We start from the raw sequence: 57,076 nt of genomic DNA, 5'->3' as shown, positions 1-57,076 counted from the left end.
GTAAAAGTTGCGACTGGAAAATGTAGATAATGTGCTACTGGATTATTGGATAGGGGTTAATTTTGCCAAGGAAAATAAGTGGAGGGAAAAATTAATCAACGGAAGATTCGTATATAAAATATTATTTTGATATAAATAAAAATCATTAAAATAATTATGTAAAAGACGGTTTCGTACAATATCGAAACCGTCTTTTGTATTCATTAGTGCTGATTCTGCTTGCGAGCTTGCTCTGGTGTATCAAGCCCAGTAGCACCCGGATATTGTAGTGATTGATCACGGTCAGATTCAACGCGGCGTGATTCTCTTAGTTTTCGTTCTTGACGATCTTTACCCATAATGAATAGCACCTCCTTATTAAAAGTGTTGCTGTTATATGAAAAAACTATGCGCGAAGAAAGAGGATTAACTTTCATAAAAAGTTCCCATAATGGAAAACATAGGAGGTGAAATGATGGAAGGGAGTACTTTTTATTTTGTAGCTTGGATAGGGTGGATTGTCGTAACTTTTTTTATGAAAAAGGATTCTATCCGGTGGAAGATAAGCGCTTGTATATTGATTTTTATTATTTGCTCTCCGTTACATGTAACGGTTGCTTCATTCACGGTATCAGTAAATGCACTTTTACTTTCTGTTGTTGCTTTTATAGGAATCGCACTATATTCTATTTGGAAAAAATTATACAGCTTACTCTCGGCACTTATTATTGCAATGTTATATACAAGTTTTCATTTGTTAGAAGTATATGATCCAATTTGGATTGTGGTGGACAGGTTGTTTTTGTTAAGTAGTGCTCTTGTGTATGCATCGGTGTTATTACATGAGGATCGCATATTACGATTATGTTCTCTTTATATAGGAATGTTACAGGGAGAGTTGTTTGTGACACTTATTTTTCGGAAGCTACATTTTCCTTACGATTACGGTAGTTTATCTTTTTTTGATATCGTCGCCGTTTCTACATTGTTCATGGCAATTTTGTTTTGGATTGCAAAAGCATCAATATACATGGAACAGTTCAAGAGGAAAACACGTAAAAGAAAGGCGAGGGTAATACATGACTGAATATACACCGGCCATTTTATGCGGCGTAATAGCGGGGACAGTAACGAGAGTGCTAATGCTCCGGACAGATACGCGGCAATATCCAACGAGGCTCCACGGGAAAATTATTCACATTGCGATGGGATTAATTGCAGCGGCTTTAGGAGCGATTGCGATTCCGTCTATTTTGAAAAAAGATTTTTCTGCCATTACGTTTCTTACGTTAGCAGCAACACAGTTTCGTGATGTGCGAAATATGGAAAGAAATACACTTCAACAATTAGATGGATATGAGCTCGTACCGCGTGGAAATACATACATTGAAGGAATTGCATTAGTTTTTGAAAGTCGTAACTATTTGTCGATGTTAACGTCGTTTGCAACGACGTTTGCGTATATAGGGTTCCGTTCATGGATTGCTGGAGTAATTATGGCTATAATCTCATTTTTTATCGCGAAAAAATTAATGTCTGGTAAGAGGTTACATGATCTTGTTGATATTGAGCATGTTCCACTTCGTTTTGAGGGAGCGGGGCTGTACATTGATAATATTTATATTATGAATATTGGATTGCCAGCAAGACAAGAGGAAATTATGAAATATGGGATGGGCTTTATTTTAAGGCCGAAATCAATTGATGCGATGGTGACAATCTCAAACTTAGGACAAAGGCAAGCTATTTTACATGATGTGTCTGTTGCTTTAGGGATTTATAGAGATTCTGGTACGCCGGCGCTTGTACCGTTAGCAAAGCGTGATTTAGAAGATGGTAGGGTTGGGATTTTTGTCTTGCCACAAGATCAAGATGCAGAGAAAGCGATAGGTGTCATAGGGAATGTGCCGACGTTAGAAAGTGCTGTTCATATGTCATCGGAAGCCCCGAAAGGAAGGGGAGATAAGAGATGATGTTAGAAAGTGTCATTCTTGCAGTTATTACAACGACCCCGGAGAAATTTGCTGGGGGTGCCCCTTTGTTTACTTGTGAATCGACAGAGGAATTAGAATTTGTTGCAAATAATTTAGAGGCAATTTTAGATGGTATTGCGCATCGCTTACAAGAGAATGTATATATTATTGTGAAACATTAGCAACGTGTGTTATAATGTGAGGTGTTTTGATACGTTGAGAAATATTCTGGAATGCAAATCCCTTCTTGCACAAAGAAGGGTTTTTTACATAATAAACAGATGTAAGTTGAAAGGATGAAAGTATATGCCGAAACCAGTAATAGCAATAGTAGGCCGCCCGAACGTAGGGAAATCTACTATTTTCAATAGAATTGTTGGAGAGAGAGTTTCAATCGTAGAAGATATTCCAGGTGTAACGCGCGATCGTATTTATAGCGCTGGAGATTGGTTAAATCATGAATTTAACATTATTGATACAGGTGGAATTGATATTGGAGACGAGCCATTTTTGACACAAATTCGTCAACAAGCTGAAGTAGCGATTGATGAAGCAGATGTTATCATTTTTATGACAAATGGTCGTGACGGTGTAACAGCAGCGGATGAAGAAGTTGCAAAAATTTTATATCGTTCAAATAAACCAGTTGTACTTGCAGTAAATAAAGTAGACAATCCAGAGATGCGCAGTGACATTTATGACTTCTATGCATTAGGATTTGGCGAGCCATTCCCAATTTCAGGTACACACGGATTAGGATTAGGTGATTTATTAGACGAAGCTGCACAGCATTTTCCAAAGATTGAAGAAGACGGATATGATGAAGATACAATTCGTTTCTCTTTAATTGGACGTCCAAATGTAGGGAAATCATCACTTGTAAATGCTCTTCTTGGGCAAGAGCGTGTAATTGTTAGTAATGTAGCAGGAACAACTCGTGATGCTGTCGATACACCATATAGCAAAGACGGAAAAGATTATGTAATTATCGATACAGCTGGTATGCGTAAAAAAGGGAAAGTGTATGAAAGTACAGAAAAGTATAGTGTACTTCGTGCACTAAGAGCTATTGAACGTTCTGACGTTGTTTTAGTCGTTTTAGACGGTGAAGAAGGAATTATTGAACAAGATAAAAAAATCGCTGGATATGCTCATGATTCAGGGCGAGCTGTTGTTATCGTTGTAAACAAATGGGACGCAGTGAAAAAAGATGAGAAAACAATGAAAGCATTTGAAGAAAATATCCGTGCTCACTTCCAATTTTTAGAGTATGCACCGATTGTGTTCTTATCTGCGAAAACGAGAAAACGTACACAAACGTTAATACCGGTTATCGATGAAGTAAATGAAAGCCATAGTATCCGTATTCAAACGAATGTATTAAATGATGTAATTATGGATGCGGTAGCGATGAATCCAACGCCAACGCATAACGGTAGCCGCCTGAAGATTTTCTATGCAACACAAGTTGCAGTAAAACCACCAACATTTGTTGTGTTTGTAAACGATCCAGAATTATTGCACTTCTCATATGAGCGCTTCTTAAAGAATCGTTTACGTGAATCATTTGGCTTTGTAGGGACGCCGATTCACATTATCGCTAGAGCAAGAGACTAATGGAGAGGATGTGATTTTATGACAAAAATCACAGTAGTTGGAGCAGGTAGCTGGGGAACAGCGTTAGCGATGGTATTAGCTGACAATGGACATGATGTACGTATTTGGGGAAATCGTTCTGAACTTATGGATGAGATTAATACAAAACATGAGAATAGTCGATACCTTCCAGGAATTACATTGCCAAGCACAATCGTAGCCTACTCTTCTTTAGAAGAAGCATTAGTAGATGTAAATGTAGTACTTCTTGTAGTACCAACGAAAGCGTATAGAGAAGTATTGCAAGATATGAAGAAATATATAGCGGGTCCAACTACTTGGATTCATGCAAGTAAAGGAATTGAACCTGGTACGTCAAAACGTATTTCGGAAGTGATTGAGGAAGAAATTCCAGAGAGCTTGATTAAAGATGTTGTTGTACTGTCTGGACCGAGTCATGCTGAAGAAGTTGGTTTACGTCAAGCGACAACTGTTACGTCTGCAGCGAAGCGTATGGAAGCGGCTGAGGACGTACAAGACTTGTTTATGAATAGCTACTTCCGTGTATACACAAATCCAGATATCGTTGGGGTTGAGCTTGGCGGTGCGTTAAAAAATATTATCGCATTAGCTGCTGGAATAACTGATGGACTTGGATTAGGTGATAATGCGAAAGCGGCATTAATGACACGTGGTTTAACGGAGATTGCTCGTTTAGGAAGAAAAATGGGCGGAAATCCGTTAACGTTTGCTGGTTTAACTGGTATGGGAGACTTAATTGTAACTTGTACAAGTGTTCATAGCCGCAATTGGCGCGCTGGAAATATGCTTGGAAAAGGACACTCTTTAGAAGAAGTGTTAGAAAGTATGGGTATGGTTGTAGAAGGTGTAAGAACAACGAAAGCTGCTCATGAATTAGCAGAGAAAATGGAAGTTGAAATGCCGATTACAGCTGCTTTATATGACGTACTGTTCAATGGGAATAACGTAAAAGATGCGGTAGGCTCATTAATGGGACGTGTTCGAAAACATGAAGTGGAAGCTATACCTGACTTGCTTTAAAGAAAAGCGACAGAAGTACATTTGTACTTCTGTCGCTTTTTATTTTTTTGGGTCTTTTCACCATTTTTTTATTTTTTGCATAGGATGAAGAGTAACTTGAGGAGAGGGTGAAAAGAATGGATAATAACATTTTTAATAACATTGAAAAAGAAGCGAAAGTGAATAAAGAAGATATTTTTAAATTAGCATCATCTGTACAAAATGCGAATTTACGTGATGAAACTGTACTTCGTCAATTGATTCATCAAGTGGCTCTTATGGCAGGACGTGAAGTGCCGAAAGAACAAGAGGATCAAATTGTAAAAGCGATTATTAACAATAATATGCCAGCAGATTTTGGCTCGTTAAGCAAAATGTTTAAAAAATAAAATATGAGAAACAAAGAGTTTGTAGATTGCATATGATAGCCATGAAAGTATGGGAATAGAGCTGTTTTGGGCATATTTGGTCAACCGAAGCGAGGGATACACTCGCTTCGGTTTTTATTTTTATATACATTAATGGAAAATGTGGAAATCCTGTTGATTAAAGTTACATATTCGCAAATTCGTAGTAAAATGTTCTTTTTTATTTGTTTAAAGATTTTAATTTGTTAAAATAGTATAAAAATAGATTAATAAAAAGGGGTGTGTATATGTCGGAAGGGCTTATAAAAATGTGGTTTGCTTTAGGTGCAATTGGATTTATGTTTTTTGCAGTAAGTTTTATTTTACTAAGCAGATATAAAATAAAGAATAAATTTTTGAAAGGGATTACAGCATTAGTAGCCTACACCCTTATGATTGTGTCAGGAATTGTTATTTTTCTTGTTGTATTTAGTGGACCTGTACAGCAGTAAAGGGAATGGACTCGAAAATGTAACATACGGAGCAAGTTATATTAGTATGAAAAAGGTGATTGCTAGTGAAAAAAGTACATATTATTTTAATATTTTGTTGTATGAGCTTTTTAACAGGATGTCTGTACCCGAAAGAAAATATGAAGCAAAATGCGGTTCCTTATGAAGATCAGCTGCAGGTTGTTCAAAAAGCTGTTGTGACATTTAAGGAGCAAAATGATGGGATATTGCCAATTAAGACGCGGGATATGAGTACACCTATTTATCAAAAGTATCCAATTGATTTTCAAAAGATTGCTCCGCGTTACATACAAGAAGCGCCAGGGAATGCGTATGAAAGTGGAGGGGTATATCAATACGTATTAATAGACGTTGAAACAAACCCGACAGTAAAGTTAATTGATGTTAGGATGGCTGAACAAATTCAGGAATTATCATTAAAGCTTAGGATGTATCGGGATGAACATCAATATCCGCCTTTTAAAAAGGTAATTTCAGATGGTGTGTATGAATTAGATTTCAAAAAACTAGGATATAAAGAGGTACCACAAGTGACAAGTCCGTATTCTGGTAAAGGACTTCCTTTTGTAATCAATGAAAAGGGAGAAATTTATGTTGATTATAGAATCGACTTATATGAAGCGTTGAAAAAAAATGAAGGGCAATTTAAGGAGGGGGAAGATATTCGGAATATACTTTCGAAAGACTCTCCATTTGTACCTGCGTATTCTTTACCGTATACGGTAAAGAATGGAGAACCAATTTTTTTAAAATCATAAGTCATGAACCTTTCTTTTAGTGAATAAGTTCTAGAAGAAAGGTTTTTTATGTTACACAACTTACGATGCAAACAAAAGATATTTTTTAATAGTCATATGAAATTGGACAAAATTATATGATATATTGTCCGAACTTCTAGAATACCATTATATTATATCAGATATTATAGGCAACGTTAGAGAAGGTATTAGTTGACTATAAATGTGGAATTATTCCCAAAAATATTGAGGGAGGGAATCACTTGGAAAAGGTAGATATTTTTAAAGATATTGCGGAACGCACAGGCGGTGATATTTATTTTGGAGTTGTAGGAGCTGTTCGAACAGGGAAATCAACATTCATTAAAAAATTTATGGAACTTGTAGTTATTCCTAATATTGAGAATGAGTCTGACCGTCAAAGGGCGCAGGATGAACTGCCTCAAAGTGCTGCTGGTCGTACAATCATGACGACGGAACCGAAGTTTGTTCCAAACCAAGCGGTTTCTATCGAAGTAGATGAAGGCCTTGAAGTGAATATTCGATTGGTAGATTGCGTCGGATATACGGTTCCAGGAGCAAAAGGTTATGAAGATGAGAATGGCCCGCGCATGATTAATACTCCTTGGTATGAAGAGCCTATTCCATTCCATGAAGCTGCAGAAATCGGAACACGTAAAGTAATTCAAGAACATTCAACAATTGGTGTTGTCATTACAACAGATGGAACGATTGGTGAAATTCCAAGAAGAGATTATATAGAGGCAGAAGAACGCGTAGTAAATGAGTTAAAAGAAGTCGGAAAACCTTTCATTATGATCATCAACACTGTACAGCCGTATCATCCAGATACAGAGCAATTGCGCCAAAGTTTATCTGAAGAATATGATATCCCAGTCATTGCGATGAGTGTAGAAAGTTTAAGGGAAACAGATGTGTACAATGTGCTGCGAGAGGCGTTATTTGAGTTCCCGGTTTTAGAAGTGAATGTTAACCTTCCGAGCTGGGTAATGGTGTTAAATGAAGGGCATTGGTTACGCCGAAGTTATCAAGAAGCTGTTCAAGAGACTGTGAAGGATATAAAACGTCTTCGTGATGTGGACCGCGTCGTTTGGCAGTTTAGTCAGTATGAATTTATTGATCGAGCGAGCCTAGCTGGCATTGACATGGGGCAAGGCGTAGCAGAGATTGATTTATATGCACCAGATGAATTGTACGATCAGATTTTAAAAGAAGTAGTAGGAGTAGAAATTCGAGGGAAAGATCATTTATTGAAGCTTATGCTCGATTTATCTCATGCGAAAATAGAATATGATCAAGTGGCGGATGCCCTACGTATGGTAAAGCAAACAGGATATGGTGTAGCGGCGCCTGCGTTAGCTGACATGAGCTTAGATGAGCCAGAAATTATTCGTCACGGTTCAAGGTTTGGTGTGAAATTAAAAGCTGTAGCTCCATCTATTCATATGATTAAAGTAGATGTGGAGTCAACGTTTGAGCCAATCATTGGTACTGAAAAGCAAAGTGAAGAACTAGTTCGTTATTTAATGCAAGATTTTGAAGATGACCCATTATCAATTTGGAATTCTGATATATTCGGACGTTCGCTTAGCTCTATTGTGCGAGAAGGCATTCAAGCGAAACTATCTTTAATGCCAGAAAATGCGAGATATAAATTAAAAGAAACACTAGAAAGAATTATTAATGAAGGATCTGGCGGATTAATTGCGATTATATTATAAGAAAAAAATCCCTCTCATCGTAGAGGGATTTTTTTGATTTTTGCTTATGAAATAGAAAAATAAACAGTCATTATCTAATATATTGTTGTAAATTGTCAAGTTTCATCAGATTTTCACATTTTAAGAGTAACAATTTCCTTAAAAATATTGAATTATAAAGGAGAATCGTATAATATAGGCGTTGATAATGATTTATCTACATCTTTGTAGTATAGAATTTGCAAAAATTGCCTACAAATGAAAGTAAGACTCATTTTATGATCATTATACAGTCTTATCTTTGGGAGGAGGTGAATGGCATGAACAAGACAGATTTAATCAATGCTGTTGCAGAAGCAAGTTCCCTTTCTAAAAAGGACGCAACAAAAGCAGTAGACGCTGTTTTTGATTCTATCTTAGAAGCTTTAAAACAAGGTGATAAAGTACAACTGATCGGATTCGGTAACTTCGAAGTTCGTGAGCGTGCGGCTCGTAAAGGTCGTAACCCACAAACAGGTGAGGAGATTGAAATCGCTGCAAGTAAAGTACCTGCATTCAAACCTGGTAAAGCGTTAAAAGATGCGGTTAAATAATCCTTACATATTAACAGGGAAGAAGAGTTTCCTTTTGGGGAACTCTTCTTTTTGCTTTTAAAAACATAAATATGCTAGAATGTGTTCGTATCACTTTTAGGTTTTCGGGAGGGCTAGCGGATGGCAAAAGTTAATTTAGAACAAATTGAACATGCAGTACGCCTTATTTTAGAGGCAATCGGAGATGACCCAAATCGTGAGGGAGTACTTGATACACCAAAGCGTGTTGCAAAAATGTACGCAGAAGTGTTCTCGGGTATGCATGAAGATCCGAAAGAACATTTGCATAAAGTGTTCGGAGAAGATCACGAGGAGCTTGTACTAGTAAAAGATATACCGTTTTATTCGATGTGTGAGCATCATTTAGTTCCATTCTATGGAGTTGCTCACGTTGCATATATTCCGCAAGGCGGAAAAGTGACAGGGTTAAGTAAATTAGCTCGTACTGTAGATACAATTGCACGTCGTCCACAACTGCAAGAACGTATTACATCAACAGTAGCGAACTCTATTATGGAAGTACTAGAGCCGCATGGTGTAATGGTAGTAGTAGAAGCAGAACATATGTGTATGACGATGCGCGGTGTGAAAAAGCCAGGTGCGAAAACAGTAACAACAGCAGTGCGTGGTGTGCTAGAAAATGATGCTGCAGCACGTAGTGAAATTTTATCTTTTATTAAAACGAAGTAAAGAAAAGTGGGAAACTGCTTTTCTTTTTTTTTTATGTAAATAAATGATATAGTTTTAGCAAGGCAGAGTGAGAATAGAAAGACTACTAAAAAGAATGGAAGATGTTATTTAGTTCGATGGAAGTTTGGAAAGAGTAGCCAAGTTTTGGTTATAGAAAATAGTATGTATGTGTTATAATAAGTTTTATGAATTAGAAAACAAGGGTGATTTTTGTGTGTGACATCTACGGAGGGTATGCGGGTATAAGAGAGAAATTGATGGAGAAATTACGCCATCCTTATTTTATAAACTATATTGAAGAACCATTTATTGATGAAGAAAAAATAGCATTGTTATATGGTGCTTTAAAAGGTGCAAATTTACATATAGAACAAATTGAGCATTATGTAGTAACGATTATGCTTGTGCAAATTGCACTTGATACACATGAAAGAGTATCAAATAAAGCAGGGGCAGAAGCAAATGAATCGCATAAACGTCGCCAGTTAACAGTACTTGCAGGCGATTACTATAGCGGGTTATATTATTACTTATTGTCTATGAATCGTGATATTGTTTTAATTCGTGCGCTTGCTGAAGGAATTAAAGAAATTAATGAACACAAAATAATGTTATATCAAAAAGCGCATAAAACGATGGATGACATAATGGAAAGTGTAGTAACGATTGAGTCTGCACTCTTGCAAAAAACATGTGATCATTTTCATTTATCGCATTGGAAGCCATTTATAACGTATGTATTAGGGGAAAATCGTCTCCAAAAAGAATGTGAACTGTATGCTAATAAACAACATTCACCTGTTTTTCAAGCAGTTCAATCGATTTTGAGGGATAAAGCGGATGCAGAACCAGTTATTAATGGATGGATGATGGAATTGAGAAAGAAAGAAAATCAATTTTTAGAAAACCACACAGACATAAGCGACATAAACTCTGTGTTAAGAGATAAATCGAAGACATAAGCAATTTTACATTGGAAGAAGGTACGAGCATGCAACAATCAAAAGAAGAAAGAGTACATGATGTATTTGAGAAAATCTCTGATAAATACGATGTGATGAATTCTGTAATTAGTTTTCAAAGACATAAAGCGTGGCGTAAAGAGACGATGCGCATTATGGATGTAAAACCAGGTAACAAGGCTCTTGATGTATGCTGCGGGACAGCGGACTGGACAATTGCGCTAGCTGGAGCGGTAGGTGAACAGGGCAAGGTTGTTGGTTTAGACTTCAGTGAAAATATGTTATCTGTCGGTAAGCAAAAGGTAGAGGCGTTACAATTAAAACAAGTAGAACTTCTACACGGGAATGCAATGGAACTTCCATTTGAAGATAACACATTTGATTATGTAACGATTGGATTTGGTTTACGTAACGTACCGGATTATCTGCACGTATTAAAAGAAATGACGCGCGTAGTAAAACCAGGTGGAAAAGTAATTTGTTTAGAAACATCTCAACCAACAATGATTGGTTTTCGACAAGGGTATATTTTATACTTTAAATATATCATGCCGTTATTTGGAAAGTTATTTGCGAAAAGTTATAAAGAATATTCATGGCTGCAAGAATCTGCTAGTACATTCCCAGGTATGAAAGAATTGGCTAATATGTTTGAAAAAGCTGGACTTGAACGTATACAAGTGAAGCCGTTTACTTTTGGGGTAGCAGCGATGCATTTAGGTATGAAACCAGAATCAAAATAGAAAAAAGAAGTTTTAGGTTAAGGTGAACAATATGAAGTTACAACTTATGTACTCTTTTTTACGATCGGATATTAATGTGATAGAAAAAGAATTAAAAAAGACAGTTGCTTCTGAACAACCATTGGTAGAAGAGGCGGCATTACAACTTATTGAAGCAGGTGGGAAGCGAATTCGTCCTGTATTTGTGTTGCTTGCGGGGAAATTTGGAGATTATAAGTTAGATGCAATTAAGCATGTAGCTGTTGCGTTAGAACTTATTCATATGGCTTCTCTTGTTCACGATGATGTTATTGATGCTGCTTTTTTACGACGTGGTAGTGCGACTGTGAATGCGAAATGGGGGGACCGTATTGCGATGTATACAGGGGACTATCTATTCGCGAAGTCTCTTGAATGTATAACGAATATCGAAATTCCAGAGGCGCATCAGGCGCTATCGCATACCATTTTAGAAGTCTGTAAAGGTGAAATTGAACAAATTAAAGATAAATACAATTATGACCAAAATTTACGAACATATTTAAGAAGAATAAAGCGAAAAACAGCATTATTAATTGCTGCAAGTTGCCAACTAGGGGCGATTGCTGCTGGGGCTAATCGTGATACGGTGAATCGACTATTTTGGTATGGCTATTTCGTAGGGATGTCGTATCAAATTATTGATGATATTTTAGATTTTGTTTCAACGGAAGAGAAACTTGGAAAACCTGCTGGCGGAGATTTACTACAAGGGAATATTACGCTTCCTGCCTTATACGCTATGGAAGATCCAGTGCTTCGTAAGAAAATCACATCTGTACACGAAAATACAACAGCGGATGAAATGAAAGAAATTATTGAGGCTGTGAAAAATAGTGCAGCTATTGATAAGGCATTTGCGTTTAGTGAACGTTATTTACATAAAGCATTAGAAATCATAAAACCACTCCCACGTGGACAAGCAAAGTATGCATTACAAAATGTAGCAAAGTATATTGGGAAACGAAAATTTTAGTGTTTTTTCTAAAAAATAAAATAATCTCTCTATTTCAAAACTATTGCACAATTGTGATAAGGGTGTTAATATGTGTGTGGGGATATACAATTACATACATAATTCAGAAGTGGAGAGATTTTTTATGGAAAAAACATTTCTAATGGTAAAACCAGACGGTGTACAACGTGCATTCATTGGGGAAATCGTAGCTCGTTTTGAGAAAAAGGGCTTTCAATTAGTTGGTGCAAAATTAATGCAAGTCACTCCGGAAATTGCTGGACAACACTATGCTGAGCACACAGAGAAACCTTTCTTTGGTGAATTAGTAGACTTTATTACATCTGGCCCTGTATTTGCAATGGTATGGCAAGGTGAAGGTGTAGTAGATACAGCTCGTAACATGATGGGTAAAACAAGACCACATGAAGCAGCTCCTGGAACAATTCGTGGAGATTTCGGTGTAACTGTTGCGAAAAACATTATCCATGGTTCTGATTCGTTAGAAAGTGCAGAGCGCGAGATTGCTATTTTCTTTAAGGAAGAAGAATTAGTTGACTACTCAAAATTAATGAATGAATGGATTTACTAATTATTTTGAAATAATTTGTAAACGCTTTAATAACTGTGATAATAGTAGAAAGTGCAAGGAGAATAGGGGTATTCTTCTTGCACTTTTTTTATTGCAATTAGTTACGAAGTTAGAGCTGTTATGATATATTGATATGTAAAGTAAAAGGCCTATCGGAGAATAAGCGAATGGCTGATGTATTATTTAATTTCTTTTATACTTTTAGAGTAATGAAAGATAATATCATTGCTTAATATAGCGGGATAAATACATATAAGAAAAGAGGAATAACGTATGCGATATATTACAGCGGGTGAATCTCATGGTCCACAACTTACAACGATTATAGAAGGTGTTCCGGCAGGACTGCCTTTAGTAGCGGATGATATAAATGAAGAGTTAGCTAGAAGGCAAAAGGGGTATGGGCGTGGTAGGCGCATGCAAATTGAAACAGATCAAGTGCAAATTGCAAGTGGTGTTAGACATGGAGAGACATTAGGTTCTCCAATTGCACTTGTTGTTGAAAATCGTGATTTTGCACATTGGACAAAAATTATGGGCGCAGAGCCTTTGACGGAACAAGAAGAAAAAGAAATGAAAAGGAAAGTAACAAAACCAAGACCTGGACATGCTGATTTAAATGGTGCGATTAAATATGGACATAGAGATATGAGAAATGTACTGGAACGTTCTTCAGCACGCGAAACGACAGTACGTGTTGCTGCTGGTGCGGTCGCTAAAAAAGTGTTAGCAGAACTTGGTATTACAGTGGCGGGCCATGTAATTGAAATTGGCGGTGTTGAGGCTAAGGAAATTACGTATCGTTCAATTGAAGAATTAAAAAGTATTACAGAAGCATCACCTGTACGTTGCTTAGATGAAGAAGCTGGTAGCCAAATGATGAAAGCAATTGATGATGCGAAAGCAAATGGTGATTCAATCGGTGGAATCGTTGAAGTGATTGTGGAAGGAATGCCAATTGGGGTCGGTAGCTTTGTGCATTATGATCGAAAACTGGATGCAAAATTAGCATCCGCAATTATGAGCATTAATGCCTTTAAAGGTGTCGAGATTGGAATTGGTTTTGAAGCAGCACATAGACCGGGAAGTGAAGTTCATGATGAAATTCTGTGGAATGAGGAGCATGGATATACACGAAGAACAAATAATGCAGGTGGATTAGAAGGCGGTATGACGACTGGCATGCCAATTGTTGTGCGCGGTGTGATGAAACCGATACCTACACTATATAAACCTCTTCAAAGTGTAGATATTGATACGAAAGAGCCTTTTACAGCGAGCATTGAACGTTCAGATAGTTGTGCAGTGCCAGCAGCTAGTGTCGTTGCAGAAGCGGTTGTGGCTTGGGAATTAGCGACAGCTTTAATAGAACAATTCGGATTAGATCGTATGGACCTTATTCGTGAAAATATTGAGAAACATAATGAATATGCGAGGGGATTTTAATGGGAAACATACATATTCAAACAAAATCAAAAGAATATGATGTACATGTAGGAAAAGAATCGTTGTCACATTTGACAACAATCGTTCAAAACATGCGGCCATTTGTATCAAACATCATGATCATTTCAGATGAGGCTGTTGCATCTTTACATTTACAGACAGTTGTAGATGCATTGCAAATAGAGCAAAAAGTATTTTCATTCGTTGTACCGAGTGGCGAAAAAGAGAAGTCTTTTGAAAATTTCTATGCGGCTCATACGTCAGCTCTTGAAAATAAATTAGATAGAAATTCTTTAATTATTGCACTTGGAGGCGGGATGATTGGGGATTTAGCTGGTTTTGTTGCTGCGTCGTTTATGCGTGGAATTCGCTTTGTTCAAGTTCCGACGACTTTATTAGCTCATGATAGCGCAGTAGGCGGGAAAGTAGCGATCAATCATCCGTTAGGTAAAAATATGATAGGTGCATTCCATCAACCAGAAGCAGTTGTATATCATACGCCATTTTTACAGTCTCTTCCTGAAAAAGAGTGGCGTTCAGGTTATGCAGAAGTGATAAAACATGCTCTTATTGGTGATGTAGAGCTGTATCATTGGTTAAAAGAAGAAGTGCAAACATTAACGGATCTTCGTGATGAGAAGTTAATTCATATATTAACGAAGGCGATTCCTGTAAAGGCAAATATTGTATCGCAAGATGAAACAGAAAAAGGTGTACGTGCCCATTTGAACTTTGGACATACGTTAGGCCATGCTCTTGAAAAAGAACTAGGGTATGGAAATATTACTCACGGTGACGGAGTAGCGGTTGGAATGTTATTTGCTATATTCTTAAGTGAGCAAGTGTACAAGGTTGATCTTTCTTATGAAGAGATGAAGCAGTGGTTCTTAAAGTACGGCTATCCAAAAATGCCAAGTGATTTGAATGTAGTGCGTCTCGTTCAATTGATGAAACAAGATAAGAAAGCGAATGCTGGGACAATTCATATGGTGCTAATGCAGGAATATGGGGTAGTGAATGTCGTATCTATTCCAGATGAGACTGTTCATATTGCGTTAGAGGCATTTCAAAAGGATATGGTTTAAGAAGTGCGAAGTGCTTGTTTAGCGGTATTCTCGTAATAGTGACGGTTATGATAACCGATTACCGTATTGTAATCGAGTTGAATAAAATGACTGGGGGAAGAAAAATGAGAGTGAAAGAGCAATTGTTAACTTTGAGAGCATATGTACCTGGGAAAAATATTGAAGAAGTAAAAAGGGAATATGGATTATCAAAAATTGTGAAATTAGCATCGAACGAAAATCCATTCGGTTGCTCTACCCGTGTAACAGAAGCATTAACTTCTTTAGCGAGTCAATACGCTCTTTATCCAGATGGATATGCCTTTGAACTTCGGACAAAAGTAGCAAAACATTTAGGGGTTAAAGCGGAACAACTGTTATTTGGTAGTGGATTAGATGAAGTCATTCAAATGATTAGTCGTGCATTACTACATGAAGGAACAAATGTTGTAATGGCGAATCCAACGTTTTCTCAATACCATCACCATGCTGTTATTGAAGGAGCAGAAGTTCGTGAAGTACCACTTAAAGATGGCATTCACGATTTAGATGCGATGTTACAGCAAGTGGATGACAAAACGAAGATTGTATGGATTTGTAACCCGAATAATCCGACAGGTACATATGTAGAGAAACAAAGATTACTTTCATTTTTAGAATCAGTTCCTAAGTCAGCGCTCGTTATTATGGACGAAGCATATTATGAATATGCGGGGACAGAAGACTATCCGCAAACATTACCACTTCTTGAAAAGTATGAAAATCTTATGGTTTTACGCACGTTTTCAAAAGCATATGGTTTGGCTGCTTTCCGAATCGGATATGCGGTTGGTAATGCGAAGTTAATCGGTCAGCTAGAAGTAGCAAGGTTACCATTCAATACATCGACTGTAGCCCAATCTGTAGCACTTGCTGCATTAGAAGATCAAGCATTTTTACAAGAATGTGTGAAAAAGAATGAAGAAGGGTTACATCAATATTACGCATTTTGTAAGGAATATAACGTATTCTATTATCCGTCTCAAACAAATTTCATTTTCTTAAAACTGGGCATTACTGGTAATGAGGCTTTCGAACGATTAATGAAGAAAGGATATATTGTTCGTTCTGGTGCTGCATTTGGTATACATGATGGTATTCGTATTACTGTTGGTTTGAAAGAAGAAAATGATGAAATTATAGAATTATTGAAAGAGCTTGTAAAAGAGCAAGTAAAGAAAGAAGAAACATATTCTTAAGAGTGTGTGAAGGCTCCTATTATAGGAGTCTTTTTTATGTAAATAAAGATTGGTGAAGAAGGCATGTAAAGCTCAATCCGTGCGGGTCAATAATTAATAAGGGAAGTTATTTGCACGGTAATGAAAGAAAACGGTACAATAGAAAGTAGTAATGCGGTATCGGTGTCATATTCGAATCGTTATCAGTGAAAGTACAAGAAGAATTATGCTCATTCAAAAGGTTGCGTTCTTACATCTAGTTGCTTATGATAAAGTGAAACTTTAATCAGTGGGGGGATGTTTATCCCCACTGATTATTAGCCCGCACCAATCGGGATTTAACGGGCAGCTCGCCCCCCTCAAACTTCTTTGTCTTCGCTGAATTTTGAGGTGGGGGTCTTACTGCCCGTAAATAGCGGGGGAAATGAACAGAAAAGAATATTTTTTAGAATTAAAGGAGACGTTTATGCAAAAGTTTGAACAGGCTGTTTCATATATTGAAAATGGTGAAGCGGAAAAAGGATTACAATTATTAAAAGAACAATTAAAAATTGCGAATGATGAAGAGAAATATGATATTGCTCGTTACTATCATACACTGGGATTTACGGATGAAGCGTTAGCTATTACAGAAGACTTGCGTTTATTGTACCCGGAAGAAAGTGAATTCACTGTATTTTTAGCAGAATTATATATTGATCTAGACAAAGAAGATGAAGCGATTGAAGTGCTTCATGACATTCCAGAAAATGATGATTTATATGTTCAATCGTTATTACTTGTTGCGGATTTATTCCAAATGCAAGGTTTTGATGATGTAGCAGAACAAAAACTATTAAAGGCGAAAGAAATGATGCCTGAAGAACCTGTTATTACGTTTGGATTAGCAGAGTTATATAGTAGTAAAGGTGAAGAACAAAAGGCAATCACTCATTATGAGTCGCTATTAGCGGAACATAAAGTAATGGGAGGTGTTGTCATTGCACTTCGCCTCGCAGAAACGTTAAGTGCGATTGGAAATTGGGAAGAAGCGATTTCTTACTACGAAGCAGGTTTAGAGGAACAAAAAGATATCCACTCATTATTTGGATATGCCTTCACATTATACCAAGGTGAAGAATACCAAAGAGCAATTGGTGCTTGGCAAGAACTAAAAGAATTAGATCCTGAGTATGCATCGTTGTATATGTATTTAGCGAAAAGTTATGAAAAAGAAGGAATGCTTCAAGAAAGCTATGAAACACTTCATGAAGGAATTAAAGTAGATGAGCTTTCTGTACCATTTTATGTAGAATTAGCGAACATTGCGGCGAAATTAGGAAAAATAGCGGAAGCAGAAGAAGTGCTTCAAAAAGCGCTTGAGTTAGATCCAGGACATTTAGGTGCAACATTAAAATATGCGTATATCTTAAAAGAACAAGAAAAGTATGAAGAGCTAATTGCAGTTGTAGAGCGTGCGATTGATAGCGGAGAACCAGATACACAATTACTTTGGGATCTTGCGTTTGCAAAAAAACAATTAGAAATGTATTCGGATGCATTAAAACACTATGAAAGTGCATATACTTCTTTTAAGAATCATCCAGACTTCTTGGAAGAGTACGGTTATTTCTTATTGGAAGAAGGAATGCGAAAAGAGGCGAAAGAAGTATTTACTCAGTTAATACAACTAGACCCGACACAAATTCATATTGAAGAATTGTTATATAATTTAGAGGATTTTTCATAAGTTGGAAGGAAACTGAATGCCGCTTCTTGAATCTAAAAAGAAAAGAGAAAGACAGAGGAGGGACTTAATTGCTATGAATACCCCTGTTTCTGTAAACGAGAAGAAGGATTTTGTAAAATGGTTTTTGAATAATTACCAACTGAAACAGCGTGAATGTGTATGGATTTTGAATTATTTAATGAGTCACGACCAATTGATGCATAAAGTCCACTTCGTAGAGCATGCAAAGTATTGTCCGCGTGGTTTAGTGATGTCCGCGAATTGTGTGAAAGACACACCATTTCACTTTTTTAAACAAAATGTTATGACAACAGATGCTGAAAAATCGTTTCATGATATTCGTTTAAATCGAGATGAGGATATTTATATTCAACTCAATTTTAAATCATCGTTTCAAAATGCAAATTATGTAGCTGTATTAGAAGAAAACCCGTATTTACCAAAGCATATTGAAGTAAATGAAAAAGATCGTTTACTTGCAGAAAGATTTTTAGAAGAAAGTGTATTTTCTTTTAGAAGAGAACGTCTTTTGAAACAAATTGATGAAGCGCTGGATAAGCAAGATAAGGAAGCGTTTCATAGGTTAACGGCGGAGTTAAAGATGTTATAGAATTCATTTGGATTCATAAAGTTTTACAAATTTCAGACTTTTTAAGAAAAACTACCTTAATATAGGTAGTTTTTCTTTTTTTACCTCTTTTAGTATGGTTTAATATATATAAAGTGAAAGTTCTGTTATTTATAGGGGAGGGAAGAAATTTGAAATGGGTTGTAAAAGATGTAGAACAGTTTGAGCAAGCAAGAGAGTATGTAGATACAGGTGTTATACCACTTTTATCAATTTCGGCAGCGAAAGAAATGAAAATGGTAGTAGAACAAGGTGAATTTATCGAATTGTTGAGTATGGAACTAGAAAGAGAATATAAAGGAAGAGTGCTTTTACTACCTGCATTTACGTATTTAGTAGAAAGTCAAAAAAATGAAAAAGGTCGTTTGCAAGAATGGACAAATCATTTACAAAAGCAAGGTTTTAAGCATATTGCTTATGTTACAAGTGATTTTTCGTGGAAAGAAGATATGCAAGAATTACAGGGAGATTTATTTTGGTTTCCTTCATTAGCGTTAGAACAATTTAGTGATCAAGCGAAAAGAGAAGTTATTCATGCACATATAAAAAATATAATGGTGATGTTAGAAGAAAAATGGGGAAAGTAATAATAAACAGAAAGTTCTTATTATTATGAGTAGTATGATATTGACCTGTGCATGAGCGTATTATATCATGATAGTGTCCTAGTTTTTATTTTTTATATAATTTATCACGAGGGGACAATTTCTGATAGAGGGGGGAAATTTTCGTGAGCGAGAAAGAACATCGTGTGTCAAGAAGACAGTTTTTAAATTACACCCTTACAGGGGTAGGAGGCTTTATGGCAGCGGGTATTTTAATGCCGATGACGCGATTTGCGCTTGATCCGGTGTTAAGAAAAGAAGCGGGAACGGATATGGTTGCTGTTGCACAAGTAAAGGATATTACAACAGAGCCGAAACGTTTCGACTTTAAGGTGAAGCAGGTTGATGGTTGGTACAAGTCCGAAGAGCCAAAATCAGCTTGGGTTCATAAAGATGAAAGCGGAGACATTGTTGCGTTCTCTCCAGTATGTAAACATTTAGGATGTACAGTGAACTGGAATTCGGACAAAGCACATCCGAATCAATTCTTTTGTCCATGTCACGGGGGCCGTTATACAAAGGACGGGATGAACATTAAAGGCACGCCGCCCCTTGCTCCACTGGATGTATACGAATCTAAAGTGAAAGATGGAACGCTGTATTTAGGAAAAGCGAAGCCAAGAGGGGGTGCGAAGTAGATGCTAAATAAAATTTATGATTGGGTAGATGAAAGGTTAGATATTACACCAATATGGCGTGATATCGCTGATCATGAAGTACCTGAACATGTAAACCCGGCACATCACTTCTCTGCATTCGTTTATTGCTTTGGAGGACTTACCTTTTTCGTTACTGTCATTCAAATTTTATCTGGAATGTTTTTGACGATGTATTATGTGCCTGATATTAAAAATGCTTGGGAATCGGTTTATTATTTACAAAATGAGGTTGCGTACGGACAAATTGTTCGTGGTATGCACCACTGGGGTGCTAGTCTCGTCATTGTAATGATGTTTTTACATACACTCAGAGTTTTCTTCCAAGGTGCATATAAAAAGCCTCGTGAGTTAAACTGGATTGTTGGTGTTCTTATTTTCTTTGTTATGTTAGGTCTTGGTTTTACCGGATATTTATTACCGTGGGATATGAAAGCGTTATTTGCTACGAAAGTAGGGATTCAAATTGCAGAGCAAACGCCGCTCATTGGTCCTTATATTAAAACATTACTCGCTGGTCATTCCGAAATTGTTGGCGCTCAAACATTAACTCGCTTCTTTGCTATTCACGTCTTCTTCTTACCAGCAGCACTTCTAGGTTTAATGGCCTTCCACTTCATCATGATTCGCAAACAAGGTATTTCCGGTCCGCTATAAGAGATTGCTAAATTAAAGGGGAAAGAACTAAAGGAGGGAGATTATGCATCGCGGCAAAGGGATGAAGTTTGTAGGAGATTCTCGGGTACCAGTAGCTCGGAAACCAAATATTCCAAAAGACTATTCTGAATACCCAGGGAAAACAGAAGCATTTTGGCCGAATTTCTTGTTAAAAGAATGGATGGTTGGTGCAGTTTTTTTAATCGGTTATTTATGTTTAACAGTGGCGCATCCGTCACCACTTGAGAGAATGGCGGATCCAACTGATGCTGGATATATACCACTTCCAGATTGGTATTTCTTATTCTTGTATCAGTTATTAAAGTATTCTTATGCTTCTGGCTCATTTACTGTAATTGGAGCGTTTATTATGCCAGGGATTGCGTTTGGCGCATTACTGTTAGCTCCATTTCTTGATCGAGGTCCAGAAAGACGTCCGCTGAAGCGTCCTGTAGCAACTGGATTTATGCTTTTAGCAATTGCGTCGATTATCTTTTTAACTTGGGAATCTGTAGCACACCACGACTGGGAAGCTGCAAAAAAACAAGGAGCAATTGTAAAAACAGCACCAGTTGATAAAAATGATGACGGCTATAAATTAATGCAAAAAAATACTTGTTTAACATGTCACGGTGACAATTTACAGGGCGGGGCAGCAGCACCAGCACTGCAAAACTTAACTTTAAAGCCAGAAGAAATTGCTAAAATTGCGAAAGAAGGAAAAGGTTCGATGCCTAAAGGTGTATTTAAAGGTACAGATGAGGAACTGAAGAAGCTTTCGGAATTCGTTGCAAAGTATAATAAAAAATAATAAAAAGCTGACTACAAAATTTGTAGTCAGCTTTTTATTTTGATGAAAGAAAATTTACTATATAATAGAGTAGAGTTTGAGGAAAGAATGACTTTGTTTGAAAGGTGTTGGACATACAGCTTGGTTTACTTGTATGCAATGTTAAGACAACGCTCCGTATTATTATTTTTATTAGTTGTTAACATATTAGGTACAATATACGGATTTATATGGTATGGAAACCAATTAAAAGAAACTTCCCCTATATTTTGGCCGTTTGTACCCGATAGCCCGATGGCGAGTCTCTTTTTTGTCTTTGTTTTAATTGCTTTTTTAATAAAGAGAAATTGGGGATTAATAGAGGCGTTAGCGATTGTTACTTTAATAAAATATGGGATATGGGCTGTTGTTGTAAATGCAATTATGATCTATGTAAAAGGTCCTATTGGTTTTATCGGGTATATGTTAATGCTTTCGCATTTTGCGATGGCAGTACAAGGATTGTTATATGCACCGTTTTACCGTATAAAAAAATGGCATTTTGCGGTAGCAGCTATATGGACAATACATAATGATGCAATTGATTATTTATTTTGGCAAATGCCGAGATATGGAATTATGCATTTGTTTGTAGAAGAAATTGGTTATTTTACGTTCTGGCTAAGCATCGCTACACTATGTATTACATATTATTCTTGCTTGCGTGAGAACCGAAAACAGTTTTCTTTATGATAGTTAGAACATGTAGGGGGAGAAAATGAAGAAAAATAAGAGTGGTACAAAAATATGGGATCGATTGATTACGATAGCTGTTTCATACAGCATAGCATTTTCTATATTTGCACTCGCAACAACGGCGGTTGTATACGGAAAATGGCTATATTATTTTGAAATTGATTTTTTAAATATTCCAGATTTAGCGGATATGACAAAGGATGATATTAAAAGAAATTATGATGTGCTTATCACATATTTATCGCCGTTTTATGATGGAGCATTACAGTTGCCAACATTAGATATGTCTACAAATGGCCGTATTCATTTTGTAGATGTTAAAAATATTTTAGTAAAGATTCAATATGTGATGTATGCGACAATTATGATTGCAATGGTAGGCGGCATTTATTTATTAAAAAAGAAAAATGAAAAGTTTTTACTACACGGATCGATTTTAACAATTATTTTTCCGATAGCGCTCATGTTACCGATTGCTATTAATTTTGAAAAGAGTTTTGTATTATTCCATAAGCTTTTGTTCAGTAATGATTATTGGATGTTTGATATTGAAACGGATCCGATTATATTAATGCTACCAGAAGAATTCTTTATGCATGCTGCGTGTGTTATTTTATTGTTTATTTTAGGTGGTAGCATACTTTGTTATAGCTTGTATAGATATTTCGTAAAAAAGAAAAGGATTTCAAAGGAAAAATTCTCTGCTTAAAGAGAATTTTTTTATTTGTAAAACGATAATATATTTTTCGGTTCAGTTCTGTTCTATTCTTGTCCAAATTAACATATTTTGTACTAGTAGTTATAGGGGGGACCGTGATGAAGAGAACATTAATTGGATTGATAGCATTTCTAATTATAATGTTTCCGTTACGTATATATGCTGAAGAGTGGAGTGAACTAACAGGGTTGTTAGACGACTCATTACAATTAGTGAAGCGTAATGAAGATGAAAAAGCAGTACAAGTCTTACAACATTTCTCGGAACAGTTTGTAATAAAGGGGAATGAAAAGAAGCAAGAAGTAACGTCAGATCAAGTTAGAGTTATTTCTTTAGCTTATGACAAGGCGAAACAATCACTCGTGGAAGAAGATGTAAGTAAACAAGTTAAAATTGATAATGTGTTAGCCCTACAGTTCGCGGTTGATGCACAAGTATCAAAGTATCAACCACTTTGGATGGAAAGAGAAAGAAAAGTAATGGATGCCTTTTCTCAAATGGAAAAAGCGATGGAAAAAGAAGATACGGGACAGTTTCAACAAACGTTAAACACATTTTTACATGAATTTAATATTATTTATCCAAGCTTAATGATCGCCTTGCCAGAAAACGAAGTGCAGCGTGTAAATGTCCATCTATCCTATTTGGATGAATTTCGTAACGTTATGTTAAAAACGAAAGGTGGGCAAATGCAATTAGGAATCATTAAAGGGGATTTGCAAAAAATATTTCACACAGTAAAAAAAGATGAAATTGCACCCTCTCTTATTTGGTTTATGACAATTACTGGAGGTCTTATTTTATTCACATTAACTTATGTTGGATGGAGAAAGTATAAAGGCGAGAGAGAAAAAAGAAAAAGTAATGTACACTCTAAGAATAGATAATGTAATAAATAAAGATACGGATTGTAAGGTTTATTCATTGACAATGGTGGCAGAAGAAAATAGAATGAGAAGTACTATAATTAAAACTTCAATGGAGGTTCAGAGATTCATGATGTTTTATTTAATTTACTTCGCGATCATTTTGATCATACCGTTGTATGCACAGTCAAAAGTACGTAGTGCCTATAGCAAGTATTCACAAGTTTATTCAACATCAGGTATGACAGGAGCAGAAGTGGCTCGAAAAATTTTGGATGAAAATGGATTATACAATGTCGCTGTTGAAGAAACACCAGGTCATTTATCAGACCATTATGATCCAACTGCCAAAACAGTTCGATTATCAACAGATAACTATTACGGTCATTCAGTTGCTGGAACAGCAGTAGCGGCACATGAAGTAGGACACGCAATTCAAGATGCAAAAGATTATAACTTTATGCGTATTCGTCATTCATTAGTGCCAGTTGCAAACTTTGGATCGAATATTTCTTGGATATTTATTATGATTGGTGCCTTTGCATCTATGTCTAACTTATTGTTATTAGGTATCATCTTAATGGCAGCAGGTGTTGTGTTCCAACTTGTTACATTACCAGTTGAGTTTGATGCATCAAAGCGTGCAATGCAGCAAATTGAAGCGTTAGGTATCGTATCAACAGATGAATATGGGCAAGCTCGTAAAGTATTAAATGCGGCAGCATTAACATATGTAGCGGCTGCAGCTGTAGCAGTATTTGAATTATTACGTCTCGTATTAATGTATACTGGTATGCAGCGTAGCGACGACTAAAGACTATCAATTTTGATAGTCTTTTTTGTTTTGTGATTGAATTATATAATGTATTACAAATAGAAATAATAGAAGTAATGTGGAAAGGTGGTGGGGGAAATGAAATATCCGAGCCATTTAGTAAAACAAGTGAAAGAACAAAGTGCTTCTTATCAGCTAGAAGGATTTTTAAGTGGACAAGGTCCTGAAAATCCAAAATTTATGTTGCTAGGAGAAGCGCCTGGTGAAACAGAAATTCATAATGGGATTCCGTTTAGCGGGAGAGCGGGAAAACAATTAATGGATTTTTTAGAACGGATTCACGTTACAAGGGAAGAAGTATATATTACGAGCGCTGTTCGGAGCAGACCTTATAAGTGGCGAGGGAAAAAAGAACGAAATGGTGAAATCATACAGAAAAAGTATAATAGAACGCCAAATCAAGGAGAAATACTTGCCCATGCCCCTTTGTTAGATTATGAATTAGAGAAAATAAACCCGAAGCTTATCGTCACACTTGGAAATATCGGCCTTCAACGTTTGACAGGAAAAAATACAAAAATAACAGATGTGCACGGACAATTATTAAAACAGCCCATTCAAAAATTAAAGGATATGCAAAGTGCAGCGTTTACATGGTCAGAGAAAGAATATCATATTTTCCCGACTTTTCATCCTGCTTCCATTTTTTATAATCGGAGCTTATTGGAGCTTATTTATGAGGATTTAGAGAAACTTAAGCGATATGTAATAAAAAACTAGAAAAGCTAAAGAGCTTTTCTAGTTGCATTTATGTATGTAACGGATTTTTATTCTCATCCAATGTAAAACCTTCACCAACTACATCATGTACGTCACTTACAGCAACAAAGGCATGAGGATCTACAGAAGTAATAATATTTTTTAATTTCACGATTTCATTTTTAGCAACAACGCAATATAATACGTTCCGTTCCACTTTTGTATATGATCCAACAGCTTTTAAAAAGGTTGCTCCGCGCTCCATATCAGATAAAATTTTGGCAGCAATTTCATCGTTTTTATCTGAGATAATAGTTGCTCCTTTCGCCGCATAGGCTCCTTCTTGCATAAAATCAATGACTTTCGCCCCGATAAAAACAGCAACTAGCGTATACATGCCCTCGCGGTATGATAAATAGGTAAGAATAGAGACGATAATGACGATAGCATCAAACATAAACATCGTTTTTCCCATACTCCAGCCAACATATTTATGAGCGAGTCTCGCGATAATATCTACACCGCCAGTAGTCCCGCCATATTTAAATATGATCCCAAGACCGATACCAATAAATGCCCCGGCGAATAAAGCAGCGAGTGTCATATCATTTTGTAAGTTTAAATGTAAGTTGAGAACTTCGTAACGCTGAAAAATCCATAGAAATAAAGATACGCTAAAGGTGCCGATTAGTGTATATAAAAATGTCGTTCTTCCAAGTAACTTCCAACCAATAAAAAATATAGGGATATTTAAAAGTAAGTTTGAGTAAGAAGGATCAAACTTAAATAGAAAATACAATAATAGTGTAATACCGGTAAATCCACCTTCTGCAAGGTGATTTTCAATATTGATATTCACAATACCGAAAGAAAAAATAGCGGAACCGATTAAAATGAAAATGATATTTCGAATTCTCAAATTTGATGTCATATAGAAATCCCCCTAATTATGTAGATTGCATTGCTCCGCTGAAACGGTAAAACATAATGATAAGTAATTTCTAGTTGCTAGTGAAAATAGTGAAGGCTACAAAAATCCGATTGGTTCAACTAATCTTTTGCGAAAAGCATGCAAAAGAAGTTTCACTTTACCCTGTTCCAACGGCTGGTAGGAGATAAAGCTCTGAAGAAGGGCAAACCAGCCATAGGAACCCGATTGGTTCAACTAATCTTTTGCGAAAAGCATGCAAAAGAAGTTTCACTTTATTATAGTCTATCCAAAAAAGGGTCGCAAATAGGTGTTTTGCGGGGAATAATATTTGTCAAATCGCGATGAATTGGCTAACATGAAAGAGGAAGGATTAGAGGTGAATTGTATGGAAACAAAAACGATGAAGGATATGCAGAAAGAAGTAGATGCATATATTGGTCAGTTTAAAGAAGGTTATTTCAGTCCACTTGCAATGATGGCTCGTTTAACGGAAGAAATGGGGGAGCTTGCAAGAGAGGTTAATCATTATTATGGTGAGAAACCGAAGAAAACAACTGAAACAGAACGTAGTATTGAAGAAGAGCTTGGAGATGTATTATTTGTTATGATTTGTATGGCAAATAGTTTAAATATTGATTTAGAAACAGCACATAACATTGTAATGAATAAATTTAATACTCGCGATAAAGATCGCTGGACACGTATTGATGAGGGAGAGAAAGAATAATGAAAGAAATTAAAGTAATTATCGCTGGACCAAGAGGACGTATGGGACATGAAGCAGTCCTTCTTATGGAAAGAACGGAACATTTTAATTTAGTAGCAGCAGTGGATTATAAGCATGGTGGAGAGAAAATCTCTGATTTACCGGGCATGCCAGCGTTACAAGCGCCAATTTACGCAGATTTACATACTTGTTTAGAGGAAGTAGAAGCAGATGTGTTGTTAGATTTAACAACGCCAGAAGTTGGAAAACAACACGTTACACTAGCAGTTGAGCGTGGACTTCGTTCTGTTATTGGTACAACTGGATTTACAGAAGAAGAACTAAAGCAATTAACAGAGAATGCGAAAGAAAAAGCAGTAGGAACAATTATCGCTCCGAACTTTGCAATTGGTGCAGTTCTTATGATGAAATTCTCACAAATGGCAGCGAAGTACTTCCAAGATGTTGAAGTAATTGAATTGCATCATGATCAAAAATTAGATGCACCATCTGGTACAGCTGTAAAAACAGTAGAATTAATTCGTCAAAACCGTAAATCAAAGCAGCAAGGTCACCCAAATGAAGTAGAGCAACTAGAAGGTGCTCGTGGTGCAAATGTAGACGGCATTCACATTCATAGTGTACGTTTACCAGGACTTATTGCACACCAAGAAGTAATGTTTGGTGGAGATGGACAAATGTTAACGGTTCGCCATGATTCATTCAATCGTGCATCCTTTATGTCAGGTGTAAAACTATCAATTGATACAGTAATGAATTTAGATCATCTTGTGTACGGATTAGAAAACATTATCGACTAAAGGGGAGACAACGGATGAAAATTGCCTTAATCGCACATGACAAAAAGAAAAATGACATGGTTTCGTTTGCGTATGCATATAAACCAATTTTTGAGCAACATGAATTGTTTGCAACAGGGACGACAGGACTTCGTATTATGGAGGCAACTGGTTTAGTTGTAACAAGATATCAATCGGGTCCTCTTGGTGGTGATCAAGAAATTGGTGCCATGATTGCGAAAAATGATATGGATATGGTGATTTTTTTCCGAGATCCACTAACGGCTCAGCCGCATGAACCAGATGTAAATGCATTGCTTCGTCTATGTGATGTATATGCGATTCCACTTGCAACGAATATGGCAAGTGCTGAAATGTTAATGCACGCATTAGAGCGAGGAGATTTAGATTACCGCAAGTTAAGAAAATGAGGGGAACAATTATGAGTGGATTACATATATTAGCGTTTGGTGCTCATGCCGATGATGTTGAAATCGGCATGGCTGGTACCATTGCTAAATATACGAAGCAAGGGTATGAAGTAGGTATTTGTGATTTAACAGAAGCTGATCTTTCTTCTAATGGAACAATAGAATTGAGAAAAGAAGAAGCAAAGGCGGCAGCTCGTATAATGGGAGTAAAAACGAGACTGAATTTAGCGATGCCAGACCGTGGTTTGTATATGAAAGAAGAGTATATACGTGAAATTGTAAAGGTGATTCGTACATATAAACCAAAACTAGTTTTTGCGCCGTATTATGAAGATCGTCATCCAGATCATGCGAATTGTGCAAAACTTGTGGAAGAAGCTATTTTTTCAGCGGGAATTCGTAAATATATGCCAGAGCTTCCACCACATCGTGTGGAGTCTTTTTATTATTATATGATTAATGGTTTTCATAAACCGAATTTTTGTATAGATATAAGTGAGTACCTTTCTATAAAAGTGGAAGCATTAGAAGCATATGAAAGTCAGTTTTCAACAGGTAGTGATGGTGTGAAAACGCCGTTAACAGAAGGTTATGTTGAAACTGTGGTCGCTCGAGAGAAAATGTTTGGAAAAGAAGTTGGAGTCTTATATGCCGAGGGATTTATGAGTAAGAAACCGGTTTTATTACATGCTGATTTAATAGGGGGATGTAAATGAAATTAAAAATAGGTATTACATGTTATCCTTCTGTAGGTGGTTCTGGAGTTGTTGGAACAGAATTAGGAAAGCAATTAGCGGAACGCGGGCATGAAATTCATTTTATTACATCGGGTTTACCATTCCGGTTAAATAAAGTGTATCCAAACATTTATTTTCATGAAGTGACGGTAAATCAATACTCTGTATTTCAATATCCACCATACGATTTAGCGTTAGCGAGTAAAATGGCAGAGGTTGCACAAAGAGAAAACCTAGATATTTTACATGTGCATTACGCAATACCACATGCAATTTGTGCTTATTTAGCAAAACAAATGATTGGAGAGCGTATTAAAATTGTTACAACCTTGCATGGAACAGATATTACTGTGTTAGGTTCCGACCCTTCGCTAAATAATTTAATTCGTTTTGGTATTGAGCAATCTGATGTTGTGACGGCTGTCTCGCATTCATTAATTAACGAAACGCATGAGCTTGTAAAACCAAATAAAAACATTCAAACGGTATATAACTTTATAGACGAACGTGTATATTTCAAGCGTGATATGTCTCAATTAAAGAAAGAATACGGTATAAGTGAGAGTGAAAAGATACTAATTCACATTTCAAACTTCCGTAAAGTGAAACGTGTGCAAGATGTTGTTCAGGCATTTGCTAAAATTGTTACAGAAGTAGATGCGAAGTTGCTTCTTGTTGGAGATGGACCAGAATTTTGCACGATTTTACAGATAGTGAAAAATCTACATATTGAAGATCGCGTCTTATTCTTAGGGAAGCAAGATAATGTTGCAGAGCTACTTGCGATGAGTGATTTAATGTTGCTTCTTTCAGAGAAGGAGAGTTTTGGTCTTGTTTTATTAGAAGCGATGGCGTGTGGTGTACCTTGTATCGGAACAAGGGTTGGAGGTATTCCAGAAGTCATTCAACATGGCGAAACAGGATATTTATGTGAAGTTGGCAATCCAACAGGAGTGGCAAATCAAGCCATTCAGCTATTAAAGGATGAAGAACTTCACCGTAATATGGGAGAGCGAGCAAGAGCAAGTGTTTACGAGCAGTTCCGCTCTGAAAAAATCGTCTCACAATATGAAACGATTTACTATGATGTACTAAGGGATGACAAAAATGAAAAGATTTAAAAAAGCTAGCTCTATTATTGAGACTTTAAAGCAACAAGGACATGAGGCCTACTTTGTCGGTGGAAGCGTACGAGATCTTATTATCGATAGGCCGATTGGAGATATTGATATTGCGACATCTGCTTTACCAGAAGAAGTGATGGCTATATTTCCAAGACATGTTCCTGTTGGTCTTGAGCATGGAACTGTAATTGTGGTAGAAAATGGTGAACCTTATGAGGTAACCACTTTTCGAACAGAGAGCGAATATGAAGATTTTCGAAGACCTAGTAGTGTTCAATTTGTTCGTTCATTAGAAGAGGATTTAAAACGTCGTGATTTCACAATGAATGCAATTGCGATGACAGAAGAAGGCGAAATGGTTGATTTATTTGCTGGACAGGAAGCGATTCAAAAGAGAGAAATTGTGACAGTTGGCAATGCTGCGGATCGTTTTCAAGAAGACGCCCTGCGAATGATGCGTGGTATTCGTTTCGTAAGTACGTTAGGTTTTTCTTTAGAAATGAAAACGAAACAAGCAATTGAAACATATGGACATTTACTGGAACATATTGCAATTGAGCGAATTACAGTGGAATTTGAGAAACTGTTAACTGGTACATATTGCGTGAAGGGCTTGCAAGAATTAGTAGAAACGAAGCTATTTTCTCATCTGCCATATTTACAAATGTCAGAAGAGAGATTATTAAAAGCTACGCAGTATAACTGGGATTCTTTTGAAACGGACATTGAGGCATGGGCATTTTTCTTATATTGTATCGGAGAAGAGCATCCATCTGTCTTTTTGCGTCAATGGAAGTTTTCGAATAAAAAAATAAAAGATATCGTCGCAGTTTTATTAACAATTCGTACGAGAAAGGAGAAGGATTGGGATACAGTCCTTCTTTATAAAACGGGACTTCATATCGCTGAAATGGCCGAAAGAGTATATGAAGCGATGATTGAAAGCTATGATCATACAGCTGTTAAACGAGTACAAACGTTGTTTGAAGTATTGCCAATCAAGAGTCGCCAAGAAATGAATGTGACTGGGAATGATTTATTAAACTGGGCAAATAAAAAGCCCGGTCCGTGGGTCGCTGAAATGATTCAAAAAATTGAGGAAGCAATCGTACAAGGAAACGTAGGTAATGAGAAAGAGTGTATAAGGGAGTGGCTGCAAGAATGCAATCTACTATAAGAAAGCAGTTATTGCAAGTTTTTTCGGAAGCGGATGGCGCGTTTGTATCTGGCCAAACGATTAGTGATAAACTTGGTTGTTCAAGAACCGCTGTGTGGAAACATATGGAGGACCTTCGGAATGAGGGATATGAACTTGAAGCTGTGCGTCGATTAGGTTATCGCATTGCGGGTAAGCCAGACAAAGTAACTGCTAATGAAATTCAGTTAGGGTTACAAACGAAACATATTGGTAGAACGGTATATTTTGAAGAAACTGTTGAATCCACGCAGCATATTGCAGCAAAACTTGCTTATGAAGGCGCAGAAGAAGGAACGATTGTTGTGGCAGAAGAACAAACGTCGGGCAGAGGTCGTTTAAGCAGGAAATGGTATTCACCAAAAGGAACAGGAATTTGGATGAGTATTATTTTACGTCCATCAATCCCTGTTCATCATGCACCACAACTTACTTTATTAGCGGCTGTGAGCGTTGCACAAGCAATTGAAAAGTGTACGGGTGTAAACGTAGGAATAAAATGGCCGAATGATATTTTAATTCAAGGTAAAAAGGCTGTAGGTATATTAACAGAAATGCAGGCGGATCCCGATAAAATTAATGCTGTTATTATGGGGATTGGTATTAATGCGAATCAAAAGCAAGAACATTTTGATGAGGAAATTCAGCATATTGCTACTTCTTTAGCAATTGAATCCGGTAAGCCAATTGTTCGTGCAGAGCTTATGCAACAAATCTTTTTACAACTAGAAAAATTATATGAAGAGTATTTACAAAATGGTTTCTCTGTTATTAAAATTCTTTGGGAAAGTTACGCTGTGAGCATCGGGAAAGAAATTACAGCCCGAACGATGAGACAGTCGATTACAGGGCTAGCAAAAGGGATTACAGAAGAAGGTGTATTACTTCTAGAGGACCATGAGGGAAAAGTACATCATATTCATTCTGCGGATATCGAAATTAAGTAAAAGAAGTTCCTCTTTTGGAACTTCTTTTTTATTTCCATATTTTGAGCTAATCTTGCAATACGATAATAAATTTTTTAATAACTAATTTTCATTTTACGTATCGTCCGGTTGTTCTTACTTGTTATTTGACGATTACTTTGCCATCCATTCCTTTAAGGAGATGGTACCGGCATATTAATTCATATGTACCAGTACTTTTAGGTTTCACGGTAATACTTTTTTCTTTTTCTGGCTCAACTATGACGTCAATGCCGAGTTTTTTTACTGTAAAGGTGTGCTCGTTTTTACCTTTATTTTTTAATAGTAATGTTGTTGATTCTTCAATCGGAATCGTGATGATATTGGGGTTAAAGTAATCATCATTCAGTTCGACCTCAATTACTTTTGTTGAATCGATAGGTTGTGTGCCGACGTTAACTGAGGCAAAGACATTGAAGGATCCTAAAGTCATACACCATACAATCATCACAAGCAAACTGATGAACCGAGATAACCATTTGTTCATAGACATTCGCCATTCTCCTTTTGTAAGTACTTTTCCTCAATTAACTTGCATCAATATTTTAAGAGTTATACTATGCATGTAAACAAAGCTGTTTATCTTTCTATGATTGCGTCAGTTATAAAAAAATTTCACATACCGTAATGAGAATAAAAATTATTTTTTCAAAAAAATGTAGTAATTCCTTTTCGGAGTTTGCTATAATTAGTTCGAATGTGGGCAGTATCAGAGCGAACTGCACCATGATTCGAAGAATACGAAAACTAATAACTTGGATTCTGCCTTGATCCAATAACGGACTGGGACAGAGGGATGAATAATGCCGACTAACACACAACCCTTCTGCCCTTTTATGGCCAGAGGGGTTTTTTTATATGATTTCGGCCATCGCCTCTCTCCTGCATAAAGGAGGAGTAGTTTTTGAAAACAAAAACAGATTTTTTGAAGATGAAAGAGCAAGGTGAGCCGATTACAATGCTAACGGCGTATGATTATCCATCTGCTAAGTTAGCAGAAGAAGCTGAAGTTGATATGATTCTAGTTGGAGATTCCCTTGGGATGGTTGTGCTCGGCTACGATTCAACAGTACCTGTAACAGTAGAGGATATGATTCATCATACGAAAGCTGTACGCCGAGGAGCGAAAGAGACGTTTATTGTAACTGATATGCCATTTATGTCGTATCATGTGTCGTTGCAAGATACGATGGTGAATGCACGCCGTATTGTTCAAGAGAGTGGTGCTCATGCACTGAAGGTAGAAGGTGCAGGGGAAGTGGTATCAACTATTCATTACTTGACGAATGCGGGAATTCCTGTCGTGGCACATTTAGGCTTAACTCCTCAATCTGTAGGAGTACTAGGTGGGTATAAAGTACAAGGAAAAGATGCTGAAAGTGCAAAGAAATTAATAGAAGATGCGAAGAGATGTGAGGAAGCTGGTGCGATAGCGCTTGTGTTAGAATGTGTGCCAATGCAGTTAGCAGAATTAATTTCGAAGCAACTAACAATTCCGACGATTGGAATTGGAGCAGGGCGAAAGGTAGACGGGCAAGTACTTGTTTATCATGATCTTATCTCATACGGCGTAAATCGTGTTCCGAAATTTGTGAAGCAATATACGTCTGTTCAAGAGGAGATTGTGCGAGGGATTTCACAATACGTTACTGAAGTAAAGACAGGACAATTTCCAGAAGAAAAACATTCATTCACAATGAAAGAGGAAGAATGCTTAGCGTTATACGGAGGAAAACAATAATGAAAATCGTAACTACAGTGCAAGAGATGCAGCACATTACAAACGAACTTCGTACAAGTGGAAAAAGTATTGGTTTTGTTCCAACGATGGGTTATTTACATGAAGGTCATGCGACTCTATTACGTAAGGCAAGAGCAGAAAATGAAATTGTCGTTTTAAGCGTGTTTGTCAATCCGCTACAGTTTGGGCCGAATGAAGATTTAGATCGATACCCTCGTGATATTGATAGAGATGAAAATGTAGCAAAAGAAAACGGTGTAGATTATTTATTTTATCCGAGCGTAGAAGAAATGTATCCAGCAGAACAAACGACAACAGTAGCAGTTGTGAAGCGTACTGATGTATTATGTGGCAAACAAAGACCTGGTCATTTCGCTGGTGTTGCGACTGTACTAATGAAACTGTTTAATATTACATTACCAACGCGTGCGTATTTCGGTATGAAAGATGCACAGCAAGTTGCTGTCATTGAAGGATTTGTCGCTGATTTTAATATTCCGGTTACGATCGTACCAGTGGATATTGTAAGGGAAGAAGATGGATTAGCGAAAAGTTCTCGTAACGTGTATTTATCACAAGAAGAGCGTGAAGAGGCTCCTCATTTATACCGCAGTCTATGTGTTGCGAAAGAAAGAATTGAGGCAGGCGAACATAATTCAGAAATTATTACAACTCTTGTGAAAGAGTATATTGAGACGTATACGAAAGGCACTGTAGATTATGCTGATTTATATGCCTATCCTTCACTACAAGTAATAGATAAAATTGAAGGACAAATCATTTTAGCAATTGCAGTTAAATTTGAGAATGTACGATTAATTGACAATATAACATTAACGGTTAAATAAGGGGGAGCATCTATGTTTCGCACAATGATGAGAGCGAAGTTACATCGCGCTACAGTAACAGAAGCAAATTTAAATTATGTAGGTAGTATTACAATTGATGAAGATTTAATGGATACAGTAAATATTGTAGAAAATGAAAAAGTACAAATTGTAAATAACAATAATGGTGCTCGCTTAGAGACATATGTTATTAAAGGAGAACGCGGTAGCGGTGTTGTTTGTTTAAATGGTGCAGCTGCAAGGCTTGTACAGCCAGGGGATAAAGTTATTATTATTTGCTACGGTTTAGTGGCAGAAGAAAATATTCATAAACAAGAGCCGAAAATTGCAGTATTAGACGATGATAATCAAATTATTGAAATGTTAGGTGCTGAAAAAGCGGGTACGATATTATAAGTAAGAAGGCTATCTCTATTACGGAGATAGCTTTTTTGTGCATCTTTTCATTAAGATGAGATAAAACGTGGTATAGTAACATTATATAATTATGTGTTTGATAGGTAAGAAATTGAGGTGTTACATATATGAGTAAGCGTTATGTCGTTGTGGATTTAGAGACGACAGGGAACTCCTGGAAGGATGGGAAGGATAAAATTACCCAAATTGCAGCTGTTGTAGTGGAAGATGGAGAGATATTAGAGATTTTTTCATCTTTTATTAATCCGAAGAGAGAGATTCCGCCATTTATTACAGAGCTAACAGGGATTGATGAGAGTATGGTTAAGCAAGCCCCGTTATTTCAAGATGTAGCCCCGATGGTTGTTGAGCTATTACAAGGTGCAGCTTTCGTTGCACATAATGTTCACTTTGATTGGAATTTTTTAACGGAAGAATTAAGGCAGGCTGGATATACAGAAGTACATTGCCCAAAAGTTGATACAGTTGAGTTGGCGCAAATTCTTTTGCCGACGGCTGATAGTTATAAATTACGTGATTTAGCTAAACAACATGAACTAGAGCACGATCAACCACATCGTGCCGATAGTGATGCTCTTGCAACAGCGGAATTGTTTTTACAATTTTTAAATGAAATTGAAAAGTTACCACTTGTCACCTTGCAATCGCTTTATGAATTGAGCGATGTTTTTCAAAGTGATATAGCGGATGTACTTGCTGAAAATATTTTAAAGAAAATGATGCATGGTAAAAAAGAGGCAGAGGGGTATGAAGTGTATCGAAATATTGCGCTTCGAAAACGGAATTATTCTTTAAATCTCAGTGAAACATGTTCATCTAAATTTGATGCTTTCTTGCATAAGACAATCGATAAACTTGAATTGAATATGCCACAGTTTGAAAAAAGAGAAAGCCAACAGATTATGATGAAGGAAATATATACAGCACTAAGAGATTCTAGGTTTTCACTAATAGAAGCAGGAACAGGAACAGGAAAGACTCTTGCGTATTTGCTTCCAAGTATTTATTTTGCAACGAAAAAAGAAGAACCTGTCATCATAAGTACCCAAACTGTACAACTACAACAACAAATATTAGAAAAAGAAATTCCATTATTACAGAAAATAATGCCATTTTCATTTGAAGTAGCTCTGTTGAAAGGAAGAAAGCATTATCTTTGTCTACATAAATTTGAATATGCTTTGCAAGAGGAAGAGAAAAATTATGATATGGCGCTCACAAAGGCCAAAATTTTAGTGTGGTTATTGCAAACGGAAACTGGCGATCGGGATGAATTAAATATTCCTGAGGGCGGAAAGTTACTTTGGAACCGTATTTGTAGTGATGTACATAGTCCAGGCGGGATGCAAAGCAACTGGTATAGTCGTTGTTTTTATCAACGAGCAAAGAATAAAGCATTATTTGCAGATATCGTTATTACAAATCATGCGTTATTATTTCAAGATTTTTCAAGTGAAGAACCACTATTTGCTTCATGTGAACATATTATTTTTGATGAAGCTCATCATATCGAGGAAGCGGCGAGTAGAACATTAGGTGAACAGTTCTCCTGTATGTATTTCCAGCTAGTTTTATCTCGTCTTGGTACGCTAGAAACAGATGATGTACTTTCTAAAGTATATAAAATGATGAAAAAATCAGAACAAGCCTCTCGTTCGACTTTCCGTATGGTGAGTCATAGTTTGAAGGAATTGAAATTTGATGCGGATGAGCTATTCCAAATGTTACGTGCTTTTATCTTTAAGCAAACAAAGCAGGAACAAGGGATAAGCAATATGCCAGTCATTTATCGATATAACACGGAAGTAGAGAAAGGTAAGTTATGGGATAGCATTACCGAGTTAACAAATCGTTTTGTATACGATGTAAGGAAATTGTTGACTACACTTGAGAAGCAAGTTGATATATTGCAAAGTAAGTTAGAATGGGAGATGCATGTTGTTACAGGTGAATTTATGCATTTAATTGAGTTATTGAGAAAGATGGAACAATCTTTACAATTACTCATTTTAGAAAAAAATTCATACGTGACATGGATGGAGACTGAAACGAAGGGAACAATTCATTCAACAGTTTTATATGCGCAGCCTGTTCATATTGGTGAAAGATTTGCTGATGAATTTTTAACACAGAAAAAGAGTGTTATTTTTACATCAGCAACGTTAACAGTAAACGATTCATTTGATTATATAAAAGAAGAGCTAGGTTTACATGATTTTGCTCCTAATACATTACAGGTTCCTTCACCTTTCCGTTTTGAAGAACAGATGAAATTAATGGTTTCAACGGATGTGCCTTTTATTAAGCAAGCAAGTAATGAAGAATATATTGAATCAGTGTCGGGACATATTGCAAAAATAGCGAAAGCTACAAAAGGTAGAATGCTTGTTTTATTCACTTCGTATGAAATGTTGAAAGAAGCGTATACGAATTTGAAAAATGATGAGGAATTAGAAGGGTATTTATTATTGACGCAAAGTGTGAATAATAAGAGCCGAAGTCGTCTCATTCGTAAATTTCAAGAGTTCGACAAATCAATTTTGTTAGGAACAAGTAGTTTTTGGGAAGGGATAGATATACCTGGAGATGCCCTTAGTTGCCTTGTTATTGTCCGGCTTCCCTTTACGCCTCCTCATCAACCGATGATGGAAGCAAAAGGAGAGTGGTTAAAAAATCAAGGAGAGGACGTATTCGCTAAGTTAGCACTCCCGCAAGCAATCTTGCGTTTCAAACAAGGATTTGGTCGTCTGATTAGAACAAGTACAGATACTGGAACGGTATTTGTATTAGATCGTCGTTTGACAAGCTCTTCTTATGGAAAACATTTTTTACAATCAATCCCAACTGTCCCGCTCTATGAAGGGCCGTTAGAAGAATTGTTAGAACAATTAAAGGAACAATCAAATGAATAAATTTGGAAGAAAAATACGCCTGAAGTACATTTAAACTTCAGGCGTAAAAAATGTGGGTAGGAGGAATTTTATTTTTCTTACTTCTTGTATACAAAATGTAGTGGTTTTCGACTTGAAACCTTTTTTTGCTGTACATGTCCTGCTATAATAGATGGGTGATGAAGCAGGGGTTGTAAAGAATGTACTCTTATTGTAACCGCATTGCGTTCTTCTATAATTAGAAATTTTTGTGTAACGGAGGAGTTTTTTCATGGATAAGAAAATCGAAGTCCTATCAACGACGCGTATTAAATATTCGTCTGACTTGTATAAAATCGTTGATAGTTTGAATCGTACGTTAAAAGAGCAGGACCTCATGTTCGGATTAGCATTAGACGAAAAAGATAAAGAAACAGCTGTATTTACGATTTACAGAACGTAGTGATACAATGAAAAAGTGGATCTTTGCAATCGTTATCGTAATCGTTGCTAGCGGAATATATGGGGCGTATGTTTATAATAAAGCAATGGAAAAGAAAGTTCCTAAAGAGGAAAAATCTGTAGAAATTGCAAAGGAAAAAGCAAAGCTTACAAAAGTAAAATCTGTTGATTATTATAATGGAAATTCTTCATATACAGTCGTACAAGGTGTAGACGAAAAAGGAGAACAAATTATTGTTTGGGTACCTGATAAAAAAGGGAATGTCCTTGTGAAGAAAAAGAGTGAGGGTATTCCTGAAAAAGAGGCTTTGCAAAAGTTGGCTGAACAAGCTACAGGAAAAGGCGATGAGCCGAAGCCAAAGCCAAAAGAAATTATAAAAGTAAAATTAGGTGCTCAAAACGATATTCCGTTGTGGGAAATTACATATATTGATCAGGAAGATCGTTATACGTATTACTATCTAGAATTTCAAAATGGGGTTTATGCTGGTCACTACAGCATTGAAAAATAGATGTAGGGGGAACTACAAATGAAATTAGCAAAGCGAGTAGCTGCTTTAACACCGTCTTCAACTTTAGAAATTACAGCAAAGGCACAAGCATTAAAAGCAGAAGGTCATGATGTAATTGGATTAGGGGCAGGAGAGCCTGACTTTAATACACCAGAACATATTATGGATGCTGCACATAAAGCGATGTTAGAAGGACATACGAAGTATACACCAACAGGTGGTTTACAAGCGCTAAAACAAGAAATTGTGAAGAAGTTTACTCGTGATCAAGGAATTGCGTATGATCCGTCTGAAATTATTGTATGTAACGGCGCAAAGCATGCATTATATACATTATTCCAAGTATTACTTGATGAAGGAGATGAAGTTATCATCCCAACTCCTTACTGGGTAAGTTATCCTGAACAAGTAAAACTCGCTGGAGGTAAGCCAGTTTATGTAGAAGGCCTGGAAGACAATGAGTACAAAATTACAGCGAAGCAGCTGCGTGAGGCAATTACAGAGAAAACGAAAGCAGTTATTATTAATTCACCGAGCAATCCAACAGGAATGATTTACAGCAAAGAGGAATTACAACAGCTTGGAGAAGTATGTTTAGAACATGATATTTTAATCGTTTCAGATGAAATTTATGAAAAATTAATTTATGGTGGAGCAGAATATACTTCAATTGCCCAGCTTTCTAATGCATTAAAAGAACAAACACTTATTATTAATGGTGTATCTAAATCTCATTCTATGACAGGATGGCGTATTGGATATGCAGCAGGAAATAAGCAGCTTATTAAAGCGATGACGAACTTAGCGAGTCATAGTACGTCAAACCCTACTTCAATCGCTCAATACGGTGCAATCGCGGCATATGCAGGCACACAAGAACCTGTAGAAACAATGCGTCAAGCATTTGAAGAGAGATTAAACATTATTTATGATAAATTAATTCAAATCCCTGGCTTTACTTGCATTAAACCACAAGGTGCATTTTACTTATTCCCTAATGTAAAAGAAGCTGTAGCTTTATCAGGATACGAAACTGTTGATGATTGGGCAAAAGCTCTATTAGAAGAGGAAAAAGTGGCTCTTGTACCAGGTACAGGATTTGGTGCTCCAAATAACGTTCGTTTATCATATGCGACATCTCTTGAACAAGTGGAGAAAGCATTAGAACGCATTCATACGTTTATGAACAGTAAAGTGCAAGCTTAACTGTATATTTTATTAACACAATACCAAAAACCTTCCTACATAATAGGAAGGTTTTTTTGACGAATTGTGGCAAAAAGAAATAGTGAAAGGTGTGTTATACTAGAGAGCGAGGTGTTTGGTGATGAAAAAGAAAATGATGTTACAGTGGTTTGAGCAGGGAAGCATTGCAATTCCAAAATTACTTATGATGCATTATAAAAAATTAGGGTTAAATGAAACGGAATTTATGGTTGTACTTCATGTACACACATTTTTAGAATCGGGCAATTCGTTTCCGACTCCGTCAGAGATTTCAGAACGGATGACTATTACGGAAATGAAATGTATGGAAGTAATTCAGACATTGATTCAAAAAGGTTTTTTATCACTAGAAGGTGGACAAAAATCAGAAGCGATGATGTGTGAAAGTTATTCTTTACAACCGCTATGGGAAAAAATATTGCATTTCTTTATGAATGAATCAATAGAGGACGAACAAAAAGAAATAAAACAACTGCAAGTAAATTTATATACAGTATTTGAAAAAGAATTTGGAAGACCACTTTCTCCATTTGAATGTGAAACGTTGGGAATGTGGGAAGATCAAGATCAACATCATCCGAATTTAATTCAAGCGGCCCTCAGGGAAGCTGTAATGAGTGGTAAGCTTAATTTCCGATATATTGATCGTATTTTATTTGAGTGGAAAAAGAATGGTATTAAAACAGTAGATCAAGCCCAAAACCAAGGACGGAAATTTAGAGAAAATCAACAACGAACGCAGCAAACGACAAAACAAGAGACGAAATTTACTGGGAAAGTGCCTTTTTATAATTGGTTGGAGCAGTAATGTAGGAGGAAGTATATGTTAAATAAAACGCAAATTCGCTATTGTTTAGACACAATGGCGGATATGTATCCAGAAGCACATTGTGAATTAATTCATGATAATCCGTTTGAACTAGTAATCGCGGTAGCATTATCTGCACAATGTACAGATGCGCTTGTAAATAAAGTGACGAAAAATTTATTTCAAAAATATAAAACACCAGAAGATTATTTAAGTGTTTCTTTAGAAGAGTTACAACAAGATATACGTTCTATTGGATTGTATAGAAATAAAGCAAAAAATATTCAAAAGTTGTGCCGGATGTTGCTGGATGATTATAACGGAAAAGTTCCAGAAGACCGTGACGAGCTGACGAAATTACCAGGAGTAGGGAGAAAAACAGCAAATGTAGTTGTTTCGGTAGCATTTGGCATTCCGGCAATTGCTGTTGATACGCATGTAGAGAGAGTGAGTAAACGGCTAGCGATTTGTAGATGGAAAGATTCGGTGTTAGAAGTGGAAAAGACTTTAATGAAGAAAATTCCGATGGATGAATGGGGCGTTACACATCACCGTATGATTTTCTTTGGACGTTATCACTGTAAAGCACAGCGACCACAATGCGAAGAGTGCCGCTTACTAGAAGTATGTCGTGAAGGAAAGAAGCGAATGAAGGGGAAATAAAGGATGGAGCGAGTGATAGAAATACCGAAAGAATTTCGGTGCTTACCATTTTTTGAAGAAAGTGTAGATTCGATCGAGTATCATACAGAACAGTCTTTTGAAGAAATAATACAAAATACTTACTTTATATTTGATATTGAAGGACAATATGAGCCGTGGAATGAAATTGAAAATAGTATTCCTGTACTGTTGAATGTATGGAAAAGTAAGCATGAAGACATTGCAACACTATTTCGAAACAGAAAGAAGCAAGAAGCTGAGGGTCCAATGATTCTTTTTGCAGCACATTTGTTATCGATTGTATATTGGCTAAATGAGCAACCTGTTCATTGTTTGAATGAAATGGAAGGTTATACGAATAAATTGGAAGTACAACCAGTTAATTTTATGGAGCGATATTCATTCATTATAAAGAAACCGAATAATTATCATTCATATATTCAGTTAGCGCAGTTGTATATTGAAATAGAAAAGCTATATGTAAAGAAAATGATAACAAAAAAGAAGTCCTTTTCTCGTTAAGAGAAAGGACTTCTTTTTGTGTATTAAGACTCTGTTGCAATAACATTTCCGTCTGCGTGAGGAGTAGTATCTCCTCCAGTATCCTGTTGTTGTTCTTGTTGTTTGTGTTCTTCTTCAGCCTTTTTCTTGGCTTCTTCTTCAGCCTTTTTCTTAGCTTCTTCTTCAGCTTTTTTTCTAGCTTCTTCTTCAGCTTTCTTTTGAGCTTCTTCTTGCTGTTTATGCTGTTGTTCTTGCTGTTTACGCTGTTGTTCTTGTTGCTCTTGTTGTTTACGCTGCTCTTCATCAGCTTTTTTCTTAGATTCTTCTTGTTTTAGTTTATCTTCATTAGCCTTTTTCTGTGCTTCCTCATCAGCTTTTTTCTTAGCTTCTTCGTCAGCCTTCTTCTTAGCCTCATCCTCAGCTTTTTTCGCGTCTGGAGTTCCACCAGGCGCAGTGAAGGATGCACCAACTGCAGGGCTCGTTCCTGTACCTTTTTTCGCTACTACAGAGAAGCTGTAAGTAACGCCTGGTTTAATACCACCAAGAGTAGCTGTCGTACCACTTATTGATAAGCTACCACTCGAACCGTCAGTCGCTTTATAGCTTGCTGCATACGCATCAACTTCTGCTGGTCCAGACCAGTTTAGTGTAACTGTGCTAGCCCCATCGAAAGTAACATTAAGACCACTAGGTGCATCTACTTTAATTTGTTTCACTGCATCTTTCTTAGCACCTTTTACGTACAATTCACCATTTAATTCTTGTACAGAAGAAGGACGTTCAAAACGTGATTTATCTGTAGCGAATTTGCTCATCATTACTTGGAACATTTGTTGCGCAATTCTAGTAGAGCGATCACCAATGTAATTTTCTGGACTATCCTTTTCGTAACCCGTCCAAACAGCCATTGTATATTGCGGTGAATAGCCAGCGAACCAACTATCTCTGTTTGCATCAGCTGGAATACCATATTTTTTTATAACGTCTTCATCAAAGTTTTGTGTTCCTGTTTTACCAGCTACGTCTATACCTGAAACGTATGCTGTAGGACCTGTACCACCAGAACCAGGTTTTACTACGTCACGAAGAACGTCAGTCACCATGTAAGCTGTATAGTCGTGCATTGCACGTTGTTCTTTCGGTTTAAAGTTTTTCTTTTTCCCGTCTGGGAAGATGACTTCTTTTACGAAGTGAGGCTTGTTATACACACCGTCATTACCAAATGCGGCATACGCCCCAGCTACTTGTAATGGAGAACTATCGTTACTACCAATTGCTGTTGATTCATATGTTTTTCCGTCTTTAAATGTCATGCCTAAGCCTTCAGCAAACGCTTGTGACTTAGGAAGGCCAACCGCTTGGGCTGTCTTTAAAGCCGGGATGTTTAATGATTTTTTCAAAGCTTCACGTAGTGAAACGTCACCCTTGTAACTATTTGTTGCATTTCGTATTTTTTTACCATTGGAATACGTATACTCTGAGTCATTTAATTGATGGTATGTAGACCATTGTAAATTCTCAATTGCTGGACCGTAGTCGAAAATTGGTTTCATTGTTGAACCAACTTGGCGTTTTAAATCAATGGCCATATTATGACCTTTGAAAGTAGACTTACTTTCTTTACGCCCAGCTCCAATTGCTCTAACTTCTCCAGACTGTGTATCCATAAATACGAATGATCCTTGGAATTGATCATTCGGATACTTAATAAGGTTCCCATCCATAATTTTATCAGCGTAATCTTGAGCATCTTGATCAAGCGTTGTCTGAATCGTTAAACCGTCTGAACCGATATTTATATCCGGATATTCCTTTTCAACTTCCTTTACAACAGCATCTAAAAATGCTTGATACTTCATTTCAGTTATTTCTGAAGACGGTTGAAGACCCTCTGTTACTGGGATCTTAACGGCGTTATTCATTTCTTCTTTTGTTATATAACCATGTCGATTCATTAATGATAATACGACATTACGACGATTTGTTGCTCGTTCAACATTTTCCTTTTTGGTTGGATCATAAATGTTTGGACCTTGGGGTAAACCAGCGAGCATAGCAGCTTCATGTAATTGCAAGTCTTTTAAATCTTTACCATAATATTTTTGCGCTGCTGTCGCAATACCGTATGAACGGTTACCTAAATTAATCTTATTTAAGTACATTTCTAAAATCTCATGTTTAGAGTATTGTTGCTCTAATTTGTAAGATAAGTACCATTCTTGTACTTTTCTCTTAGCAGTTTTGTCCATCGTTAGAAAATAGTTTTTGACTACTTGTTGTGTAATCGTACTACCACCTTGAGATCCGAATCCTCCAGTGACATTTTCCATAACTGCTTTTGTAGTTCGTTTAAAATCAATTCCATTATGATCATAGAAACGTGAATCCTCAGTTGCAAGGAATGCATTTTCAACTACTTTTGGAATTTGATCATAAGTGACGTGGGTTCGTTTTTCAGCACCGTATTCATAGAAAAAGTTCCCATTCTTATCAAGAAACTTTGTTGATAAAGGATTGACAAGTTTTGATTTGTCTAATTTTGGAGCATCCTTCACCATAACAAAGAAAGCGGAAACGCCAGCTACAAGACCAACGATACCAAGAAGTAGACAACCTATAAGGAATTTTTTAAAAAAGGAGCCTTTTTTCTTTGGTTTTTTTTCTTTATTTGTTTCTTGCTTTTGCTTTTGATTTTTTACATGATTTCGTTCTGTACGAGAACGATAATTATCTGACATTATACTTTCTCCTACCTTTCATTCTCTCCCCAAAAGTCGAAAAAAGAGCCTTAGTGATGACTCTATCACGAAAAATAAACCGTGTCTAGTACACGGATATAATCAATCCGAGGGTGATAACCGCATGATAATAAAGATCCATGCTCTTCTATTTCTTCTTTCGTAATCGATTTCCGTCCACCAGTATTTTGTCGATTCCAAAATGCAATAATATGTTTTGCATCTAATAAATAAAGTTCATCAAAAAGTGTAAATTTAATAATAACAAATGCAATTCCATTATGAGCGATTACTTGCTTCATATGTTCAATTTGATGAAGGTGGAAGTTTTGAAGTGGAAAGCTGGTTTTATTTTTTGTTTCTTTTGCTTCAAAATCGATGTATTTCCCTTTATATACACCGTTGTAATCTGTTGTAGAAGGTTGTTTAAAATACGCTTCTTTTACCACTGCAGCACTTCGAGCGGGGTAATCTACTTTTACAATTTGAAGAGGTGTAGGTTTTTTATGTACACATGCAATATTATGGGTTAAGTAATATTCATTTGTTTCATTCAATTCCTCTTCAAGGGACATACCTCTATTACTATAAGTATGCTTTTTAATTGGTGTTTTTTGAGGTTGTGAAGCTTGATTGTACCGTTTTCCATTTGGGTAACGAATGGTCATAGTGTGTCCACTCCCAACTTGCTAAGAATTACTTACAAAGGTGATTATAACAAAAAATGAAAAAAGATGTGACCTTTTTGAAGAAAGGTATGATGACTTATTCATGTTTACATGGAATGATTATGAAAAAATTACACAAAATCGTAAAAATATGATTTGTACAGAAGAAGAAAAAACAATCGTTTCCAACATTAAGAGGGAAATGGAAATAGCTAATATGGACAACGTTTCTCGTACACAGTCTTATCAAGAATATTATGTAAGAAATAGTGAAATTAGGTGGGCTTTTTTAGCGAGTATGGTTTCGAGAAATGCGGGATGGAATATGACTGATTTAAAGGGGAGGTATTATGCTACTGTTTTACCTCAAACAGTAAAACAACATTTATTTTTGACGTATGAAGAAGCTAATTGGATTATTTTTTTAGATGCATTTCCTCAGCTGTTGTTATACGAAGAAAGTAAGAGGAGGCAGATACCACTATTCTATTTGTTACAATATTTCAACGTATCAATTTTTATGGAAAAAGAATGGATATATTTTTGGGAGAAAAAAGATATAAATAGGCTCATGACAGCGCTTATTATAAATGAGCAAAATAAAATTCAAAAACCAATTATTGAGAATACATATTTTAAAAAACATGTATTCCAAACGGCACTTTTTAAATTACAAGAAATGCTTCATATTAGTGCCGTTATTTTTCCAACCGTTGAAGGGAATATGTATGGTTTTTCCGTTTATCAATTTGAAACGTTACAAAAGCGTATAGAGTTAGGGAAGAAATTAGCGGAGTTACTGTTTCATCCAAATTATAAAAGTTTATTCCATAGGTTTGCATTGCAAACTATACACACAGGATCAAGGGAAGATTATGAACATTATGTAAGAGAAGCTAGAAAATCTTGTACGCCAGCCCTTAGAGAGGTTTATCCTGTTGTTGCACATAAGGAAATAAGTATGAGAGATTGGTTTTGTAGGGATACGGAAATAAATGAGCTGTTTTTACTGAAAAAGTATAAGGGTGAAGTTGATATAACAGAATGGTATAAAAGAAAGAGGGAGCAAATCTACGCTGCTTCTATCGTAAATCGTTTTGTTAAAAGGATAGATGAGTTCGTGATATAATAAAAAAGAAGTCCCGTCTTCATAAATGAAGACGGGACTTCTTAATGTGAAGTAATTCTGCCATGTGTGCGAAAAATTCAATCTCAAAACTTAATGAATATAAGAGATTAAGGATGCTTCAGAAATGAGCATTTTGTAAAAGTACTAAAATTGCATTTTATCCCGCATTAACGGGCAGAAGACCCCGTCTCAAAATTCAGCGAAAGTAAAGAATTTTGAGACGGGGGTCGGGCTGCCCGTAAAAGCCCGATTGGTGAAGGCTAATAATCAGTGGGGGATGAACAAAACCCCACTGATTAAAGTTTCACTTTATGTAGCAGGGAAGTTTGGACCATCTAACTTTGGATTGCCAGTCTCGGGTTTATTTTGTTTGTTTTGTTTTTTCTTTTTTTCGTTTTTATTCTTTGCCATTTTCATACACCTCCTTTTTGTATTGTTACCATTTCTATAAATCACATACAAAATGATTTCTTTGACGAATAACAACTAGTTTTGTCATGTGGGCAGGAGTGAGAAATCATTCGGCGAAATTACATGACAAAGGAAAAGCAAAGAAGGAGGCGTTTTGTATATGGCGATGGTTCAGAAGGAAGATGTAATGAAAACAATGGATCAAATGTTAAGTTCTCTCGATTTGCTGGAAATGAATATAGGGATTAGAATGAATCATGCATTGAAGGATAAGAGTGAAAAAATATGTAATAAGATAGAAATAACAGAAATGCATATTGAGCATATGGAAAATAAATTAGTGCATCACGAAGAAAAAGGGAATTGGGTGAAGGCATTTCAAAACGTCGTAGTGAGTGCATAATAAGGTGGGAATAAAATGAAGTATGAAGCATTAATACAATCTTCGGAAAAACTTATGCAGTATAATAATGAAGCAAATGTGAAAAAAAGAGAAATGATTGAATACGATTTTTATAAGGATATGAAACCATTTGTAGATATGGTAGATGAGGAATTAAAAGTGTGGAAAGAATTAGCTTATAAATGGATTAAGGAAGAAAACCCGAAGTATATACATGTACAGCAAATTGATCAAGTGTACGATAATTTACAAACAAATGTATTGCAATGTTTTGTAAATAAAGGCAAAGGTAAGCGATTCTTTGAAACACACCAAGCCATTTCGTATACTTTGCAAAATATAATTGAGCAATGTAAGTAACAAGAGGGGAAACCCTCTTGTTTTTTTTATGCTTCTGTCATTGTTGAAGGTTTTGTTGCACCGTTTATTTCTAATTCTTTTATTAATATTCGGTAATCTGAAATGCCTATTTTTCCTTCGAGATACCAATGTCTCGCAAAGTCTAACAATTCATTTACATTTTCTGTGTAATACCCCTTTTTTTGAGAAAACGCTTGTTTTAAATCCCCTAATACCATGTTGATTCCTCCCCATGAGAATCTTCTTCTTCATTATCATAGCATGGAAGGGTTTTCTTTTTTAATTTTTTAAAAATTTAAACTTCCGACAAAAATAGACAGATACTCCGTCACACATATTATTTTACTGGTACATATTATATATGTAGAAACTTATGTGAAGGAGGAGAGAATGCATGTTTCAACAATCAAACGTATATCAGCAAACTAATCCATATACACAGCAAAATATGTACCAATATAATACGGATACATATTTACGGTATAATATGTATCCTTTCGAGCCTCATTATGGAAATCAAAATTATTACCAGCCATTTGAAGTTTCGTTTATGAATCAACAACAGCAGCCCTATATGGATCAACAACAGCAACCCTATATGAATTCACAATACTATATGCCACCACCATCTCCCTATGGAAATCAACAAGCGATGTTTTATCCACCAAAACAACCGTACCCGACGCAGAATAAACAAAAACAACAACAGCAACCGAGTCAATTTTCTAGTTTTGTTTCCCAATTTAAAAACTCAGATGGTAACTATGATGTAAATAAAATGATGAATACAGCTGGACAAATGATGAATGCGATGAACCAAGTGACAGGTATTGTAAAGCAAGTTGGAGGTTTTTTTGGTAAGTAATCATAGGGGGTTGTCTATAAAAAGCATTACGTATAAAGCAGAAGGCTAGACAAATTTCCTTTTAATAAATGGGTATATATAACAAACGGCTTTCCCTCTTTTCTCATATTGTAAAGTGTAGTCAGATTTTTTTTACGAGAGAGGAGAGAAAAAACTATGCATCATTGTCATCCTTGTTTTGGAGGGCATAAGCCTGTAGGACCTATCTGTACAACTGCTCCTGTCATTCATCCGACGAAACAGTGTGTAACACATTCTTTTTCAACAACGGTGGTGCCACACATTTTCCCAACACATACAACACATGTACATCATCAACAAATTAAAAACCAAAACTTCTTCCCACAAACAAACTCAAATGTAAATGTTGTAGATCCAGTTGACCCAGGATTTGGCGGCGGATGTGGACCATGTGGTCATGGACATCATGGACATCATGGACATTTTGGACATCAAGTATCTCCATTTGGACCAGGACCAAACGTGTCACCATTTGGACCAGGACCAAATGTATCACCATTTTTACCAAACAATGTATCACCAGTAGGTCCGAATATTGGACCAAACGTTGGTGGAATATTTAAAAAGTAAATGATATGTTAGAACTAGCGAAATGCTAGTTCTTTTTTTGTAGTTGAGGTGTAGATATGAAAGTTGTTGCTGTAACAGGATATAAGCCATTTGAACTTGGCATATTTAAAAATGATCATCCAGGAGTAGAATGTATAAAAAAGGCGCTGCGTCGTAAATTAACTGCTTTTGTAGAAGATGGTTTGGAGTGGGTGATTATAAGCGGCCAGTTAGGAGTCGAATTATGGGCTGCTGAAGTTGTTTTTGAGATTCAAGTAGAATATCCAGATTTAAAATTAGCGGTATTTACTCCTTTTTTAGAACAAGAAGAAAATTGGAAGGAAGATAACCGTGAATATTACGAATTTATTCTTTCGCAAGCAGATCACATTGATAGTATTACGAAACGGAAGTATGAAAGTCCAGAGCAATTTAAATTAAAGAATCAATTTTTTATTGAAAAAAGCGATGCACTTTTAGCTGTATATGATGAAGAAAAGCCTGGAAGCCCTAAATATATTGTAGAAGTAGCTAAGAAAAAAGGAGAAATAGAAAATTATCACAGTTATTTCATTCTTTTTTCTGATTTACAAGATATAATGGAAGAGGAACAGTGGAATAATGCAGAGTAATATGTAATATAGTACTCGTATATTTGATTGACAAAAAGCATTGTTTCTGAAAAAATTTAGTTAATGAAAGCTTTGGCAAAAATTTGAGGTGAAGAAAATGATTTCGGATAAAATTAAATTAACAGCGAAAGATATTTTAGAAAAAGAATTTAAAACAGGTATGAGAGGTTATCAACAAGAAGAAGTAGATAAGTTTCTTGATATGATTATTAAAGATTATGAAGCCTTTCATAAGGAATTTGATCAATTAAAACAACAAAATGTTCGTTTGAAACGTGAATTAGAAGAACAGAAAGTAGCGGCAACACAAGTTCCGCAACAACCGGTACAAACACCAGTTGCACAACCTGTATATAACAACACGAATACGGACATTTTAAAACGTCTATCTAATTTAGAAAAAGCTGTATTTGGAAGTAAGTTATACGAATAATTTCTGGTGGTAAAAAGGTTAAAGCATTTTACATAGAAAAAAACATTGCAAAATCTTTTTGTTTCCACTATACTAATGGATGTCATAACGTTTGGGTAATCGCTGCAACGCCAACGTTGTAGAGGAAAGTCCATGCTCGCACGGCCTGAGATGGCTGTAGTGTTCGTGCCTAGCCAATTCATAAGCTAGGGTATTCTGGCTGTAAGGCTGGTTTAACGGCAGGGAAAAAACCTAAGTCCTTTCGGATATGGTTTGACTACCTTTAAAGTGCCACAGTGACGAAGTCCTTGAAGAAATGATAGGAGTGGAACGAGGTAAACCCCACGAGCGAGAAACCCAAATAATGGTAGGGGAATCTTTTCCAAGGAAATGAACGATGGGAAAGGACAGGTTGTATAACCTGTAGATAGATGATTGCCACCGGAGTACGAGGCGTGGGCCGTTTGCAGTACAAAGGAACAGAACATGGCTTACAGAACGTTATGAACCAACTATGAAATAACTCAGCTCTCCTTTGTTAGAGGAGGGCTTTTTATTTGTATGAAGTTATAAATTATGAGTTAAAATGGTTAATGAGAAAATTCTTCGTAAAATGTAATAATTAATAGGACAAATTGCTGTTAATTATTGTTTGACTATACATAAGAGGTGAATGCAAATGGGAAAAGTTACTTTAATCGCAACAGCGGCCATGGGTATTGAAGCATTAGTTGCTCGAGAAGTTCGTGATCTTGGTTATGAATGCCAAGTGGAAAACAGCAAAGTAACATTTGAAGCAGATGAAAAGGCGATTTGTCGCACGAACTTATGGTTACGTACTGCGGACCGTGTGAAAATTAAAGTTGGCGAATTCAAAGCGACAACATTTGATGAGCTGTTTGAAAAAACGAAAGCATTAAACTGGGGAGACTATATTCCAGAGAATGGAGAGTTCCCTGTAATCGGTAAATCATTAAAATCTGAGTTGTTCAGTGTTTCGGATTGCCAACGTATCGTGAAAAAAGCTGTCGTTGAAAAATTAAAAACAACATATAAACGTACAACTTGGTTTGAAGAAGATGGTCCGTTATTCCGTATTGAGATTGCAATGCTCAAGGATATTGCAACATTAACAATTGATGCGAGTGGTGTTGGGCTTCATAAACGTGGATACCGCATGGATCAAGGGGAAGCTCCTTTAAAAGAAACATTAGCTGCGTCTTTAATTAAATTAACAAACTGGAAGCCAGATCGTCCTTTCGTGGATCCTTTCTGTGGATCAGGTACAATTCCGATTGAAGCAGCATTAATAGGACAAAATATCGCACCAGGATTTAACCGTGGCTTCGCATCAGATGAGTGGGGCTGGATCGGTAAACAAAACTGGCGTGAAGCTCGTCAAGAAGCTGAAGATTTAGCGAACTATAATCAACCACTGCAAATCATCGGATCAGATATTGATCATCGTATGATTCGAGTTGCTCAAGATAATGCAGAAGAAGTAGGTTTAGGTGATTTAATTACATTTAAACAAATGCAAGTAAAAGATTTCACGACAAAAGAGGATTATGGCTATGTTGTAACGAATCCTCCATACGGAGAACGTTTAAGTGAAAAAGCGCTTGTTGAACAATTGTACAAAGAAATGGGACAAGTATTCCGTCCATTAGACACATGGTCAGCGTATGTATTAACAAGTTACGAAGCATTTGAGAAGTGCTACGGAAAAGATGCATCAAAGAAACGTAAACTGTTTAACGGATTTATCCGTACAGATTACTACCAATACTTCGGAAAACGTCCACCGCGTAATTCATAGTATAAAACTCCTCCAGCGCGCATATACTGGCTATTATGTAATGCGTAAAGGAGGAACTGATATGGATAGTTTCCAATTATCAATGATTCAAAAAGCTATTCACCGTACGTATGATGAGCTCGGGAAAGAAGTGGATAGTCAAGGTGTGATTGTAGATGAAATACAAAAAGCACAAGAAGAATATTTGTCAGCTCTTTCACATGAAACAGCGATTGATAAACGGTATTTAAAGTCATTAATATAGAAGAAAATTTTCCTTTTTCGAAAGGAAAATTTTTTTTCGTGTATTTCTATGTATGGCAACAGGGGAAAGTGGCTGCACACATATGAGTAGCAGTTACTATATCTTTTTATAGAAAAACTTTTTGGTTGGAGGCTAAGGATGTTTACTGAGAAGAGATTACCATTTGAAGTAGGAAAACAAGATAATTTTTATGATAAGTTGAATGAATGGATTGGAGATGTATTTTACGACATCCTTCCGGAAAAAGGCTTTGAAGAGCGTGATGAACAAATTTTTATGGCGTTTCAATTAGAGCGTGCTTTCCAAGAAAAGAAAGTAATGTTCGCAGAAGCGGGTGTAGGAACAGGGAAAACAATTGTATATCTTCTATATGCAATTTGCTATGCACGTTATACTGGAAAACCAGCTATTATCGCTTGTGCTGATGAAACGTTAATTGAGCAACTTGTGAAAGAAGAAGGGGACATTGCTAAATTATCTGAAGCATTAGGTTTAGCAGTCGATGTAAGACTTGCGAAATCAATGGATAATTATTTATGTTTACGTAAGCTTGAAGATGTTATGAGTGGACGAGCTCCAGAAGTAATTGAGGATGTATATTATGAATTACCGCAGTTTGTATTTGATCATGGTACGATGCAAAACTTTACTCACTACGGTGACAGAAAAGAATTTCCGCTTTTAAATGATGAGGAATGGTCAAAAGTAAATTGGGATTACTTCCAAGATTGCTTCACTTGTGATTCTCGTCATCGTTGTGGTCAAACGCTTTCTCGCGAGCATTATCGTAAAGCAGCAGATTTAATTATTTGTTCTCAAGATTTCTATATGGATCATATTTGGACGTACGATGCTCGTAAGCGTGAAGGACAAATTCCGTTATTACCAGAAAGTAGCTGCGTTGTATTCGATGAAGGACATCTTGTAGAATACGCAGCTCAAAAAGCTTTAACGTATCGTTTAAAGCAAACGATGATGGAGCAACTGTTAACAAGATTGTTGCAAAACGATATTCGTGAAGAGTTCGCACATTTAGTAGAAGAAACAATTTGGCAAACAGAGCGATTCTTTGATGTTTTACAAGAACATAAAAAGGAAATCGCCGGTTCTGATCGTTTAGAAATTACTGTGACAGAAAAAGTAACAGCTGAAGCGAAGCGACTTTATGCGAAAATTGGTGAAGTCGGTGATGCATTAGTATTTGAAAGTGAAATGCATACAGTAAACACGTATGACTTAAATATCGTTGATGAACATTTAGATGTGTTAGAACATTCACTTCGTCTGTTCATGCACGAGAAAAATGTAATTACGTGGGGTGAAGAAGGTGATGGAGCCTTCACGTTAGTGATCATGCCACGTGCAGTTGAAGAAGTGTTACAAGAGAAAGTATTCTCGAAGAAAATCCCGTATATTTTCTCTTCTGCTACGCTATCTAATAACGATTCATTCGCATTTACAGCAAATAGCCTAGGGGTAAAAGATTACTTATCATTCTCAGTTGCCTCACCGTTTGATTATGAAGAGCAAATGGCAGTAAACTTACTATCACATACGAAAGAAAATGAATGGGAAAGAAAGTGTCAATATACACTTGAAAATATACAGAAAACAAATGGACGTACGCTTGTATTATTCCGTACAACGCAAGAGCTTGCAGCGTTTAAAGAATATGTAAGTAAAGAGCAAATGTCAGTTCCGTTCTTATATGAAGGGGATCAAGAAATTAGTCAGCTCGTTTCTCGTTTCCAAAATGAAGAAGAGACTGTGCTTTGTGCCGTACATTTATGGGAAGGTTTAGATATTCCTGGTTCATCATTATCACATGTTATTATTTGGTCATTACCATTCCCTCCAAACGATCCTGTGTTTGAAGCAAAGCGTAAACATGTAAATGACCCATTCTGGGATGTAGATGTACCATATATGATTTTACGTCTTCGTCAAGGGATTGGCCGTTTAATTCGTACGAGCGACGATAAAGGTGCTATATCGATCTTCTTATCTGATACAGAAGATAAGAAAGTGGTAGAAGCGGTGAAAAACGTACTACCAGTAGAAGGTAAAGAATTATAAGGAGAAAGCTTGGCGCTTGCCAAGCTTTTTTTCTATTATAAAAGGAATTTAGATTTCCATGTCGAATTAAGTTTGAGGTAGAAAAGGGAGGTTTTTATACGATGACAGTAGCTACATATGAAGTAGAAAAACAATTTTTAACATATGTGAAGAAAATACAGAATTACGGAGAAGCATTAAGCTTAATGTTTTGGGACTTGAGAACAGGTGCGCCTAAAAAGGGTGTAGACCAGCGTTCGGAAGTAATTGGTATGCTTTCATCAGAAGTGTTTGCCATGTCGACTTCAGATGAGATGGGGAACTATTTAACAGAGCTTGAAGCTTTAATAAGTGAAGATAAACTATCTGAAACGACGAAGAAAATGGTTGAAGAGTGTCGTAAAGAATATGATAGAAATAAGAAAATTCCACAAGCGGAATACGAGGCATATGTGAAATTAGAAGCGAAAGCAGAAAGTGTGTGGGAAGAAGCTCGCGAAAAATCTGATTTCGAAATGTTCCGTCCATACTTAGAAAAAATTGTTGAATTCAAAAAGAAATTTATTACATATTGGGGTTACGAAACATATAAATATAATACATTATTAGATATGTATGAGCCAGGTATTACAGTAGAAGTGTTAGATCACGTATTTGGTCAACTTCGTGAACGTATCGTTCCGCTCGTAAAAGAAATATCGGAGTCACAAAAGAGATTAAAGACAAGTGCTTTATCAGAACATTTTTCAAAAGAAAAACAAAAAAACTTTACATTAGAGCTATTAAAGCAATTGAATTATGACTTTGAAGCAGGTCGTCTTGATGAAACGGTACATCCATTCGAGATTACATTAAATAGAGGGGATGTTCGTATTACGACACGCTATGATGAAAAAGATTTCCGCATGGCTGTGTTTGGAACAATTCATGAATGTGGTCATGCAGTATACGAACAAAATATTGCAGAAAAATTTGAAGGTACACCGCTATGTAGTGGAACATCTATGGGTATTCATGAGTCACAATCACTATTCTTTGAGAACTTTATCGGTCGTAATAAATCATTCTGGAAGAAAAATTATGATTTATTAAAAGAGTATAGCGATGGTCAATTCAATGATATATCAGTAGATGAGTTTTATGATGCGATTAACGAATCGAAGCCATCGTTTATTCGTATAGAAGCAGATGAGCTTACATATCCGCTTCACGTCATGGTTCGTTATGAACTTGAGAAAGAATTATTTGATGGTACATTACAAGTGAAGGATTTACCAACGGCTTGGAATGATAAGATGGAAGCATATTTAGCAATTCGTCCGGAAAACGATGCACAAGGTGTATTGCAAGATGTCCATTGGGCTGGTGGTTCATTTGGATACTTCCCATCTTATGCGCTTGGTTACATGTATGCAGCGCAATTTAAGCAAAGAATGTTAAATGACATTCCAAACTTTGATGCATTATTAGAAGAAGGAAACGTAACGCCAATTCGCGAATGGTTAACAGAAAATATTCACCAATACGGTAAAACGAAAAAGCCACTGGAAATTTTAGAAGATGTGACAGGCGAAGGATTAAACGCAAACTACTTAGCAGATTATTTAGAAGCGAAGTATAAAGAAATCTATGAGTTATAAAAAAGAGCTGCTTAATTGCAGCTCTTTTTTAAAGGGGATGGGAGAATGGATTATACATATACAGTAATGACGCAAGAAGAAGCAGAAGAAATTGCATATAACTGGCATTATGAAGGGAGATATTCCTTTTACGATATAGGGGCAGATGAAGAAGATTTAGCTGAGTTTTTACATGATGAGAGTAGAGGAGATCATGCATTTTCTGTGAAGGAAAATGGCACTCTTATTGGGTTCTTTACTGTTTGTCAAATAAATAATGGAACGGTTGATATAGGTCTTGGAATGAGACCTGATATAACCGGAAATGGATTTGGTTTACAGTTCGTAAACGCCGGACTAGCTTTTAGTAAAGAAAAATACGGGTGCAATGATATAACACTATCAGTAGCGACATTTAATAAAAGAGCAATTAAAGTGTATAAAAGAGCAGGATTTGAAGCAATTGGAACATATATACAGAAAACAAATGGTAGTTGTTTTGAGTTTTTGAAAATGAATTATATATGTAAAAATGATTAAGAAACAGAGGGGAGCTTCTGTTTTTTTATTTTTATTTTGATTTAGAAATATAGGATACATATTTTTGTACTTGTTGTAATTGGGAGTTTTGAAATTTTGACAGAGGATGTGTATGATTGAACTTTAGTAGCAAATAGCAGGTTTAGCAAGGAGAGGTAGCATGGTTACAATTAAAACGAAAAATGAAATAGATTTGATGCACGAATCTGGAAAATTACTTGCTTCATGTCATAGAGAAATTGCGAAGATGATAAAGCCAGGTATTACGACAAAAGAAATTGATACGTTTGTTGAAGCATATTTAGAAATGCATGGTGCAACATCTGAACAGAAAGGTTATAACGGATATCCATACGCAATCTGCGCATCTGTAAACGATGAAATGTGTCACGGTTTCCCTAGTGATGCACCTTTACAGGAAGGAGATATTGTGAAAATCGACATGGTAGTAAACTTAAAAGGTGGTCTCTCAGATTCTGCATGGACGTATATAGTTGGAAGTGTTTCTGATGAAGCGAAAAGGTTATTGTTAGCAGCTGAGAATGCTT

66 protein-coding genes and 1 other RNA gene (1 of these 67 cut by a window edge) are annotated in these 57,076 nt (G+C 36.3%); 60 read left to right on the top strand and 7 right to left on the bottom strand.

Annotation, left to right across the window (positions count from 1 at the left end; genetic code table 11):
- Positions 1–203 precede the first annotated feature (203 nt).
- Positions 204–338 carry a YpzI family protein gene (locus tag QCI44_RS20590; protein WP_000513900.1) on the bottom strand — a complete coding sequence of 45 codons (135 nt, stop codon included), beginning with the start codon at positions 336–338 and terminating at the stop codon, positions 204–206.
- A gap of 116 nt (positions 339–454) precedes the next feature.
- Here QCI44_RS20590 and QCI44_RS20585 point away from each other — a divergent pair, with 116 nt between their 5' ends.
- The 29 genes from QCI44_RS20585 to QCI44_RS20445 all read left to right on the top strand — a co-directional run bounded on the left by QCI44_RS20585 (position 455) and on the right by QCI44_RS20445 (position 25,146).
- Positions 455–1,066, top strand: coding sequence for a YphA family membrane protein (locus tag QCI44_RS20585; RefSeq protein WP_016088647.1), 612 nt, complete (start codon positions 455–457; stop codon positions 1,064–1,066).
- Positions 1,059–1,952, top strand: a complete 894-nt coding sequence (locus tag QCI44_RS20580) for a YIEGIA family protein (protein ID WP_016088646.1) — start codon at positions 1,059–1,061, stop codon at positions 1,950–1,952. The genes QCI44_RS20585 and QCI44_RS20580 overlap by 8 nt, the downstream gene beginning before the upstream one ends.
- A complete protein-coding gene (locus QCI44_RS20575) occupies positions 1,949–2,134 on the top strand; it encodes a capping complex subunit for YIEGIA (protein WP_000979054.1) in 186 nt (61 codons plus the stop codon). The genes QCI44_RS20580 and QCI44_RS20575 overlap by 4 nt, the downstream gene beginning before the upstream one ends.
- 124 nt (positions 2,135–2,258) lie before the next feature.
- On the top strand, positions 2,259–3,569 hold the full coding sequence (der, locus tag QCI44_RS20570; RefSeq protein ID WP_001125891.1) for a ribosome biogenesis GTPase Der: 1,311 nt from the start codon (positions 2,259–2,261) through the stop codon (positions 3,567–3,569).
- An 18-nt stretch (positions 3,570–3,587) separates the two neighbouring features.
- Positions 3,588–4,610 (top strand): NAD(P)H-dependent glycerol-3-phosphate dehydrogenase, encoded by a 1,023-nt coding sequence (locus QCI44_RS20565; protein WP_016088645.1) that lies wholly within the window; start codon positions 3,588–3,590, stop codon positions 4,608–4,610.
- Between the two features lie 116 nt (positions 4,611–4,726).
- On the top strand, positions 4,727–4,978 hold the full coding sequence (locus tag QCI44_RS20560; protein ID WP_000369753.1) for a stage VI sporulation protein F: 252 nt from the start codon (positions 4,727–4,729) through the stop codon (positions 4,976–4,978).
- Positions 4,979–5,244: 266 nt separating this feature from the next.
- Positions 5,245–5,448 carry a DUF2768 domain-containing protein gene (locus QCI44_RS20555; RefSeq protein WP_001288995.1) on the top strand — a complete coding sequence of 68 codons (204 nt, stop codon included), beginning with the start codon at positions 5,245–5,247 and terminating at the stop codon, positions 5,446–5,448.
- A gap of 65 nt (positions 5,449–5,513) precedes the next feature.
- On the top strand, positions 5,514–6,227 hold the full coding sequence (locus tag QCI44_RS20550; RefSeq protein WP_016088644.1) for a hypothetical protein: 714 nt from the start codon (positions 5,514–5,516) through the stop codon (positions 6,225–6,227).
- Between the two features lie 242 nt (positions 6,228–6,469).
- On the top strand, positions 6,470–7,948 hold the full coding sequence (spoIVA, locus tag QCI44_RS20545) for a stage IV sporulation protein A (protein ID WP_016082263.1): 1,479 nt from the start codon (positions 6,470–6,472) through the stop codon (positions 7,946–7,948).
- A 299-nt stretch (positions 7,949–8,247) separates the two neighbouring features.
- The gene (locus QCI44_RS20540) at positions 8,248–8,520 is read left to right on the top strand and encodes an HU family DNA-binding protein (RefSeq protein WP_001043860.1); all 273 of its coding nucleotides are present in this window, start codon (positions 8,248–8,250) and stop codon (positions 8,518–8,520) included.
- Between the two features lie 120 nt (positions 8,521–8,640).
- Positions 8,641–9,210, top strand: a complete 570-nt coding sequence (folE, locus tag QCI44_RS20535; RefSeq protein WP_001151482.1) for a GTP cyclohydrolase I FolE — start codon at positions 8,641–8,643, stop codon at positions 9,208–9,210.
- Positions 9,211–9,422: 212 nt separating this feature from the next.
- The gene (locus QCI44_RS20530; RefSeq protein ID WP_016088643.1) at positions 9,423–10,172 is read left to right on the top strand and encodes a heptaprenyl diphosphate synthase component 1; all 750 of its coding nucleotides are present in this window, start codon (positions 9,423–9,425) and stop codon (positions 10,170–10,172) included.
- 29 nt (positions 10,173–10,201) lie between these two features.
- Positions 10,202–10,915: a 2-heptaprenyl-1,4-naphthoquinone methyltransferase gene (menG, locus tag QCI44_RS20525; RefSeq protein WP_016088642.1), complete on the top strand. Its 714-nt coding sequence runs from the start codon at positions 10,202–10,204 to the stop codon at positions 10,913–10,915.
- A 31-nt stretch (positions 10,916–10,946) separates the two neighbouring features.
- Complete coding sequence (hepT, locus tag QCI44_RS20520; RefSeq protein WP_016088641.1) at positions 10,947–11,909, top strand: heptaprenyl diphosphate synthase component II; 963 nt, start codon at positions 10,947–10,949, stop codon at positions 11,907–11,909.
- Between the two features lie 124 nt (positions 11,910–12,033).
- Positions 12,034–12,480 (top strand): nucleoside-diphosphate kinase, encoded by a 447-nt coding sequence (gene ndk / locus QCI44_RS20515; RefSeq protein ID WP_000415885.1) that lies wholly within the window; start codon positions 12,034–12,036, stop codon positions 12,478–12,480.
- Between the two features lie 273 nt (positions 12,481–12,753).
- Positions 12,754–13,926: a chorismate synthase gene (gene aroC, locus QCI44_RS20510; RefSeq protein WP_098986195.1), complete on the top strand. Its 1,173-nt coding sequence runs from the start codon at positions 12,754–12,756 to the stop codon at positions 13,924–13,926.
- Complete coding sequence (gene aroB, locus QCI44_RS20505) at positions 13,926–15,011, top strand: 3-dehydroquinate synthase (protein ID WP_098986197.1); 1,086 nt, start codon at positions 13,926–13,928, stop codon at positions 15,009–15,011. Before aroC ends, aroB begins: the two co-directional genes overlap by 1 nt.
- A gap of 104 nt (positions 15,012–15,115) precedes the next feature.
- Complete coding sequence (hisC, locus tag QCI44_RS20500) at positions 15,116–16,228, top strand: histidinol-phosphate transaminase (protein ID WP_098560753.1); 1,113 nt, start codon at positions 15,116–15,118, stop codon at positions 16,226–16,228.
- A 445-nt stretch (positions 16,229–16,673) separates the two neighbouring features.
- Complete coding sequence (locus QCI44_RS20495; RefSeq protein WP_016134011.1) at positions 16,674–17,936, top strand: tetratricopeptide repeat protein; 1,263 nt, start codon at positions 16,674–16,676, stop codon at positions 17,934–17,936.
- A 73-nt stretch (positions 17,937–18,009) separates the two neighbouring features.
- Positions 18,010–18,546 (top strand): ReoY family proteolytic degradation factor, encoded by a 537-nt coding sequence (locus QCI44_RS20490; protein WP_001095923.1) that lies wholly within the window; start codon positions 18,010–18,012, stop codon positions 18,544–18,546.
- A gap of 149 nt (positions 18,547–18,695) precedes the next feature.
- Complete coding sequence (locus QCI44_RS20485) at positions 18,696–19,151, top strand: YpiF family protein (protein WP_016134012.1); 456 nt, start codon at positions 18,696–18,698, stop codon at positions 19,149–19,151.
- A gap of 143 nt (positions 19,152–19,294) precedes the next feature.
- On the top strand, positions 19,295–19,807 hold the full coding sequence (gene qcrA / locus QCI44_RS20480) for a menaquinol-cytochrome c reductase iron-sulfur subunit (protein WP_001290420.1): 513 nt from the start codon (positions 19,295–19,297) through the stop codon (positions 19,805–19,807).
- Positions 19,808–20,482 carry a menaquinol-cytochrome c reductase cytochrome b subunit gene (gene qcrB / locus QCI44_RS20475; protein ID WP_000932700.1) on the top strand — a complete coding sequence of 225 codons (675 nt, stop codon included), beginning with the start codon at positions 19,808–19,810 and terminating at the stop codon, positions 20,480–20,482.
- Between the two features lie 43 nt (positions 20,483–20,525).
- The gene (gene qcrC, locus QCI44_RS20470) at positions 20,526–21,293 is read left to right on the top strand and encodes a menaquinol-cytochrome c reductase cytochrome b/c subunit (RefSeq protein ID WP_000554603.1); all 768 of its coding nucleotides are present in this window, start codon (positions 20,526–20,528) and stop codon (positions 21,291–21,293) included.
- A gap of 120 nt (positions 21,294–21,413) precedes the next feature.
- Positions 21,414–22,004 carry a lipoprotein heptaprenylglyceryl N-acetyltransferase LhaT gene (gene lhaT / locus QCI44_RS20465; RefSeq protein ID WP_098986199.1) on the top strand — a complete coding sequence of 197 codons (591 nt, stop codon included), beginning with the start codon at positions 21,414–21,416 and terminating at the stop codon, positions 22,002–22,004.
- 25 nt (positions 22,005–22,029) lie between these two features.
- Entirely contained in the window at positions 22,030–22,716 is a 687-nt protein-coding gene (gene lit / locus QCI44_RS20460; RefSeq protein ID WP_016088634.1) for a lipoprotein intramolecular transacylase Lit, read from the top strand.
- A 107-nt stretch (positions 22,717–22,823) separates the two neighbouring features.
- Positions 22,824–23,612 (top strand): sporulation protein YpjB, encoded by a 789-nt coding sequence (ypjB, locus tag QCI44_RS20455; protein WP_016134013.1) that lies wholly within the window; start codon positions 22,824–22,826, stop codon positions 23,610–23,612.
- 112 nt (positions 23,613–23,724) lie between these two features.
- Entirely contained in the window at positions 23,725–24,405 is a 681-nt protein-coding gene (locus QCI44_RS20450) for a zinc metallopeptidase (protein WP_033659816.1), read from the top strand.
- A gap of 99 nt (positions 24,406–24,504) precedes the next feature.
- Entirely contained in the window at positions 24,505–25,146 is a 642-nt protein-coding gene (locus QCI44_RS20445; RefSeq protein ID WP_098986201.1) for a uracil-DNA glycosylase, read from the top strand.
- Positions 25,147–25,174: 28 nt separating this feature from the next.
- Here the strand turns inward: QCI44_RS20445 and QCI44_RS20440 are convergent, their stop codons facing one another.
- Entirely contained in the window at positions 25,175–26,056 is an 882-nt protein-coding gene (locus QCI44_RS20440; protein WP_016088630.1) for a YitT family protein, read from the bottom strand.
- Between the two features lie 385 nt (positions 26,057–26,441).
- On the opposite strand from QCI44_RS20440, the gene QCI44_RS20435 reads away from it, so the two are divergent.
- From QCI44_RS20435 to QCI44_RS20405, 7 genes are read left to right on the top strand one after another with little or no spacing between them, the layout of a single operon-like run.
- On the top strand, positions 26,442–26,783 hold the full coding sequence (locus QCI44_RS20435; RefSeq protein ID WP_016088629.1) for a nucleotide pyrophosphohydrolase: 342 nt from the start codon (positions 26,442–26,444) through the stop codon (positions 26,781–26,783).
- The gene (dapB, locus tag QCI44_RS20430; protein ID WP_116363171.1) at positions 26,783–27,583 is read left to right on the top strand and encodes a dihydrodipicolinate reductase; all 801 of its coding nucleotides are present in this window, start codon (positions 26,783–26,785) and stop codon (positions 27,581–27,583) included. The genes QCI44_RS20435 and dapB overlap by 1 nt, the downstream gene beginning before the upstream one ends.
- A 14-nt stretch (positions 27,584–27,597) precedes the next feature.
- The gene (mgsA, locus tag QCI44_RS20425; protein ID WP_000684767.1) at positions 27,598–27,993 is read left to right on the top strand and encodes a methylglyoxal synthase; all 396 of its coding nucleotides are present in this window, start codon (positions 27,598–27,600) and stop codon (positions 27,991–27,993) included.
- An 11-nt stretch (positions 27,994–28,004) separates the two neighbouring features.
- Positions 28,005–28,709, top strand: a complete 705-nt coding sequence (bshB1, locus tag QCI44_RS20420) for a bacillithiol biosynthesis deacetylase BshB1 (protein WP_016088628.1) — start codon at positions 28,005–28,007, stop codon at positions 28,707–28,709.
- On the top strand, positions 28,706–29,851 hold the full coding sequence (bshA, locus tag QCI44_RS20415; RefSeq protein WP_016088627.1) for an N-acetyl-alpha-D-glucosaminyl L-malate synthase BshA: 1,146 nt from the start codon (positions 28,706–28,708) through the stop codon (positions 29,849–29,851). The genes bshB1 and bshA overlap by 4 nt, the downstream gene beginning before the upstream one ends.
- Positions 29,838–31,031, top strand: a complete 1,194-nt coding sequence (locus QCI44_RS20410) for a CCA tRNA nucleotidyltransferase (protein WP_088083491.1) — start codon at positions 29,838–29,840, stop codon at positions 31,029–31,031. Before bshA ends, QCI44_RS20410 begins: the two co-directional genes overlap by 14 nt.
- The gene (locus QCI44_RS20405; protein WP_016088625.1) at positions 31,016–31,996 is read left to right on the top strand and encodes a biotin--[acetyl-CoA-carboxylase] ligase; all 981 of its coding nucleotides are present in this window, start codon (positions 31,016–31,018) and stop codon (positions 31,994–31,996) included. The genes QCI44_RS20410 and QCI44_RS20405 overlap by 16 nt, the downstream gene beginning before the upstream one ends.
- A gap of 121 nt (positions 31,997–32,117) precedes the next feature.
- Here the strand turns inward: QCI44_RS20405 and QCI44_RS20400 are convergent, their stop codons facing one another.
- Entirely contained in the window at positions 32,118–32,507 is a 390-nt protein-coding gene (locus QCI44_RS20400) for a cupredoxin domain-containing protein (protein WP_016088624.1), read from the bottom strand.
- A 411-nt stretch (positions 32,508–32,918) separates the two neighbouring features.
- Between QCI44_RS20400 and panB the strand changes: the two genes are divergently transcribed.
- The 10 genes from panB to QCI44_RS20350 all read left to right on the top strand — a co-directional run bounded on the left by panB (position 32,919) and on the right by QCI44_RS20350 (position 42,084).
- Entirely contained in the window at positions 32,919–33,755 is an 837-nt protein-coding gene (gene panB / locus QCI44_RS20395) for a 3-methyl-2-oxobutanoate hydroxymethyltransferase (RefSeq protein WP_016088623.1), read from the top strand.
- Positions 33,755–34,603: a pantoate--beta-alanine ligase gene (panC, locus tag QCI44_RS20390; RefSeq protein ID WP_353811428.1), complete on the top strand. Its 849-nt coding sequence runs from the start codon at positions 33,755–33,757 to the stop codon at positions 34,601–34,603. Before panB ends, panC begins: the two co-directional genes overlap by 1 nt.
- Before the next feature lie 12 nt (positions 34,604–34,615).
- On the top strand, positions 34,616–34,999 hold the full coding sequence (gene panD, locus QCI44_RS20385) for an aspartate 1-decarboxylase (protein ID WP_353811427.1): 384 nt from the start codon (positions 34,616–34,618) through the stop codon (positions 34,997–34,999).
- Positions 35,000–35,127: 128 nt separating this feature from the next.
- Positions 35,128–37,932, top strand: a complete 2,805-nt coding sequence (gene dinG / locus QCI44_RS20380; protein ID WP_098986207.1) for an ATP-dependent DNA helicase DinG — start codon at positions 35,128–35,130, stop codon at positions 37,930–37,932.
- A gap of 250 nt (positions 37,933–38,182) precedes the next feature.
- A complete protein-coding gene (locus tag QCI44_RS20375) occupies positions 38,183–38,353 on the top strand; it encodes a YpmA family protein (protein ID WP_000358352.1) in 171 nt (56 codons plus the stop codon).
- 7 nt (positions 38,354–38,360) lie between these two features.
- A complete protein-coding gene (locus QCI44_RS20370) occupies positions 38,361–38,864 on the top strand; it encodes a cell wall elongation regulator TseB-like domain-containing protein (protein WP_016088620.1) in 504 nt (167 codons plus the stop codon).
- 18 nt (positions 38,865–38,882) lie between these two features.
- On the top strand, positions 38,883–40,070 hold the full coding sequence (gene aspB / locus QCI44_RS20365) for an aspartate transaminase AspB (RefSeq protein WP_016134017.1): 1,188 nt from the start codon (positions 38,883–38,885) through the stop codon (positions 40,068–40,070).
- A 121-nt stretch (positions 40,071–40,191) separates the two neighbouring features.
- Positions 40,192–40,899 carry a DNA replication protein DnaD gene (dnaD, locus tag QCI44_RS20360; RefSeq protein ID WP_016088618.1) on the top strand — a complete coding sequence of 236 codons (708 nt, stop codon included), beginning with the start codon at positions 40,192–40,194 and terminating at the stop codon, positions 40,897–40,899.
- A 15-nt stretch (positions 40,900–40,914) separates the two neighbouring features.
- A complete protein-coding gene (gene nth, locus QCI44_RS20355) occupies positions 40,915–41,562 on the top strand; it encodes an endonuclease III (protein ID WP_016088617.1) in 648 nt (215 codons plus the stop codon).
- A 3-nt stretch (positions 41,563–41,565) separates the two neighbouring features.
- Entirely contained in the window at positions 41,566–42,084 is a 519-nt protein-coding gene (locus QCI44_RS20350) for a YpoC family protein (protein ID WP_088083493.1), read from the top strand.
- Between the two features lie 23 nt (positions 42,085–42,107).
- Here QCI44_RS20350 and QCI44_RS20345 read toward each other — a convergent pair whose 3' ends face one another.
- Positions 42,108–44,801: a PBP1A family penicillin-binding protein gene (locus QCI44_RS20345; protein ID WP_116363170.1), complete on the bottom strand. Its 2,694-nt coding sequence runs from the start codon at positions 44,799–44,801 to the stop codon at positions 42,108–42,110.
- A gap of 65 nt (positions 44,802–44,866) precedes the next feature.
- A complete protein-coding gene (gene recU / locus QCI44_RS20340; RefSeq protein WP_016088614.1) occupies positions 44,867–45,469 on the bottom strand; it encodes a Holliday junction resolvase RecU in 603 nt (200 codons plus the stop codon).
- Between the two features lie 103 nt (positions 45,470–45,572).
- Here recU and QCI44_RS20335 point away from each other — a divergent pair, with 103 nt between their 5' ends.
- Positions 45,573–46,598 carry a DUF2515 domain-containing protein gene (locus tag QCI44_RS20335; RefSeq protein WP_016088613.1) on the top strand — a complete coding sequence of 342 codons (1,026 nt, stop codon included), beginning with the start codon at positions 45,573–45,575 and terminating at the stop codon, positions 46,596–46,598.
- 309 nt (positions 46,599–46,907) lie between these two features.
- Here the strand turns inward: QCI44_RS20335 and QCI44_RS20330 are convergent, their stop codons facing one another.
- Positions 46,908–47,084 carry a hypothetical protein gene (locus QCI44_RS20330; protein ID WP_001982922.1) on the bottom strand — a complete coding sequence of 59 codons (177 nt, stop codon included), beginning with the start codon at positions 47,082–47,084 and terminating at the stop codon, positions 46,908–46,910.
- 85 nt (positions 47,085–47,169) lie between these two features.
- Here QCI44_RS20330 and QCI44_RS20325 point away from each other — a divergent pair, with 85 nt between their 5' ends.
- Both QCI44_RS20325 and QCI44_RS20320 read left to right on the top strand, forming a co-directional pair.
- The gene (locus QCI44_RS20325) at positions 47,170–47,412 is read left to right on the top strand and encodes a hypothetical protein (protein ID WP_001252039.1); all 243 of its coding nucleotides are present in this window, start codon (positions 47,170–47,172) and stop codon (positions 47,410–47,412) included.
- A gap of 15 nt (positions 47,413–47,427) precedes the next feature.
- A complete protein-coding gene (locus tag QCI44_RS20320) occupies positions 47,428–47,772 on the top strand; it encodes a YppE family protein (RefSeq protein ID WP_016088611.1) in 345 nt (114 codons plus the stop codon).
- Between the two features lie 26 nt (positions 47,773–47,798).
- Here QCI44_RS20320 and QCI44_RS20315 read toward each other — a convergent pair whose 3' ends face one another.
- Positions 47,799–47,990, bottom strand: coding sequence for a YppF family protein (locus tag QCI44_RS20315; RefSeq protein ID WP_088083495.1), 192 nt, complete (start codon positions 47,988–47,990; stop codon positions 47,799–47,801).
- A 176-nt stretch (positions 47,991–48,166) separates the two neighbouring features.
- Between QCI44_RS20315 and QCI44_RS20310 the strand changes: the two genes are divergently transcribed.
- From QCI44_RS20310 to QCI44_RS20260, 11 genes are all read left to right on the top strand, one after another.
- Positions 48,167–48,637 (top strand): YppG family protein, encoded by a 471-nt coding sequence (locus tag QCI44_RS20310; protein ID WP_098986213.1) that lies wholly within the window; start codon positions 48,167–48,169, stop codon positions 48,635–48,637.
- Between the two features lie 156 nt (positions 48,638–48,793).
- Positions 48,794–49,228 (top strand): CotD family spore coat protein, encoded by a 435-nt coding sequence (locus tag QCI44_RS20305; protein ID WP_016134022.1) that lies wholly within the window; start codon positions 48,794–48,796, stop codon positions 49,226–49,228.
- Positions 49,229–49,284: 56 nt separating this feature from the next.
- Complete coding sequence (locus QCI44_RS20300; RefSeq protein WP_088083498.1) at positions 49,285–49,839, top strand: SLOG family protein; 555 nt, start codon at positions 49,285–49,287, stop codon at positions 49,837–49,839.
- Between the two features lie 97 nt (positions 49,840–49,936).
- Complete coding sequence (gene gpsB / locus QCI44_RS20295) at positions 49,937–50,272, top strand: cell division regulator GpsB (protein ID WP_000622428.1); 336 nt, start codon at positions 49,937–49,939, stop codon at positions 50,270–50,272.
- Between the two features lie 87 nt (positions 50,273–50,359).
- An RNA gene (gene rnpB, locus QCI44_RS20290) (RNase P RNA component class B) lies at positions 50,360–50,750 on the top strand.
- Positions 50,751–50,930: 180 nt separating this feature from the next.
- Complete coding sequence (locus QCI44_RS20285; protein WP_000521222.1) at positions 50,931–52,070, top strand: THUMP domain-containing class I SAM-dependent RNA methyltransferase; 1,140 nt, start codon at positions 50,931–50,933, stop codon at positions 52,068–52,070.
- Between the two features lie 61 nt (positions 52,071–52,131).
- On the top strand, positions 52,132–52,314 hold the full coding sequence (locus QCI44_RS20280) for a DUF3921 domain-containing protein (protein WP_000376898.1): 183 nt from the start codon (positions 52,132–52,134) through the stop codon (positions 52,312–52,314).
- 138 nt (positions 52,315–52,452) lie between these two features.
- Positions 52,453–54,390: an ATP-dependent DNA helicase gene (locus QCI44_RS20275; RefSeq protein ID WP_016134023.1), complete on the top strand. Its 1,938-nt coding sequence runs from the start codon at positions 52,453–52,455 to the stop codon at positions 54,388–54,390.
- A gap of 101 nt (positions 54,391–54,491) precedes the next feature.
- Positions 54,492–56,009 carry a carboxypeptidase gene (gene ypwA / locus QCI44_RS20270; RefSeq protein ID WP_353811426.1) on the top strand — a complete coding sequence of 506 codons (1,518 nt, stop codon included), beginning with the start codon at positions 54,492–54,494 and terminating at the stop codon, positions 56,007–56,009.
- Between the two features lie 45 nt (positions 56,010–56,054).
- Entirely contained in the window at positions 56,055–56,528 is a 474-nt protein-coding gene (locus tag QCI44_RS20265; protein ID WP_353811425.1) for a GNAT family N-acetyltransferase, read from the top strand.
- Positions 56,529–56,688: 160 nt separating this feature from the next.
- On the top strand, positions 56,689–57,076 hold the 5' portion of the coding sequence (locus QCI44_RS20260) for a type I methionyl aminopeptidase (protein ID WP_353811424.1). The gene runs 359 nt beyond the window's last position; 388 of the gene's 747 nt are visible here — the first part of the coding sequence; it begins with the start codon at positions 56,689–56,691; its stop codon lies beyond the right edge, outside the window.

This window comes from Bacillus cereus group sp. RP37 (assembly GCF_040459695.1).
In the GTDB taxonomy this organism is placed as follows: Bacteria; Bacillota; Bacilli; order Bacillales; family Bacillaceae_G; genus Bacillus_A.
The sequence above is the reverse complement of the archived record's forward strand: the minus strand, read 5'-3'. Positions and strand labels throughout refer to the sequence as shown.

What these genes read in the sequence shown, in the direction of transcription:
- QCI44_RS20590 (WP_000513900.1), bottom strand. Translation starts at nt 338, where the DNA reads ATGGGTAAAGATCGTCAAGAACGAAAACTAAGAGAATCACGCCGCGTT.
- QCI44_RS20585 (WP_016088647.1), top strand. Translation starts at nt 455, where the DNA reads ATGGAAGGGAGTACTTTTTATTTTGTAGCTTGGATAGGGTGGATTGTC.
- QCI44_RS20580 (WP_016088646.1), top strand. Translation starts at nt 1,059, where the DNA reads ATGACTGAATATACACCGGCCATTTTATGCGGCGTAATAGCGGGGACA.
- QCI44_RS20575 (WP_000979054.1), top strand. Translation starts at nt 1,949, where the DNA reads ATGATGTTAGAAAGTGTCATTCTTGCAGTTATTACAACGACCCCGGAG.
- der (WP_001125891.1), top strand. Translation starts at nt 2,259, where the DNA reads ATGCCGAAACCAGTAATAGCAATAGTAGGCCGCCCGAACGTAGGGAAA.
- QCI44_RS20565 (WP_016088645.1), top strand. Translation starts at nt 3,588, where the DNA reads ATGACAAAAATCACAGTAGTTGGAGCAGGTAGCTGGGGAACAGCGTTA.
- QCI44_RS20560 (WP_000369753.1), top strand. Translation starts at nt 4,727, where the DNA reads ATGGATAATAACATTTTTAATAACATTGAAAAAGAAGCGAAAGTGAAT.
- QCI44_RS20555 (WP_001288995.1), top strand. Translation starts at nt 5,245, where the DNA reads ATGTCGGAAGGGCTTATAAAAATGTGGTTTGCTTTAGGTGCAATTGGA.
- QCI44_RS20540 (WP_001043860.1), top strand. Translation starts at nt 8,248, where the DNA reads ATGAACAAGACAGATTTAATCAATGCTGTTGCAGAAGCAAGTTCCCTT.
- folE (WP_001151482.1), top strand. Translation starts at nt 8,641, where the DNA reads ATGGCAAAAGTTAATTTAGAACAAATTGAACATGCAGTACGCCTTATT.
- menG (WP_016088642.1), top strand. Translation starts at nt 10,202, where the DNA reads ATGCAACAATCAAAAGAAGAAAGAGTACATGATGTATTTGAGAAAATC.
- hepT (WP_016088641.1), top strand. Translation starts at nt 10,947, where the DNA reads ATGAAGTTACAACTTATGTACTCTTTTTTACGATCGGATATTAATGTG.
- ndk (WP_000415885.1), top strand. Translation starts at nt 12,034, where the DNA reads ATGGAAAAAACATTTCTAATGGTAAAACCAGACGGTGTACAACGTGCA.
- aroC (WP_098986195.1), top strand. Translation starts at nt 12,754, where the DNA reads ATGCGATATATTACAGCGGGTGAATCTCATGGTCCACAACTTACAACG.
- aroB (WP_098986197.1), top strand. Translation starts at nt 13,926, where the DNA reads ATGGGAAACATACATATTCAAACAAAATCAAAAGAATATGATGTACAT.
- hisC (WP_098560753.1), top strand. Translation starts at nt 15,116, where the DNA reads ATGAGAGTGAAAGAGCAATTGTTAACTTTGAGAGCATATGTACCTGGG.
- QCI44_RS20495 (WP_016134011.1), top strand. Translation starts at nt 16,674, where the DNA reads ATGCAAAAGTTTGAACAGGCTGTTTCATATATTGAAAATGGTGAAGCG.
- QCI44_RS20490 (WP_001095923.1), top strand. Translation starts at nt 18,010, where the DNA reads ATGAATACCCCTGTTTCTGTAAACGAGAAGAAGGATTTTGTAAAATGG.
- qcrB (WP_000932700.1), top strand. Translation starts at nt 19,808, where the DNA reads ATGCTAAATAAAATTTATGATTGGGTAGATGAAAGGTTAGATATTACA.
- qcrC (WP_000554603.1), top strand. Translation starts at nt 20,526, where the DNA reads ATGCATCGCGGCAAAGGGATGAAGTTTGTAGGAGATTCTCGGGTACCA.
- lit (WP_016088634.1), top strand. Translation starts at nt 22,030, where the DNA reads ATGAAGAAAAATAAGAGTGGTACAAAAATATGGGATCGATTGATTACG.
- ypjB (WP_016134013.1), top strand. Translation starts at nt 22,824, where the DNA reads ATGAAGAGAACATTAATTGGATTGATAGCATTTCTAATTATAATGTTT.
- QCI44_RS20450 (WP_033659816.1), top strand. Translation starts at nt 23,725, where the DNA reads ATGTTTTATTTAATTTACTTCGCGATCATTTTGATCATACCGTTGTAT.
- QCI44_RS20445 (WP_098986201.1), top strand. Translation starts at nt 24,505, where the DNA reads ATGAAATATCCGAGCCATTTAGTAAAACAAGTGAAAGAACAAAGTGCT.
- QCI44_RS20440 (WP_016088630.1), bottom strand. Translation starts at nt 26,056, where the DNA reads ATGACATCAAATTTGAGAATTCGAAATATCATTTTCATTTTAATCGGT.
- QCI44_RS20435 (WP_016088629.1), top strand. Translation starts at nt 26,442, where the DNA reads ATGGAAACAAAAACGATGAAGGATATGCAGAAAGAAGTAGATGCATAT.
- dapB (WP_116363171.1), top strand. Translation starts at nt 26,783, where the DNA reads ATGAAAGAAATTAAAGTAATTATCGCTGGACCAAGAGGACGTATGGGA.
- mgsA (WP_000684767.1), top strand. Translation starts at nt 27,598, where the DNA reads ATGAAAATTGCCTTAATCGCACATGACAAAAAGAAAAATGACATGGTT.
- bshB1 (WP_016088628.1), top strand. Translation starts at nt 28,005, where the DNA reads ATGAGTGGATTACATATATTAGCGTTTGGTGCTCATGCCGATGATGTT.
- bshA (WP_016088627.1), top strand. Translation starts at nt 28,706, where the DNA reads ATGAAATTAAAAATAGGTATTACATGTTATCCTTCTGTAGGTGGTTCT.
- QCI44_RS20410 (WP_088083491.1), top strand. Translation starts at nt 29,838, where the DNA reads ATGAAAAGATTTAAAAAAGCTAGCTCTATTATTGAGACTTTAAAGCAA.
- QCI44_RS20405 (WP_016088625.1), top strand. Translation starts at nt 31,016, where the DNA reads ATGCAATCTACTATAAGAAAGCAGTTATTGCAAGTTTTTTCGGAAGCG.
- QCI44_RS20400 (WP_016088624.1), bottom strand. Translation starts at nt 32,507, where the DNA reads ATGTCTATGAACAAATGGTTATCTCGGTTCATCAGTTTGCTTGTGATG.
- panC (WP_353811428.1), top strand. Translation starts at nt 33,755, where the DNA reads ATGAAAATCGTAACTACAGTGCAAGAGATGCAGCACATTACAAACGAA.
- panD (WP_353811427.1), top strand. Translation starts at nt 34,616, where the DNA reads ATGTTTCGCACAATGATGAGAGCGAAGTTACATCGCGCTACAGTAACA.
- dinG (WP_098986207.1), top strand. Translation starts at nt 35,128, where the DNA reads ATGAGTAAGCGTTATGTCGTTGTGGATTTAGAGACGACAGGGAACTCC.
- QCI44_RS20375 (WP_000358352.1), top strand. Translation starts at nt 38,183, where the DNA reads ATGGATAAGAAAATCGAAGTCCTATCAACGACGCGTATTAAATATTCG.
- QCI44_RS20370 (WP_016088620.1), top strand. Translation starts at nt 38,361, where the DNA reads ATGAAAAAGTGGATCTTTGCAATCGTTATCGTAATCGTTGCTAGCGGA.
- aspB (WP_016134017.1), top strand. Translation starts at nt 38,883, where the DNA reads ATGAAATTAGCAAAGCGAGTAGCTGCTTTAACACCGTCTTCAACTTTA.
- dnaD (WP_016088618.1), top strand. Translation starts at nt 40,192, where the DNA reads ATGAAAAAGAAAATGATGTTACAGTGGTTTGAGCAGGGAAGCATTGCA.
- nth (WP_016088617.1), top strand. Translation starts at nt 40,915, where the DNA reads ATGTTAAATAAAACGCAAATTCGCTATTGTTTAGACACAATGGCGGAT.
- QCI44_RS20350 (WP_088083493.1), top strand. Translation starts at nt 41,566, where the DNA reads ATGGAGCGAGTGATAGAAATACCGAAAGAATTTCGGTGCTTACCATTT.
- QCI44_RS20345 (WP_116363170.1), bottom strand. Translation starts at nt 44,801, where the DNA reads ATGTCAGATAATTATCGTTCTCGTACAGAACGAAATCATGTAAAAAAT.
- recU (WP_016088614.1), bottom strand. Translation starts at nt 45,469, where the DNA reads ATGACCATTCGTTACCCAAATGGAAAACGGTACAATCAAGCTTCACAA.
- QCI44_RS20335 (WP_016088613.1), top strand. Translation starts at nt 45,573, where the DNA reads ATGTTTACATGGAATGATTATGAAAAAATTACACAAAATCGTAAAAAT.
- QCI44_RS20325 (WP_001252039.1), top strand. Translation starts at nt 47,170, where the DNA reads ATGGCGATGGTTCAGAAGGAAGATGTAATGAAAACAATGGATCAAATG.
- QCI44_RS20320 (WP_016088611.1), top strand. Translation starts at nt 47,428, where the DNA reads ATGAAGTATGAAGCATTAATACAATCTTCGGAAAAACTTATGCAGTAT.
- QCI44_RS20315 (WP_088083495.1), bottom strand. Translation starts at nt 47,990, where the DNA reads ATGGTATTAGGGGATTTAAAACAAGCGTTTTCTCAAAAAAAGGGGTAT.
- QCI44_RS20310 (WP_098986213.1), top strand. Translation starts at nt 48,167, where the DNA reads ATGTTTCAACAATCAAACGTATATCAGCAAACTAATCCATATACACAG.
- QCI44_RS20305 (WP_016134022.1), top strand. Translation starts at nt 48,794, where the DNA reads ATGCATCATTGTCATCCTTGTTTTGGAGGGCATAAGCCTGTAGGACCT.
- QCI44_RS20300 (WP_088083498.1), top strand. Translation starts at nt 49,285, where the DNA reads ATGAAAGTTGTTGCTGTAACAGGATATAAGCCATTTGAACTTGGCATA.
- gpsB (WP_000622428.1), top strand. Translation starts at nt 49,937, where the DNA reads ATGATTTCGGATAAAATTAAATTAACAGCGAAAGATATTTTAGAAAAA.
- QCI44_RS20285 (WP_000521222.1), top strand. Translation starts at nt 50,931, where the DNA reads ATGGGAAAAGTTACTTTAATCGCAACAGCGGCCATGGGTATTGAAGCA.
- QCI44_RS20280 (WP_000376898.1), top strand. Translation starts at nt 52,132, where the DNA reads ATGGATAGTTTCCAATTATCAATGATTCAAAAAGCTATTCACCGTACG.
- QCI44_RS20275 (WP_016134023.1), top strand. Translation starts at nt 52,453, where the DNA reads ATGTTTACTGAGAAGAGATTACCATTTGAAGTAGGAAAACAAGATAAT.
- ypwA (WP_353811426.1), top strand. Translation starts at nt 54,492, where the DNA reads ATGACAGTAGCTACATATGAAGTAGAAAAACAATTTTTAACATATGTG.
- QCI44_RS20265 (WP_353811425.1), top strand. Translation starts at nt 56,055, where the DNA reads ATGGATTATACATATACAGTAATGACGCAAGAAGAAGCAGAAGAAATT.